The sequence below is a fragment of the Acidimicrobiia bacterium genome (assembly GCA_009694375.1).
GTDB lineage: Bacteria > Actinomycetota > Acidimicrobiia > Acidimicrobiales > VFJN01 > VFJN01.
Genome location: SHVB01000018.1, coordinates 1 through 47,928, shown reverse-complemented (window position 1 = coordinate 47,928; position 47,928 = coordinate 1). Strand labels below are relative to the sequence as shown.

Genomic DNA, 47,928 nt, shown 5'->3' with positions numbered 1-47,928 from the left:
CAAACGGGTGACCCTCGTCGATCCCGACGAAATCACTGTCCCCGCCGGCATCTAAGGCGATCCCCGCCGGTGTCCTACCCCCGTCGGTACTGTCGACGATGTGGATTCCCTGTGGTCACTCGACGAATGGCCCAAGAGCGAGCCAGTCGGCGGCTCGCCACCCCCCCAGCCCGCACCCCCTCCGGCGGTGTCGTTGGAGGTGGAGGTGATCCGCTCCACCAAGCGCCGCAAGTCGGTGTCGGCCCGCATCGTGGACGGACGGATCGTGGTGCGCATGCCCCAGTGGATGACCAAAGCCCAAGAGATGGAATATGTGGCCTGGATGCGGGAGAAACTGGAGCGCCAGCACACCGCTACCGCAATCGACCTCACCGAGCGAGCCAACCAACTCGCTCGCCGTTATCGGCTTCCGGCACCCACCTCGATTCGCTGGGTCACCAACCAACGCAGCCGATGGGGATCGTGCTCACCCACCGCCGGTGAGATCCGCATCACCGATCGCATCGCCAGCTTTCCCGACTGGGTGGTTGATGCGGTCATCGTGCACGAACTCGCTCACCTCGTCGAAGCCAACCACAGCCCCCGTTTTCACCAGCTCGCCAACCGCCACCCTAAACAGGAGCGAGCCCATGGCTATCTCCTCGCCATGCAGATCCAGCACGAGGATCGTCGCTAGCCCGGAGCCCACTCGGGAGTGGTCAGCGCAGACCGCCGATTCTCCGCTCCCTTCGTCGGCTCGGGAAACACAGTGGGGGTGGAGAGGTTCGAACTCTCGCGCTTCGGATTAAAAGTCCGCTGCTCTGCCAGCTGAGCTACACCCCCGCAGTGGCCAGTATCATCCGTCGTCAGACCGGGCGGTCGCCAATGACCGTGGCGCGCTCCATCACCCGACGGGCTGGCCAGTAGTCGCTGCTGGCGTAATGCTGCACGGCGCGGTTGTCCCAGAAGGCCACCGAACCGGGCCTCCACTGAAAGCGGCACTGGTACTCCACCACCTCGGCCTGGCGGCAAAGCCGGTCGATGAGAGCCTGGCTCTCATCGTCGGGAAGACCGATGATCCGCAGGCCGAAGAACCGGTTGAGATAGAGCAATCGCCGACCCGTTTCGGGATGGGTGCGCACCACCGGATGCTCCACCGGCGGGTAGCGCTGGCGCATCTCCGCTTGCTTCTCCGGCGGCAACGAGCGGCCAAAGACCTGCGTGAAGTCGTGCTCGGCCGGCAACGGATCGATGAGGGCCCGCGTGTCGGCATCGAGCCCGTCGTACACGGCGCCCATATCGGCAAAGAGCGTGTCGCCCCCGCTCGGTGGCACCTCGATGGCGCGCAGAATCGATCCCATCGATGGCTCGGCCCGCCAGGACACATCACTGTGCCAACCGTTCTCATAGCCACCGACATCGGGCGACTTCTCGAACCGCACCAACTCCGGGAGCGACGAATTGCTCTTCAAGAATGGGTGCACTTCGAGATCGCCGAACCGCCTGGCGAAGGCCACGTGCTGTTCGGCGCTGAGGTGCTGATCGCGAAAAAACACGACCTTGTAATCAAGTAATGCCTGGCGCACTTCGGCCACTACCGGCTCGGGCAGATCCTGGGCTAGATCCACGCCAGTGAGCGTGGCTCCGATGGTGGCGCCGTGGGGAGCCGCGTCGAAGTGCTCCCAACTCAGACCCGCTAGCCGCTGGCGCTCCGCCTGGAGATGAGCCACCGGACCCGCCTCAATGTTGTAGCGGCCAATACGGATGCGAGGCGGGCCCAACTCTGACATCCCCCCACCTTACAAATCGCCACTCCGCCGCCGGGTAACGGCGCCCTTAGCGGCCCGGGTTGGGTGCTCGGCCCGCAAACCGGCTGGCAGGGCGGACGGCAGCGTAGGCCCGGACCACCGGTTCGAGTTCGGCCGGGGTGGACCCATGGAGAATGACCCCGTCGGCCCCCGCCGCAAACTGATCGAGCACCCTCAACGCGCAGTGCTCGGCCGAACCCACCGCGGCGGGGAGCCACTCCGGGGGGATGAGTGTCTGAATGTGGTCGAGTTGATCGAGGGTGGCGACGGCATCGATGGCACCCGGGACCGACCGCACCACCTCATCGGCCCGAAAGCGTTCCAGCGGGGCTGGGTCCCAGCCGTTCATGGCGACGAGCGCGTCACCGTAGGCCTGGAAGTAGGTGGCCATCCGCCCGGTCATGCCGCGCTGGAGACGCTCGTGGTCGGGCTCGTGAAGGGTGGCGAGAATCGCCCATACTTTCACCGCCGCCGGATCCCGCCCCGCTTCCTCGGCGCCCCGGCGCACCTCAGCCACGCAGCGCGCCAGGGCCTCATCGGTGACGAAGGTGTGGAGAATCACCCCATCGAGCACGCGGCCCGCCCACCGCATCGTCTTGAACCCGAGGCAGGCGGCCAGCACCGGGATGTCTTCGTCGAATCCGGAGCCCAGCGACAACAGCGGGTACTTCCCCGCCGGTCCGTCGTGACCAAAAATCGCCTCGCCCTTCCACAACCGTCGGTAGAGACCAACGTGGTCCTCCATCTGGGCCATCGTGATCTTCGGGATGCCCATGATGTCGAGTAGCGGACCGATGCCCCGTCCGATCCCCAGGGCGAAGCGACCTCGGCTCAGCCGGTGCATGGTGGTGCAAAAGGCGGCGGTCACCAGGGGGTGGCGCGTGGGGGTGTTGGTCACCCCGGTGGCGATACCAACCTCGTCGCTCACCGCCGCGGCCGCTCCGCACAGCGTCGCCGCCTCCTTCACGTTGAAGCGTTCCGAGAGGAACACCGAACCAAGGCCGATCGCTTCGGCGTCGCGAACCTCATCGAGGAGCACCCTCGGATCATCGACGTGTCCGCCCAGGCCGTAGCAGCCCAACTCCACCATGCGCTCGGGATTTGCCATCCCGGGGGTCTAGTCGACATAGCCGCACTAAGTTCCAACCATGCCCGGCGATCATGAACCCCTCACCGATGCGCTCCTCGACCCGGCCACCTACGCCGGCGACCTCCACACCACCCTCCAGCGATTGCGCCGCGAATGCCCCCTGGCCTGGAACGCCACCGCGGGGTTCTGGGCCGTCACGCGCCATGCCGACGTATCGGAAGCGTCCAGCGACCCGAGCCGATTCTGCTCGGGCAAAGGGATTCTGGTGGAAGAGATCGGCGTCTCCTACGACAGTCCGCCCACCATGATGCATGCCGACCCCCCCGAGCACACCCGGTACCGGAAGTTGGCTCGACCTGGGTTCACCAACGCCATGGTGCGGTCGCTGGAGGGCCTCGTGCGGGAACGCACCAGTCGCCTACTGAACGAGTTGGCCATCAAGGCCGCCGAGGGAGCGGTGGTGGACGTCACCGCCGAGCTGGCCGTGCCGCTCCCGATCCAACTCATCGCCACCCTCCTCGGACTCCCCCCCGGCGACGAAGACCGGCTTTTTCGGTGGTCCGAGGCCGCCATCCCTGGCGCCACCGACTGGTCCGACGACGAGCGCATGGCGCTTCTCGGCGAGATGACCGTGGAGTTGCTCGCACTGGCCTCGCAACGCCGGGCGACCCCCCAAGACGACGTCGTATCCATGCTGGCCCGCTACTCCGAAGATGGCGAGGAACTCAGCGACAGCGAGCTGGGCATGTTTCTCATCCAGTTGCTGGTGGCGGGTAACGAAACCACCCGCAACTCCATCTCGGGGGCACTGGTGGCCCTGGCCGACTACCCCGAACAACTCGACCGGCTCCGGGCCGACCCGGCCCTGCGGCCCAGCGCAGTGGAGGAGGTGCTGCGCTGGACCACGCCGGTTACCTCCTTCCTGCGCACCGCCGTAACCAGCGGCGTCCTCGGTGGGGTTGAGATCTCCGCCGGCGATCCCCTCCTGCTGATCTACGCCTCGGCCAACCGTGACGAGGCCGAGTTCGGACCCACCGCCAGTGCCTTCGATGTGGGCCGCTCGCCCAATCACCACGTGGCATTGGGCCACGGCCCGCACTTCTGTCTCGGCGCCGCCCTGGCCCGCCTGGAACTCTCCGTCGTCCTCGAGGGGGTTGTACAACGCTGGCAGCGCCTCACCGTCGCTGGTCCGGTGCGCCGCAGTGGTTCGTCGATCATCTCCGGGATCAAGGCCGCCCCCCTGGTGATGGAGCCGAGACAATGACCGGCGAGCGCGACCTACAAGGCCATTGCGCCGTCGTAACCGGCGGGGGTTCGGGAATCGGGGCCGCCACGGTCCGCTGCCTCTCTCAACGAGGGGCGGCGGTGGCCGTACTTGACCGTGTCATGGCGAGCGCCCGCGCCGTGGCCGAGGAGGTGGGCGGCCTCGCGTTGGAGGTGGACGTTGCCGATCCGGATGCCACCACCGCCGCCATGGGGGCGGCGGCGGAAGCGATGGGCGGCCTCACCGACGTGGTGGCCAACGCCGGGTTCGGGCTGAACAAGCCGTTGCACCTCTACTCCGACAAGGAATGGCGACTGGTGGTAGGCGTGAATCTCGACGGCACCTTCCACACCATGCGCGCGGCCATTCCCCTGCTGCTCAACGGTGGCGGCGGCAGCATCGTCACCGTGGCCAGCCTCAATGCCACCCGTCCTCTGCAGGGGGAGGCGCCCTACAGCGCCGCCAAAGCCGCCGTGGTGAACCTGACCGCCACCGCCGCCATGGAGTACGCCCCCACTATCCGTGTGAACTGCGTGTCGCCCGGGATGATCGCCACCAACCTCACCACCGTGATCACCAACGACCCCCACTTCACCGCCATTGCCGAGCAGGGCACCCCGTTGGGGCGCATCGGGTCGGCGCCCGAGGTGGCCGACGTTATCGCCTTCCTCTGCTCGCCGGCCGCCGCCTACCTCACCGGCCAAAACCTGATTGTCGACGGCGGCGCTGGCCTCCCAAACCTCCAGGCCGACACCATCGTGCGGGCCGTGCGGCAGCGATATTCTTGATCGCACTCCACCTGGGCCCGAGCCCGACGTAGATGAACGACGTGAGGTCGTCAGACTCGGATCACCGCCGGCCATCCCGACGCCTCGCCGCCCTGGCGGCGGTGGTGGGGGTATTGACCGTGGGATTGGTCGTGGTATTGACCACTAGCGGCGATACGGGCCCTTCACCACTCGAGGTCGACGCCCGGGGCAACCCCCTGCCCGCCCTCGTGCCGGGCACTCTCACCCGCGTGGACCCCAGCCGGCACGCACGTTCGGCATCGCTGCCGGTGGAGGTCACCCCGACGGGCCTCCTTGGCGACGCCGAGATTGTCACGGTCTCCGCCGCTGGCTTCGTACCGGGAGAACCGGTGGGGGTCGTGCAATGTGTGAACGAATCTGAGTCGCCCAACCCGAGTAGCAGTCAACGCGCCTGTAACGTAGCGAGAGTGGCCGTGGTGGAGGCCGACGCCGATGGTGTAGCGAGGAGCCCGTACGAGGTCGAGCGTTTTCTCACCACACCCGCCACCGGCACCATCGACTGCGGCGCGGCGAAGGGACGATGCCTCCTGGGCATCGGCGCCATCAACGACAACCAGCGCTCTGGCTTGGCACCCACTACCTTCGCCGGCCGGGGAGAGCTGAAGGTCCCCACCCTGGTGCTCGATCCCGTTCGCGGAACCACCAACGCGACCGTTCAGGTCAGCGGGGCGCACTACCCACCCAACTCGGTGGTCGGCCTCCAGGTATGCACCACGGGTACTGACCCCTGTTGGGCCGCCGGCTTGACTGGGCTGGCCCATGCCACCTCGGGCACGGCCAGCGGAGGGGGCGTTCGGGCAGACGACGACGGGCGGATTTCGGTCGATATTCCGGCATGGCGATTCCTCCCCGGCCCCCAGGCGGGCACCTACATCGACTGCGCGATCAGTAGATGTGTCCTCGTGGCTGACCCCATCCCGGGCTCCTCATCACCGCCACCGGCGACCCTGCTCTTCTCCCGAGAGGGCCAACCACCGGTCCTCCCGGTCATTGAGCTCTACCCCGCTACGGGCGTCATCCTCGGTCAGACAGCGTTGCTGCGCGGTGCGGGGTTCCCGCCCGATGCGCTAGTGGACTTTTCGATCTCTGACGCCGTCACATTCCGCAATGTTGGAATCGGAGTGGACGACGGCTTGACGAGGGTAAATGCCGGTGGCACCTTTGCCCTTGAGTTCGCCATCCCCGACCTGGTCGGACTGACTTGTAGCGAAGGCGGCCCCGCCTGTCGGATCTCGGTGTCAACCTATGGCCCCAAAGATTCGTTCCGGCCGGCGCCCCCATTTCCGCCGCTACCGATACCGCTCATCTTCTCCGACCTCTGAGTGACGCCACGGGTTCCCGAACCTGCCTAGAATTGGCGACAGTGCAAACCAAAGTCAAATTGGCGATGACCGCCCTCCGAGGTCTCATGGAACTCCCAGGAGACGCGCTCGAGGGAGACTTGTCCGCTTCCCTGCAAGCAATCGTGGGCGACCTCGCCGCGGTCCTCGACTCCATGGCCGTGGCGATCAACCTCGTCCGCCCCGCCTGGGACGACTACCAGGTCGTGGCGATCCACGGGCCCCCCGAGATCGTTGCGCAACTGTCCGGTATCACTTTTTCGCGAGAGCACATCGATGACCATTTCGCGGCCAGATTCGATGTGGGTCGGGCCTTCTTCATCCCCAGCGGCTCCTTTCCTGATGTCGGGCTTCGGGAAGGAACCGCCATCGTCGTGCGGGAGCGGTCCACTGAGCAGCCTGGTGATTGGCAGGCCGAGGACCAGTTCCTCATCCCCTTGCGCGATGACCACGAAAAGATGGTGGGGTTCGTCGCGATCGATGAGCCCATCTCCGGACTGCGACCCGATCCTGAGCAAATCTCCCTGGCGGTCGCGCTGGTGGACGCACTGTCAGTTGGGGTGCGAAGCGCCCTGCGAGCCCTCGAAGCCCGGCTGAATGCCCACGCCCTCGAAGCGCTGTTCAAGTTGTCCAATCACTTCGGCAAAGAGGAATCCACCGACCAACTCCTCACCACTTGCTGCGAGGGCATCCGTCAAGCACTGGGCTTTGATCGCGTGGTCCTCGAACTGGGCGAGAGCCCTTCCCTCCATGTCGCCCATCGTGCGTCGGCGGGATGGCACGACAACCCACCCACCCATGGTGTACCCACCCTGCAGAACGCCAAGCGACTCTGTCTCCCCGAGTTCGAGATCGAAGGGTGCTACCTCCTCTCGGCCGAGGAGGCGCTGGCCATCGTGGGGAGCGATTCCCGCCGATTCACCTCGGTCCGCAATGGCTCCGGACCGCTGGCGTGGGATCACCACTGGCTCCTGGTCCCCCTCACCGACACCACCGGCGCACTGCTGGGCTGGGTGTGGGCCGACGACCCCGTCGACCACCTGATTCCGAGCCGAGCCAAACTTCGCATCCTGCGTACCTTCTCCAATCAGGCCCTCGTGGCGGTCACCGGAGCCACTCACCTGGACCGACTTCGCACCATCGCCAGCCGCGATGACCTCACCGGCGCCCTGAACCGGCGCTCATTTTTCGAGCATCTCGATCACGAACTCATGCTCGCCCAGGAATCGGGCGAGCTGATCACACTGGTGCTCTACGACCTCGACCGGTTCAAGTTGCTCAACGACACCCACGGCCACCCCGCCGGCGACGATGCCCTGCGCGGCTTCACCAGCATCCTCACGCATAACTTGCGAGCGTGCGATGCCGTAGGACGCCTCGGGGGCGACGAATTTGCCATCTCCTTGGTGGGGTCCGACCACCCCAGCACCCAGCGTGTCATTGAGCGCGTCGCGACGATGCTCGCCGATGACCTGCCCGCCCGCTCTCTGCTCAGGGCGAGTTACGGCATCGCCGAAAGCCCTGGCGATGGGACCACCTCCGATGAACTCGTTGCGGTGGCCGACGCCCGCCTCTACCAGCAGAAGCGTCTGCATCAAGGCGCCGGTGGCGGTAAAGAAATCTGACGTTACGCGGAGGTGAGCTCGGCTGCTTCTTCGCGCCGGGCTGCTAAGCGGCGACCAGCCATGGCGATGCGACCGATGCGCTTGACCAGCGCCGCCCGAGCCTGCTCGGCCTCTGGGCTCAGGCCCTCAAGACTCTCCACGGCCCAATGGCGAAGCACCACCGGGGCCAAGATCTGGTCGTGGTGAATCGCAAAGTCGTAGATACCGGCATTGGCGATCGCTTTGGCGTGTACCTCGAAATCAAGGATCCCGGTACCAGGCATCTCGAACGTCCGCACCTGCCGCTCGATGGCCATCACCGTCCCCGACGGATCGAGCTCCAATGCCGCGGTGACCAGATCTCGGTAGAAGAGATAGTGCCGGTTCTCATCGCTGGCCACCTTCTTCATCACCTCGTACCCGGCGAGGTCGGACACCAACTTGCCCGTGTTGTAGTGCGCGATGCGGGTAGCCAGTTCTTGGAGGGCGACGTAGACAAGGCCATCCAGCACGGTCTCCGGCTCCGGCACCTCGCCGCAAGAAACCTGAGCCATGCGGGCTCGTTCCAACTCCACCGGATCGATGGAGCGCGTCACCGTGAGGTAGTCGCGGATCACGATGGAGTGACGCCCCTCTTCGGCAGTCCAGCGCCGTGCCCAAGTACCCCAGGCGGTGTCGCCTCCAAACATCCGCTCAATGGTGCGGAAGTAATAAGGAAGGTTGTCCTCGGTGAGGAGGTTCACGAAGAGCGCACTTCGAACCTCAGGGGACAACGCGGCGTCCTCCGGGGCCCATTGATAGTCCGCCTCGAAATCCCTCCCTTGACCCCACGGAACTAGTTCGTGAGGAAACCACTCTTTGTTGGTGGCCAGATGGCGATCCAAGAGGCGCGCGGCAGTGGGTTCCAGATCAGCGAGTAGGGCATCCGACGACGTCATACCCCTAGCCTACCTAACGGTCGGTAGGGAGGGAAGTCATACGTTTCACGTCTCCCCCGACCCCATCGCCCCCGGGCCGTCCACCGCTTCCTCGCCGTACAACGCCCGGGCCCAGTGCTCCACGTTGGGGCCACGACGCAGCGTATGGCCGCCATCCACGCCGATGCACTGGCCCGTGATCCAACTCGATTCGGGGCCACAGAGAAACCGGATCAACGGGGCAACGTCCTCCACCGTGCCCGTGCGACCCATCGGAATGTTGGCGAGATAGTCGGCCAGCACCTCGGGGTCTTGCTCGAGCGGTGCCGCCAACTCGGTGGCCACCATGCTCGGCCGCACGGCGTTAACCCGCACATTCGCCCGTCCCAACTCGTCAGCGCCATTGCGCACCAGGGCCTCCAAACCAGCCTTAGACACGCAATAGGCCGACATGAACGGGTGGGTGAGCGGACCAGCGATCGAGGACAACCCCACAAAGGCACCGCCCCCCGATCGGACCATGGCCGCCCCGGCATGTTTCAGTGTGAAAAAGGCGCCGTGGAGATTGATATCGAGCACGCGATGCCACTCCTCGGCGGGCATTGCCACCACCGGAGCGACCGTGCCCGTGCCGGCGGAGGCCACACAATGTTGCAGCGCGCCGGTGATGCTCAGCGCCGCCGCTACCGCTCCTGCGACGTCATCTTCCCGAGCCACATCGCACACCACCGAGCGCACCTCAGCCCCCATGGGCGCGTCGCGTCGCAACTCCGCCACGGCGGCGTCGAGACGTTCCTGGTTCCGGCCCGCCAACGTGACCGAGGCCCCGTCAAGCACGAGGTGGCGAGCGGCCGCCAAGCCAATACCGCTGCCGCCGCCAGTGATCAGGCCAGCGGTTCCCGCCAGCACCAGTTCTCCCATTGCCGAACCCTCCATCGTCGATCAAACCACCTAGGGGCGCACCCTAGGGTCGGCTCAGGCCAACGAGGCCAGAAACCGAGCGGTGGCCTCGTCAGCGGCGGCGGCGAGCAGGTGGGCCGCCCCGGGAAGCCGTATCGTGAAGGTCACCGGCGGACCTTCCGACAGTGCGCGCAGGTCAACATCGGCTTGCGGCCAGCGGCCCACCGAACCCCCCGCCGGAGTGGTGACCACCAACGTGCCATCCACCAGCGCCAAAAGAACGCGATCGGGCCAGGGAGCACCCTCGCCCTGATGGTGGCGTACCACTCCCGATAGGCGACGGAAGCGATCCGCCACCGTGACCAAACCGGAGTCATGCACCCGCCACGCCTCGATTCCCGCCCAGCCCAACCCACCCGGCGGCTCGGTGGAAGCAGTGTCTCCCGGTTCGCTAGTCACACGCCGGTGGAGCCGAAGCCGCCGCCCCGGCTGACCCCGTCAAGAACGTCGACCCGCTCCCACACCACCGTGGCCACCGCCTGGACCACCAGTTGCGCAATGCGGTCACCCCGGTGGATCTGAAACGGCTCGAACGGATCAAGATTCACCAGCAGCACCTTGAGTTCATCGCGGTAGCCGCTGTCGATGAGGCCTGGAGTATTGAGGCACGTCACTCCGTGCTTCAATGCCAATCCACTGCGGGGCTGCACGAAACCGGCGTACCCCGGCGGCAGGGCCACCGCTATCCCGGTGGGCACCAGCGCCCGACCTCCCGCGGGAGCGAGGGTCACATCTGCACGCGCCAGCAGGTCCAACCCGGCGTCTCCCGCCGCGGCGTACGCAGGAAGCGGGAGTAACGGGTCGAGTCGAACAACGGGAACAGGCAGGCCGTCCATTCCACCGAACCTAGGCCCTGGCGGTCCGTTAGGTAGTGTGCGCCCGTGCTTGTCTGGATGGATTTGGAAATGACCGGCCTCGACCCGGCCCGCTGCGTCATCGTGGAGATAGCCACCATCGTGACCGACGATCAACTCGAGATCGTGGCGGAGGGTCCGGACTTAGTGGTGCATCAACCGGCCGACGCGATGGCAGGGATGGAACAAGTCGTGCTGGACATGCATTCCTCCAGCGGCCTGCTCACGGAGATCGCCGAGTCCACCATCACCCTTGAAGAGGCCGGGGCCGCCACGCTCGCCTTCATCAAACAGCACGTGCCCGAGCCCCGCACCATCCCGCTGTGTGGCAACTCGATCGGCACCGATCGACGTTTTCTTGCCGCCTATCTGCCCGAGATCGAGGAGTACCTCCACTACCGATCGGTGGATGTGTCCTCCATCAAAGAACTCACGCGCCGCTGGTATCCGGGCGCCATTGACGCCCTGCCCCGCAAGGCGACCGCCCACCGCGCCCTCGACGACATCCGCGAATCGATCCACGAGTTGCGGTGGTACCGCCAACACGTATTCCTCCCCTCGCCCTCGATCTGATCGGTCGCCAAGTAATTCATTAGATTTCGGCCATGGCCGACCCACCCATCACTTCCCCGCGTCGGCCCACCCAGGAACAGGAACCGGCGAGCCCGGAGATCACCGAGACGAGCCCGGGCATTCTGCGCTCGCAACTTCCGATTTCCCTGCCCGGCCTCGGACACGTGAACTGCTACTTCCTCGAAGACGACCGCGGGGTCACCGTGATCGATCCAGGGATGCCCGGACCAACGTCGTGGCGGGCACTCGTGCACCGTCTCAAGCAGGCGGGCTACCGCCCCAAGCACGTCCACACGGTGGTGGTGACCCACTCCCATCCGGATCACTTCGGGGGGGCAGGCCGACTACGAGATGTCTACGGCGCCGAAGTAATCACGCACCGCAGTTTTCGCACCTGGTTCGACCCAGCCCAGGACGAAGCCAGTACCGAGCCCGCCGACGCAGCATCCTCGGCCGGACCATGGAATCATGAACTCCCCTGGCGGAACGGCGCTACCTTCCGGCCCCCCATGCCTCGCCGGGTCAATATTGGGCTCTACCGGATGGCGCTCAAACGATTCATGCGCACGCCTGCCCCCACCCGGCGCGTCGACGACGCGGAGGTGATCACCCTGGGTCGTCGCCCCTGGGTGTCGCTGCACACCCCGGGCCACACCAGCGACCACCTCTGCCTCTTCGACCCGGTAGCCGGCATCGTGATCTCCGGCGATCACGTGCTGCCTACGATCACCCCGCACATCTCCGGGCTAACCGCCGGGGCTGACCCGTTGAGCGAATTCTTCGCCTCCCTCGACAAGGTGGCAGCCCTCGACGGGGTGCAACTCGTACTCCCCGCCCACGGCCATCCCTTCCACGACCTCGCCGGCCGGGCGCGCGACATCGGCAGTCATCACCAGGACCGTCTCGGCCGCCTCCGCACCATCGCGGAGGAACTGGGGGATGCCAGCGTGGAGGCCTACTCCCATGAGTTGTTCAAGCCTCGATCCTGGGGGCAACTAGCCGAGAGCGAGACCTACGCCCACCTCGAACACCTCCGCGCCACCGGCGAGATGGCAATCCGCCACCACGCCGGTGCCCTGCATTATCACCTCACCGAAATCCGCTAGCGCCACCGCCTCATCCCGGAAAAACCTGCGCCGTGGCGGCCAACCGGCCATCCGCCACTACCCACACGCCCAAACCACCCCCGGCCAGCGTAGCGGTGGCCACCTGCACATCGCTGCCTCGCTCGATGGCGGTGCGGTGCTGAACCTCGGCCCGCAAGGGCGCCCGCAGACCACGAACGAGGGCCAGCGCCTCTTCCACGATCTGCCAGTAGGCGGCGTTGTTCACATGGTGGAGCACGTCGAAGTCGGCCACTCGGAGCGGCCACCGGAAGGCACCGGCGTCGGCGGGTGCCGCCTCGGGGTGGTCCAGTCGCGCCGTAACCCGCCGACCGCCGGCCGCCTCGCCGTAGATCTTGTCGAATCCCGCTGCTATGCGCACCGGTCGGCCGGTGGCGGGGTTGACCTGCACCCAAGTGGTGGCCGCTTCGATCACGCCGCCCTCCTCACCCTGGATACTGATTCGCCGCTCCGCCCAATGACTCCCCGTACCCGAGCACCACGTGACCAAGGCCATCGACTCGAGGTAGGCGGGGAAGGACTCCACCACGATCACGGTCTTTCGCACCACCCATGCCTCCGCGTCGGGTAGCGCGGCGTCGGCCGTGTCGTCGGCCGAGAGGTCCTGCAGAATCCGAGCCGCACCGTCGAGGCGGAGGCGGCCGGCTGGGCTCACATCAGCGAGGCGAACTCGACGGGTGCCGGCAAATACCCGACCCGTAGTGGGGCGCGGCACGAGGTCATCCATAGCCCAGGAACGTACCCGTCCCGGGGGTTTCAGCGGGGCAGGCCGATAAATCGGTTGACTTGCCTGGGCCGGGCGTGGTCCGATGCCAGGGCGTAGGTCCCCTACGTACGCTGAATTTCCCCCCAGGAGCCCTTGACCATGTCCGCTCAGACGCACACCACCGCAGGCCGCACGGCCCCCGCCGGTGCCCCGCGCCTGGGTGTGGGAGCGGGCGCCGTCTATGCCACCGTCAGCACCGCGACCGCCATGTATGGCGACGCGGTGGTCCATGCGGTGGCTGGCGGGCACCACGCCATTTCCTGGACTAAGGGCGCCCTTGCCAAGCCGAGCACCTTCGTGGTGTTTGACAGCAAGAACCGCCCGACCCGGCCCCTCTCGGAGCTCGCTCTCTAGGTAAACCACCACGAGACGCAGCAAACCGAGAGGCCGCCGGGACACCAACCCGGCGGCCTTTCTCGTTGCGCCATCACCCACCGATCTTCCACCCATCCACCGATCCACCCAACCAACCCCAACACGACAAGGAGCAGGGCGATGTTGCCCCAGCGCTACGACAACACCTTCGACGGTCCTGATAACCGCCCCGAAGCCGAAGATCGCCAGTGGTGGGCCCAAGCCCGCTGCAACGACTCCGCCGGCACCATGAGCGGGCTGTTCTTCAGCGAAGAACTCCACGACATCTCGACCGCCAAGCGGATCTGTGGACAATGCCCCGTGATGACCCAATGCCTCGCCGGGGCGCTCGATCGGCGCGAGCCGTGGGGGGTATGGGGAGGCCAACTGCTCCTGCACGGCAGGGTGCTCAAAAGCAAGCGTCGTCGGGGTCGTCCCCCCATGCTCGCTCGCCCGGAGGACCAGTTCCCAGACATTCCCATCCCGGTCCATCTCCAAGATCGCGTGGTCTACAAGATCGCGTAACCCCCGCCGTCACCGGCAGGGCCAGGCCACTGCGCCAGGCCTTGCCGGTGCGAGGTCACCGCCTAGGGGCGGGCCGGGGCAACGGCCGCCGATTCGCACGGGCACTCCCCCCGTCGTGCGGGTCGTTCGACGACCGACCCCCGGCCTGCCCGCGGTCAACCTGCGTGCGCTCCGGGTGCGACGTGTGTCCCCGGGTGTGACGGCGATACCGTCAACGCTGTGCCGTCCTCCTCGCGATTGCCCTGGCCGCTCCTGGTCCTATCCACGGTGCTGGCTCTCCTCGCGGCCGTAGGCACCTACCAACTCTTGGACCGCGATGCCCCCCCCGAGCCCACCGCCACCGCCGAGAACAAGATCTCCCTTACCCCCGATGTGCCCATCAACCCCGATGACGCCACCTTCACCACCTTCGACGATCAGACCGTGTCCTTCGCATCGGTCTACGGCGCTCCGACGGTGGTGAACTTCTTCGCCTCCACCTGCGCCCCGTGTATCACTGAGATGCCAATCTTCGAGCAAGTGCACCAGGAACTCGGCGATTCCGTTACCTTCCTCGGGCTAGCGGTCGCGGATGCGTCGCCCGAGGATGCCCAGGAACTCGTGACCCAAACCGGTGTGTCGTACCGCACCGGCCAGGATCGCGACGGTTCGGTCATCGGGGCGCTCGGCGGGTCCCGTCTGCCCACCACCGTCTTGCTGGACCGCGACGGCACCATCGTGGATGTCATCACTGGCGAAGTAACCGCGGCAGAACTCCGCGCCCTCATCGCCGACAAGCTCGGCGTGCCGGGATGATCAACGCTCCCTTGGCCCTTGCGTTTGCCTCGGGGATGCTCACCATCGTCAACCCCTGTGGTTTTGCCATGCTGCCCGCCTACCTCGGCTACTTCCTCGGGCGCGACGGCGACGACCACAACCTGCGCACCAGCGTCGCCCGATCGGTGGGCGTTGGGCTTTCGGTAGCGGCCGGCTTCCTGGTCGTATTCGGCCTGGTGGGCCTCGCCACCTATCACCTATCGGTTCGGTTTAGCAGCGGCACCCCGTGGGCCACGATGCTCATCGGGGTGGTCCTGGTGGTGGTCGGGGTGGCCATGGTGGCGGGCTACCAACCCAACGTGAACCTGCCCAAACTGCAACGCGGTGGCCGCACTCGTGAAGGCCGGTCGATGTTTGTGTTCGGCGTGTCCTACGCGATTGCTTCGATCTCCTGCGCCTTTCCCCTCTTCGCCGCCAATGTGGTGGGCACGTTCCGCCGGGAGAATCTGGTATCGAGCGTGGCGGTGTTTGTGACATACGCGCTCGGGATGACCCTCGTGCTGCTGGCCCTCACCGTCAGCCTGGGCATGGCCCGCCAGGGGTTGCTCCAACGTCTTCGTTCTGTCCTCCCCTACGTGACGCGTGCATCCGGGGCGCTCCTGGTCCTGGCGGGTGCGTACCTCGTCCACTACGGCTGGTACGAGCGCGGGGTGCAACCCGGTGAGGTGGGCCAGCGATCGCCGTTGGTCGACCGGATCACCGGAGCCTCCGACACCATCGCCGACTGGATCTACCGCGTGGGCCCCACCGAACTCGGTCTCGTGTTGGCCCTGGCGCTGGCCTCGGTGTTGATCGCCACCCTCGGCACTCGGGCTCGCCGCTAAATGGGACACTTCGCCGAGTTGCTCGCCCACGACGGTGTCGAAGAAGACATCGAGTTGCGATCAACGTTTGGCTTTATGGCATTTCACGGCGGCAACCTCGAGGTGGGCACTGACATCGCCGCCCGTGCGGCCGCTGAACAATCCGGTGCCTCGCTCTACGCCGTGCGCCAACCCCCCGACCTGCGCTGGCACATCCCCTCCATCGAGGTGACCCCGAACGACTCGCCTGGGTTGGCGAGCTTTCTGCAGCATGTGGATGTGGTGGTGGCACTCCACGGCTTCGGGCGCGAAGGGTTCTGGGCCACCCTGTTGCTCGGTGGCGGCCACCGGCCCCTCGCCAGCCATCTCGCCACCCATCTGCGGCCGGCCCTGCCGAGCTACCGCGTGGTGGACGACCTCGTCGAGATCCCCATCGAGCTGCGGGGTGTCCACCGGAACAACCCGGTCAACCTCACTCGGGGCGGCGGGGTACAGATCGAACTGCCCCCCCGGGTGCGATCCCACGGGCCGTTCTGGGCCGACCTCCCCGCCGGCGAACCAACCCCCCACACCGCCGACCTCGTAGCGGGCCTGGTGGCGGCGGCCACGACTTGGCCGCTCTCCCCTACGGGCTGAGCCGGACGATCCGCCACGCCGCACCAGCGGCGTCGCGCTCATAGCGGAGCCGATCGTGCATCCGACTCGGACGTCCCTGCCACAGTTCGATCGAGTCGGGCACGAGCCGGTAGCCCCCCCAGTAGGGCGGGCAGGGCACGACCTGCCCCTCGAAGCGTTGTTCCGCCTCGGCAAACCGCCCTTCCAGTTCGCCTCGGTCGGTTAGCTCGCTCGATTGATGCGAAGCCCAGGCCGCCAACTGGCTCCCCCGGGGTCGGCCGGCAAAATAGGTCTCACTCTCGGCCCGCTCGACCTTGGCAATCGCGCCCCGGGCGTTGACCTGGCGCAGCAAGGGGACCCAACTAGCGAGAATCGTGCCGACGGGATGGGCATCGAGGTCCTGGCCCTTACGACTGTCGTAACTCGTGAAGAACGTAAAACCGGAGGAATCGAGCCCGCGCAGCAAAACGGTACGAGCCGAGGCGTGGCCGGCGGCATCGGCGGTCGCCAGGACCACTGCATTCGGTTCGTTGGGGGCCACCGCCGACCACTCATCCCACCAGGCCTGTACCTGCACAAAGGGATCGGGGTCGGCATCACCCACATCGAAGCCGGCTGTTTCATACTCCACGCGCTTGGGATCCAGGGTCATGCCCCAGGATACGGGGGGACGGGATCAGCGGCGACCGGTGATCACCTCAACCCCGAGATAGCCCTGCAACGCTTCCACCACGGCGATCGACCCGTTGGGCTGACGATGGGTTTCGAGGTAGGCCGCCACGGTGCGGGGCCAGCCCATGGCCGAGCCGTTTACCGTATGGCACACCTCGGTACCCTTACCCCCCACCGGCCGGTACCGGATGTTGGCCCGGCGGGCCTGGTAATCGGAGAACCAGGACACCGAACTGACCTCGAGCCACATGTCGCACCCGGGGGCGTAGGCCTCGATGTCCCACGTACGCGCCGCCGAGGCCCCAATATCTCCGGTACAGAGATCCAGGATCCGGTACGGCAGACCCAGTTCGGTAAGCAGCGCCTCACTGCGGGCGAGAATGTCTTCCTGGCAGGCCATGGCCTCCTCAGCCCCGGTGGCCAACGCCAGTAACTCAACTTTGTCGAACTCGTGCACGCGCAGCAGGCCACGCGTGTCTCGGCCCGCTGCCCCTGCCTCCCGCCGAAAGCACGACGTGTGGGCGGTGTAGCGCAGGGGCAAGTCAGCGCCGTCGAGCACCTCGTCGCGATGCATCGAGGTGAGCGGCACCTCCGCCGTGGGGATCGCCCAAAGATCATCGCGTTCGATGTGGTACGCCTCGTCGTCGAACTTGGGGAGATGACCGGTGGCGATCATGGTGTCGGTTCGAACCAAACTCGGCGGACGAAGTTCCTCAAAGGCATCGGCGTTGCGGTCGAGGCTGAGTTGCACCATGGCGCGCAACAGCCGAGCGCCCCAGCCGCGGTACATGGTGAACATGGAGCCAGCGATCTTGGTAGCCCGCTCCCCGTCGAGGATCCCGAGTTGGCTTCCGATGTCCCAGTGCGGAACCCGCTGGTGGTCGCCGTAGGCATCGGGATCGAACCCCTCGAGACGCAGCACGATGTTGTCGGCCTCACCCGCCCCCGTTGGGCAGTCCGGAGACGGGACATTGGGGGTGCGCAGCAGGAGGTCTCGCATCTCGTCGGCGAGCTCTGCCACCGAGGCATCGAGGGCCTTCTCCTGCTCACCCAACACCCGGCTCTCCGCCATCAGGGCCTCGGCGCCATCAGCATCACCCTGGCCCCGTAACCGGCCCACTTCCTTGGACAACGCCTTCACCTGGGCCCGTCGGTCGTCTCGTTCGGTGCCGAGGGATCGCTGACGAATGTCGAGATCGATGATGCGATCCACCGAAGCCGCGGCGTCGCCTCCCCGCTGGGCCAGTCCGGCCCGCAAGACGTCGGGTTCGGAACGGAAGCGGCGAATGTCGAGCATGACCGCAGACGGTAGCGGGCGGACCGCCGCTAGGTTGGACCCCTGACCGGAGAAGAGAGGCCGCCGTGACTGAGCACGTATCTGATGTCTGGTTTCGAGTGACCGACTTGGAGGTGGTCTCCGGCACAGGGTGCGTGGTTACCACCAGCACCGGCGAGGACTACCTGGACTTTTCCAGCGGCATCGCGGTCACCAGTACCGGCCACTGCCACCCCCATGTCGTGGCGGCTATCCAAGCCCAGGCCGCCCGGTTCATCCATGCCCAGGTCAACGTCTATCGCCACGATCGGCTGGCCGAACTGGCGGGGCGCCTCGCCGCCATCACCCCGGAGCCGGTCGACACGTTCTTCTTCGCCAACTCCGGGGCCGAGGCCACCGAGGGCGCGGTGAAACTGGCCAAGCAAGCCACCCGACGACCGAATGTGATCGTCTTCCAGGGCAGTTTCCACGGGCGTACCCATCTGACCATGGCGATGACCACCTCCAAGACAATCTACCGGGCCGGCCATGACCCCCTACCCAGCGGCGTGTTCGTCGCGCCGTTCCCCCACTCCGACGACGACGTGGATCGCTGCCTGGCGGCGGTCCGTCTGCTGCTCCTCAGCCAGACCTCCCCCGCCGACACCGCGGCGATGGTGCTGGAACCGGTGCTGGGGGAAGGCGGCTATCTCCCGGCCCCCACTGCCTTCCTGCAGGGTCTGGCGGCGATCTGTCGGGAGCACGGGATCCTCTTCGTAGCCGACGAGGTGCAGAGTGGATTCGGTCGGACCGGGACCATGTTTTGCATCGAGCAGCACCAGGTGCGCCCCGACATCATCGTGATGGCTAAGGGCTTGGCCTCGGGCTTCCCCATCTCGGCCATTGGCGCGTCGGCCGAGATCATGGCCCGCTGGCCGCCGGGCAGCCACGGCGGTACCTACGGCGGTAATCCCATCGGCTGTGCGGCCGCTATCGCCACCATCGATGTGCTCACCGAGCCTGGTTTCCTCGCCCATGTAGTGGCTCGCGGTGACCAACTCCGCGCTGGTCTGCGGGCCCTGGCGGCCCACCACCCCGGCATCGTCGACGTGCGGGGTCCGGGCCTGATGGTGGCCAGCGAGTTTGCCGATGCCACCCGGGTGGGTCCCGTGCTCACGCATTGCCTGCACGAGGGCCACCTGATCCTCATGAACGCCGGAACCTTCGGCAACGTGGTGCGTTGGATGCCGCCTCTAGTGGTAACCGAAGCCGAAATCGACCGAGCCCTCGCCGCCTTCGGCCGAGCCCTCGCCGCCACCGGATAACTCTCCTCCCCCCGGCACCGAGATGGTCTCCCGGGCTGGCTAGAGTGGCCGGTGTGGCCGCGGTAGAGGTGCACGAGTTGACCGTGCGCTACGGCGACACCATCGCAGTGGATGGCATCAGTTTCGAAGCGCAGGCCGGGCAGATCACCGCCATCCTGGGACCAAACGGCGCCGGGAAAACCACCACCGTGGAGGTATTGGAAGGCTTCCGACGACCCCTGGCCGGCCGAACCTCCGTGGCCGGCCTCGACCCCATCGCCGACCATGCCGCCCTCACCCGCCGCATGGGCGTGATGCTCCAAAGCGGTGGGGTGGGCCCGGGCGTGCGGGTGCTGGAAGCACTGCGCCACGCCGCTGCGCTCTATGAGGACAGCCTCGACCCCCATGCGCTGCTCGAACAGGTGGGCCTCACCGGAACGGAGCGACGAACGTGGCGACAGATCTCCGGAGGCGAACAACGTCGCTTGGCCCTGGCCCTGGCCCTGGTGGGGCGTCCCCAGGTGGCGTTCCTCGACGAACCCGGTTCCGGAGTGGACCCGCAGGGGCGACTAGCGATTCGCGAGGTAGTGGCGGGCCTACGCGACGACGGCGTCACCGTCGTGCTCACCACCCACGATCTCGATGAGGTGGAGAAACTGGCCGACCATGTCGTGATCCTCGACGGCGGCCGGATTGTGGCGGCGGGGAGCCCGGCGCAGTTGATGACCGCCGGACAATCCGACGAGGTGCGCTTCGGTGCACCGCCGGGACTCGACGCCGCCGCCCTTGAGCGGCGCATCGGCGCCCCCGTACGCGAGGTCGCACCAGGCGAATACGTGGTGGCGGCCCCGGGCACCCCTGCCCTGGTCGCCGCGCTCACCGCCTGGCTGGCCGAACACGACCTCCCCCTCGCCGACCTACGCGCCGGGCGCCAGCGCCTCGAAGACGTGTTCCTTCGCCTCATGGCCGAAGGGTCCTTCACCCGCCCCGAACCACGGCGGCGGGGGCGACGATGAAACCCCTCCTCGCCCACCTGCGCCTCGAACTCACCCTGATCGCCCGCAACGGCGAGTCGTTGCTGCTGACGCTGGGCATTCCCGTGCTCCTGCTCACGTTCTTCGCCACGGTGGATGTGCTGCCGATCGAAGGCGAGCCGATCAACTTTCTGGCCCCGGGGGTACTGGCACTGGCCGTGTTGTCGACGTCGCTGGTGAACCTGGCCATCAGTACGGGATTCGAGCGCGAGTACGGCGTGCTCAAACGCCTGGGAGCCACCCCGCTGGGCCGGCCGCGCCTGTTGGCGGCCAAGACCCTCGCCACGCTGGCCGTGGAGATCGTGCAGGTGGGCACCCTGTGGATCCTGGCCCTCGCCCTCGGCTGGGACCCGGACCCCAAGGTGGGATTCTTCGCCGCCATGGTCCTCGGCACCATCGGCTGCGCGGGCCTGGCGTTGTGCCTGGCCGGTTCCCTCAAGGCCTTCGTGACGCTGGCCGCCGCCAACGGCCTCTACCTGGTGCTCCTGCTGCTGTCGGGCATGGTGATCCCCATCACCCAGCTCCCTGGTCCGATCCAAGGCATCGCCCGGGCGCTGCCAAGTGGCGCCCTGACCGAGGCCGTTAGGGGCTCGCTGAGCGCCGGGGGCGCCGTGCCCGGTCGGGCCTGGGCGGCACTGGTGATCTGGGCGCTCCTCAGCCCGGCGCTGGCTATCAGACTTTTTCGCTGGGAATAGGCCTGCAGGTCCGGGCCTACCGGCGAGGTTCGGACACCGGAGCAACAGGGTGGTCCTCGAAGGCTCGCTCCACCTCGTCCCAGGTGAGCACTTCGCGCTCGGTGGGTACATAGCCGCGCATATTGGCCTGCTCATGGCGCGCTGCCCATCGAAAGAAGATCACCACGATGATGACCCACAAGAACGTGCCGCCCACCAGTTTCATAATGGCGCCCGCCGCCTGCTGATCGGTTACCACCGAAATGCCCCACATGCGAGCGGGGATGTCGTAGGTCTTGTAGACGGCGTCGGTGGCGAACACCATCCAGGCCCCCGGCACGGTCGGCACCAGTGACTGCACAAACAGGTAGATCATCTGGCCCGGCAAGGAGATCCGCACCTCAGGGAACGGGCCGCACACCGGCATCCAAAACAGCAGGGCCGCCGCCACCAGGGCCGTATGGACCCCGTAGTGAAACAGCCCGTTGGTCGCGGCGGTGTTGACCACGACCGGGGCGTGGGTAACCAGGGTGAGCAGGGCCATGATCAGCCCGGCGGGCACCGGCCGGGCCAGCCGGTGCACAACCGTGTTCAGACGACCATCGCCCACCACGAGGCGGGCCAGCCACTCGGGCGTGGCCATCAACATGGCCGCCGCCATCAAGAGGGTGAGCACGAGATGCTGGCTCATGTGAACCAGAAAGAGATAGCGCTCGGCCACGTCGTGGACGGGCCAGTCCGAGGCGGCCCACAACAAGAGAATCCCGAAGATGAACCACCGGCGCTGGGACCGAGTGATGGCGGGCGTGCCCGCCGGAACCACCTTTGGCCCGATGACCAAGCCGGCGTAGAGATAGAGCCCCGTGATACTCCCCACCAGCAGCCACACCTCGGGGTGGGGCACCCAGGCCATGAAATCGACCGGTGGCATCAGTGACTCACCCGGGAAACCGGAGGAACTCGTCGGAGAAGAAGCCGAAGGTAGTCAACATGACGCAGAACACCACCACGGAAAGGCAGAGGCCGAAGAGGAACACCCGACGGAAAATCGGATTGTCGTACTTCAGATGCATGAAGTACCCGGCCACCGTAAGGAACTTCACGATCATCATCGGCACCAGAATCCCCACCAACAACGTGGTCGTGGCTTCCTCGATGAAGTAGGTGCCCACCTCGAGGGCCGTGATGAAGGCGAGGATCAGCGTGATCTTCACGTACTTCGCGTCGGACGGTAGATCGTGACCGTGGCCGACGGGGGCTTCGGTGGGCTCGTTGTCGGTGATGGTGGTCATGAGATCGTCCTCTGGTTCAAGGGATCAGGTAGACGACGGTGAAGATGACAATCCACACGATGTCTACAAAGTGCCAGTACAGGCCAATGGTTTCAACCGTCTCAGACCGCTCCGCGCCCAGATTGCCCCGAAACGACATCGCCAGCATGGACATCAGCATCACGATGCCCACACTCACGTGCACGCCGTGGAAGGCGGTGAGGGTGTAAAACGCCGAACCAAAGATGTTGGTGGTGTAGCCCAAGCCCTCTCGGTAGAAGGTAGTGAACTCGTACACCTGCCCGCCGATGAACACCGTCCCCAGCATGGCGGTAGTGCCCAGCCAGATGCGGTTGAGACGCACATCTCCGCGCATGAGGGCCGACACCGCCAGGACCATCGTGAGCGAACTCATCAGCAGCACGAAGGTGCTAACCGAGGTGAAGGGGATGTCGAATAGTTCCTCGGACGTAGGGCCACCCACACTGCGATGACGGAGCAACAGATAGGTGGAGATGAGGCTGCCGAACAGCAGGCAATCCGACCCCAAGTACACCCACATGGCCAGTTTCGTGTTCGAAATACCCGTTGAGGTGGCGTGACCATGGGCGGCCACCACCGGAGTTTCCAGCGCCGCGTCAGTCACCGACGGTCACCTCTTCGCGCTCGGCGGCGGGAGCCGCATGGTCGTCATCGCCGTCATCGTGGCCATCGCCGTCGTGTCCGTGCGGGAGTTGGTCCTCATCGTCGCTCGGCTCCAGCGCCCAGCCCACCATCGAGCCGAGCAGGACCACGCCGCCCACGAAGGAAATAGCGAGGTTGAAAATGAGGCCATAACCAATGAGTGGGAAGGCGGTCGCCATGACGATCGGCCAGTAGGACGGCGCCGGCAGGTGGGCCCGAGAGCCATCGCCGATCATGGCGATCTCTTCGGGCTCGTGCACCTTTACCACCCGACCGGTTTCGTCGGCCTGGTACTTGCGGTGCCACCAATCATCAAAGTGCACCACCACTGGATCGTCGTCGAAGTTGTGCTCCGGGGTAGGCGATGGAATGCTCCACTCCAGACTGCGACCATCCCAGGGATCCGGTCCGGGCGCCGACTGCAAGTGAGCCCCCCGCTTCGAGCGGGCAATGTTCACGAAGAAGATCAGAACACTCAGGGCAATGATGAACGCCCCGATGGTGGACACGAAGTTCCAGAAGTTGAAGCCGTACCCATCGCGATACGTCTGGATCCGGCGGTTCATTCCCTGCAGGCCCAGGATGTGCATAGGGCCGAAGGTGAGGTTGAAGCCCACCAGCGTCAACCAAAAATGCACCTTGCCTAGTTTGTCGTCGAGGAAATAGCCGAACACCTTCGGCCACCAGAAGTAGAAGCCTCCGAGGAAGCCAAAGAGGGCCCCACCAAAGATCACATAGTGGAAGTGGGCCACGATGTAGTACGTGTCGGTTTGTTGCGTATCAGCGGGCGCCACGGCGTGGGTTACCCCCGACAGACCACCGATGGTGAACATCGCTATCAGCCCGATCGAGAACAACAAGGGGGTGGTGAAGCTGATCTTCCCGCCCCACAGCGTGGCCATCCAGTTCAAGATCTTCACCCCGGTGGGCACGGCGATGAACATGGTGGAGACCGAGAACGCCGCCACTGAGATAGGACCGAGACCGGAGGCGAACATGTGGTGAGCCCACACGCCCCAGCCCATGAAGCCGATGGCGATACCCGAGAACACCATGAAGGGGTACCCGAAGATCGGCTTCCGGGAAAACACCGGAATGATCTCCGAGACGATGCCAAAGGCAGGAAGAATGAGGATGTAGACCTCGGGATGTCCGAAGATCCAGAAGAGGTGCTCCCAGAGCAGTGGGTCTGCCCCCTGCTGCACATTGAAGAAGTTGGCACCGAAGAGCCGGTCGAAGGTGAGCAGGAAGAGCGCCACGGAGATCACCGGCACGGCAAAGACGAGCAGCACCTGGGTGACCAGGCTCATCCAGGTGAACACCGGCAACTTCATCATCGTCATACCCGGGGCCCGCATGTTGAGCACGGTGACCACGAGGTTGACACCGCCCACCAGCGAGGCGATGCCGGTGATCTGCAGACCAATGGCGTAGAAGTCCATGCCGTGGCTTGGTGAGAAGATAACGCCGGTGTTGGGGGCGTAGGCAAACCATCCGCCGTCGGCGCCACCGCCGAGGAACCATGAGGTGTTGAGGAAGATCCCGCCGAAAATGAACGTCCAGAAACTCAGGGCGTTGAGGCGGGGGAAGGCCACATCACGAGCCCCGATCTGCAGCGGCATGAGATAGTTCATGAAGGCGGCGCCCATCGGCATCACCACCAAGAAAATCATCGTGACGCCGTGCATCGTGAACACCTGGTTGTACAGGGCCGCCGACAGAAGCTTCTGACCGGGCGCCGCTAATTGCGCCCGAATGGCTAGCGCTTCGACGCCACCGATCACGAAGAAGAAGAGCGACGACGCTCCGTACATGATGCCGATCTTCTTGTGATCCACCGTGGACACCCAGGCGCGCCACCCGGTTTTGGCCCGGGGTCGGCTGAACACACCCATCGGGGCGCGGGCCACCCCCGCCCCCGGCGGGAGAGCAAGAATGTCTGAGGGTCGTTCGATAATCGCCATCGGGGGGGTTACTCCAGCGTCTTCAGGTAGGCGACGAGGGCATCAATCTGTGGCTCAGTGAGTTGAAGGTTCGGCATACCGCGCTCACCCTGGGGATACATCGGCTTCTCGGCGGGCGGATTGCGCAGCCACTTTTTGAGGTCGGCAACATTGAAAATCTTACCGATCTCTTCGGTATCCACCTCCCCGTTGACGTTGGTATCAAGCCAAAGATCAAAAATCGAGCCAGCAAATACACCCCGACTGGCGAAGTGCGTGAGATTCGGAGCGGCGCCGCTCACCTGGGCAGTGCCTTTGTACACATCGGCATCCCCGCCCGGCCCACTCGCGAGGTGACAGCCCGAGCAGGAGATGCGGAACTGCTCGAGGCCCTTCTTAGCCAATGCCGCCTGCGGCACTTCGGCACCCGTGAGTTGGTTGTCCTGCCAGGTCTTGTAGTCGGCGGCGTCCAAGGCGACCACTCGCATCCGCATGTACGCATGGGAAAGACCACAGAACTCGCTGCACTGGCCTCGGTACACCCCGGGCTCATCGGCTTCGATGGTGAGCGGCTGGGCCCGCCCGGGCACGGCGTCACGCTTGCCGTTGAGGGCGGGAATCCAGAAAGAGTGGATCACGTCACGCGACTCGATGGTGAGAGCGATGGGTTGGCCGACCGGGATCACCAGGTCATTCGCCGTGATGATGTCGTCTTCGCCGTCACCGTCTACGTCGTAGCGATACTCCCACCACCACTGCTGCCCAATCACCGTGACGTCTTGCGCATCGGCGGGCGTATCGGCGAGATCAAACAGCGTGAACACCGAGGCGGCCCCCACGCCGGCCAACACCAGGGCCGGAAGGATGGTCCAGCCTATTTCGAGTCTGAAGTTGCCATGGTGCTGGACCGGCAGGCTGTCGTCGTCGTCTTTGCGCCGGCGGAACTTGATGGCCAGGAACAACACGCCGAACTCCACCAGCACGAACACCACCGCCGCGATGGCGAAGACGGGCACGACCAGGTTCTGGATGGCGTCGGCCTCCGGCCCCTTAGGGTTCAGAGTGTCGAGCGGAGCATCGGTGGCACAGGCTCCGAGCGCCAGGAGGATCGGCACCACAAAAAGGGCCTTCACGAGACCAGAGTTACGTAGCTTCATCAACCCTCTCCCTCCGGCACAGTGGTGGTCGTGCTCTTGTTGGTGCCCGGCGGGATAAAGGCCTTGTTGCCGGTCCCCTCGTCTTGGTTGGTGGGCTCTTCGGTCACCCGTTCGCCGCGCGACGCCGCCCCCACCCCAGCCACCCCGACACCGATCGCCATGATCACCAGCACCCCGGCAATCAAGTTGGGCGACAACTTGGGGCGGGTGGCAAACAGGATGCCCACCAAAAAGATGACCGTACCCAGGCCCATCGCCACCGCTACCGCCCCCAACACCGAGGAGGTGAGCAGCAACCGCGAGAACGCCCCCACGGCGCCGCCCACGATGAGAATCCCCACGATCGGGATCTCCAGCGGAGCCATCAAACGGTTTCGAATCATCCGGTTGGCCGCCGGGTCCCCGGTGGCCCGATCGGACCAGTCGAGCACCATCCACTCAATGAGCACGGCCAGCAGGAGAAAGAGGGCAACCACGAACATCACATTGCTCACCACCAGACCCAGCACGATCAAACCAGCGCCAAAGGCTCCGACAGCGGGCTCAAAGGCTCGTCCAGCCGGAGCGGCCTCGGCGGGGGCGGTCTCCATGCCGGCCAGTTCCGCCAGTGCGTCGGACTCGGCGTCGCGGGTGGCCACCGCCACCAGACCCAGGAAGAGGCTCAACAGACCAAACGACACCAGCAGCGTGTAGCCGAGGTGATCGCCGACACCCCCGTTGTAGCCCGCCGTCACCGGGCCGAGACCAGTGCCGCCGGTGGTCCAACCATAGAGAGCCGCCAGCAACAGCGAGAACGCGCCGATGCCGAGAAACGTCTTGGACCCAGTGGTGAACATTGCAGGAAACCCTCGCTACTTTGTGATGTAGATGCCGTACCAAATGACGACGTAGACGGCGATAATGGCGAACCAGTAGAGGGCCGCCGCGCTCATGCCCTCGGCGTCACGACCAGTGAGCTGACCACCCAGGGCTTGAAATCCCATTACGGCAATAAACATCATGCCCACCACCACCATCAACAGGTGGGTAGCAGTGACGATGTACAACAGCGTCCCGGCGGGGGAAGCGGTGACCGCCATGTCCAACTGCTGGTAGAGGTAGGCGGTGGAGTTGATGAAGGCAACGCCGAGGAGCAAGGTGAGCCCTACGGCCACATAGGCGTTGGGACGATCATCGTTGCGGAGGGCATAAACCGCCCAACTGATCGTTACCGCCGACATAGCCAGCGTGACCATTCCCATACTTCCCGGCGTGAGCGGCAGCACCACGCCCTCGGGGAAGGTGGCATCGCCCGCCGACGCCAATTGACCCCGTACCTGCAGGTACACCGCCAGTTCCGCCACCACGAGCAGGACGGACGCCGCCGCGCCAAAAGCAGCGCCCACGAAGAGCACGCGGGGCCGACGGGGCGGCGCGGCCGGGGCATCGATCAGGGGGTTCCGACCGACCGTGGTGGTGCTCATGGGGCCGAAGTCTCCCGGTGACGGGCGTCGTACAGCGGCGCCTCCGACGTGATCTCGGGGAGGCTGGCGAAGTTCCCCGGCGGCGGCGGCGAAGAGGTCGCCCACTCGAGCGTGTGACCGTGCCAGGGATCGTCGCCCGGCTGCTCCCGGCCCCCGATCGCCCGCACCACCAGGCTGAGGAACCCCAAGAACGCCAGGGCGAGGAACACACCCCCCACCAGAGACACCGCGTTAAGGGCTTCGATCGTCGAGACGTTCTCGTCCACCGGACCCGGTATGTCGCCCCCCTGACCCAACAGTCCGGAGACCAGATCGGGGAAACTCCAGAGCACCGTGCCCACCAACAGGAGCGCCGCGACCCCACGGGCCGCCCCCTCTCGCAAGCTGCGCCCAATCAACTTCGGGGCCCAGAACGTGATGCCCCCGAGGAGAGCGATGGCGAGCGACAGCAGCACGTAGGAAGCGACCGCAGTGGTCCATGACGTGCCGTAGAGCGAAGTGCCGGGCCCGTCGACCAGCGTTTTGATCGGCTTGATGGCTTGGACCGCCCCCGCCAGCAACCCAACCAACAGCATCACCAGTGATGCCGCCGCAAAGAGCAACGGGCTGGCCAGGGTGACCCGTCCCTTCCGAAGCGTGGCCGCCCACAATCCCACCAACGCCAGGACGGGGATCAAAATAAGGAAGGACACCGCCACCCAGGGCAGTTTGTACAACCATGGAGTGCTCTCCCCCACGAAACTGGGGATGGCCCAGCCCCCGACGACCAAGGCACCCACCGCGGAGATGGCGGTGCGGGCGTAGCGGTTGAGGTGATGCCGGGTGGCGCTAAAGACAGGCACCACCGTGGCGATGAACCCGAGCACCGGAATCGCGAAGGCGTAGACCGCCGGCGGGCCAAAGGCCCAGCTGATGCGGGCGTAAATGCCGCTGCTGTCATCGCCGAGGTAGCGCACGAAGACGTAGGTGATCACCAACATGGCCACCAGCACGGGCAGGGTGAGCAGCCAAACGGCGCCCGCGATCAAGACCGACCAAGAAAATAGAGGAGTACGGGCCAGCGTCATCCCCGGGGCCCGCAGGGTGATGACGGTGGTCATGATGCAGATCCACGCCAGCACCTCTGCGACGACGACCAACGCGAGGGCCGCCACAAACAGCCGCACACCGTTACGACTCGAGCCGAAGGGTCCACCGTCGATCGAATAGGCGCCGATGACAAGACCACTACCCACGAGGTAACCCCACACGGCGGCGGCCGCAGCCCGGGGGAAGGCAATCGTGGAGGCCCCCACCTGGAGCGGGACGACCACGGTGGCAAGGCCGATCGTGAGCGGCAAGAGCACAAGGAAAGTGCCCCCAATCGCTCGATACGTGACGATCTGGGAGAACCAGTCGCTGGAACTATCGGTGAGGTTGGCGAGGCCAGCGAGGTCGAGGCGCATGGCGGCGACATAAAGCGACGCGCCCAGCACGAGCAGCAACTGCGCCAGGGCGGCCACGATCCAAAGCCGTCCCAACACCTTGTGATCACCCGACGCCAGGACGGCCACGAGCCCGGCGGAGGCCGGGGGGGCGGTACTGGGCTCTAGGGCCACCAGTTCGGGGGCCGGAGCGTCTTCTGTGACGGTCATGCAAGCACCTGGGAGAAGGGAACGATCCAGATTGGGAATCTAGTCACATGGACCTCCCCCATTCGAACTGTGCCCTCCATGGGCGGTCACCATCCGAAACGCAGCAACTGATCCAGGGCCATGGCCCCGAACAGAAGCGTGAGGTAGGTGATCGACCAAGTGAAAAGGCGCATCGCCGTGGAGCGGATCTCCGGCTCACCCGGTCCGCCCCCCGAGGGGGTGGATGCCTCCACCTGGTTGGCCAGCGTGAGTAGCCGCAGCGCGTAGTAGGTAAACACCGCGCCCAGCACGATCGCCGAGCCGAGGTAGACCAACCCCATGCCGCCTATCGGCGCAAAAACCAGGGTGAGCGCCCAAAGAAAAAGCGTGTAAGACAGGATGCGCTCCGCGGTGCGCGTGAGGCTCACCACCGACGGCAGCATCGGCACGTCGGCCGCCGAATAGTCGTCCCGGTAGCGGATGGCGAGGGCCCAGAAGTGCGGAGGGGTCCAGTAGAAAATGATGGCGAAGAGGACCACGGGCTCCCAGCCGAGGCTGTTAGTTACCGCACTCCAGCCGATGAGGACGGGAGCCGCGCCGGCCGCCCCCCCGATAACGATGTTGTGGGTCGAGGTGCGCTTCAGCCAGAGCGTGTAGACGAACACGTAAAAAAGACAGGCCGCCACTGCGAGCGCTGCGCTGAGCAAGTTCACCGTGGCCCACAAGAAGACGAAGGCCAGGATCTCCAGACTTACGGCGAAGACCAAAGCAGATCGGGGCGTCAGCACCCCGGTGACGAGCGGACGGTTCTTGGTGCGCTCCATCAGTGAATCGATGTCGCGGTCTACGTACATGTTGATCGCATTGGCACCACCGGCCGCCAGGGTGCCACCCACCACGGTACAGATCATCAACCACAGCGGCGGCATGCCCTGCTCCGCCACCACCATCGTGGGAACGGTGGTCACCAGCAGTAGTTCGATGATCCTCGGTTTGGTAAGCGCCACGTACGCCGCCACACGGGCAACAGGAGAGACGGCGACCGCGGACACAACCGGTGAGGCTAGGGCTGACGTCCTCCCCGTGGCGAACCCTGATAGCGGCTAGTTGGAGCAGCCGGGCCTGTGGTCCGTAGCCTGAGAACCGTGCTTCGCATCCGTGGGTATCTCGCCGCCGTTTGGCGGGGCCCGCTCCGCCCCGAGACCTATCGAGTGATCACCGCCGTGGCGCTGGTGGCGGTCTGCGCCATTGTCGTGTCGGGGGCCGCCGTTCGCCTCACCGGCTCGGGGATGGGGTGTCCCACCTGGCCGGCCTGCGAGAGCGGTTCGCTGGTACCTCGCGGTGCCACCGGGAGCCACGGATGGATTGAGTTCGTGAACCGCACCTTCACCGGCGCGGTGTCGCTGGCGGTGGCCGTTGCCGTGCTCGGGTCGCATCGACGCCGACCGCGCCGCCGTGACCTCATCGGCTGGTCGTGGGGCCTGGTGGCCGGAGTGCTGGCCCAGGCCCTCCTCGGCGGAGTGGTCGTGCTCCTCCACGTCACCCCGATCGCCGTGGCGGGCCACTATCTGCTCTCGGCCGTCCTGGTGGCCAACGCGGTGATCCTCCACCACAAGGCCAGTGAGCCTGACGGGTCTCGCAGAGCCCGGGCGACCCCGAGCCTCCTGGCTCGCTCGCGAGTGTTGGTGGGCCTCGCCGGGTTGGTCCTGGTCACCGGCACCTTCGTCACCGGCAGCGGGCCCCACAGCGGCGACACGGCGGCCGACCGGCTTCCCTTCGCCGTCTCCACCGTCGCTCGGCTTCACAGCCTCACCGTCTGGGTCTTCCTGGCGACTGTGGTGATCGTGCTGCGCATGGTGAGCCGCGGCGACGCGGCGGCGTCCACGATCGGCCGAGGCCGCCTGCTCGTGGGCGCCATCCTGGCCCAGGGACTGCTCGGCTACGTACAGTATTTTGCGGGAGTGCCAGAGATCCTCGTTGGGGCCCACGTGATGGGTTCAGTGCTGGTCTGGGTGGCTACCCTCCGCTTCTACCTCGCCCTGACCGAGCCGATCCCTACCGTCACCTCTCCGGCCCCGCGTCGCCCCGTCGCCCCGGTGGCGGGCTGATGGCTGCCCCCATTCCGGCACCTGCCCCCGCCGAGGTCTTCCAACCCGTTGACGACACCCGCACCAAGCCCGACCAACCCTGGATCGTGCTGGTGTGGAACGACCCCATCAACCTGATGTCTTACGTCGCCTTCGTGTTGCAAAAGCTGTTCGGCTACTCGAGGGAGAAAGCCGACCAACTCATGCTCCAGGTTCACCATGAGGGCCGGGCGGTGGTGGCCAACGGGCCACGGGAAACCTGCGAACTCCACGTGTTCCGGCTCCACGAACACGGACTCTGGGCCACCATGCAGCACGACGCCTGATGGCTCAAATCCGGCGCCGCATCGCCCGCACCCGGCGGGGCACCTACCAACTGCGTCTCCCTGAGATCGAACAGGAACTGCTGAGGAACCTGGCGGCACAGTTGCGCGACATGCTTTCACTCGGCACGAATGACCCGTCCCTGCGTCGCCTCTTCCCCACCGCCTATCACGAGGACGCCGAACGTGATCGCGAGTACCAGCAACTCGTGCGCGATGAACTCCTCGCCCGCCGACTGGCGGCGCTCGCCACCGTGGAGGAGACCACCGCCCTGAAGGAGGTCACCGAGGAGCAACTCTCCAGCTGGCTCACTGTCCTCAACGACTTACGCCTCGTACTCGGCACGCGCCTCGATGTGAGTGAGGACACCAACGGGGTCGAGGGTGACGACGACAATCCCAATGTCACCGCCTATTCGATCTATGACTATTTGGGCTTCCTGCTGACCGTGGTGGTCGACGCGCTCGCCGAGGGGCTCCCGCCCCCCGTCGAATCCGAGGTTTGAAGGACGGGGAGCCGCTGCTAGTCTTTGCCGCCCCTACCCACAACGGGGCCAGCCCCCATCGTCTAGCGGCCTAGGACACCGGCCTTTCACGCCGGCAGCACGGGTTCGAATCCCGTTGGGGGTGCGGAATATGCAAAACAGTGAAGTTGCCACGGTCCCGTGGTGCAGTTTGGAGTGCACGCCGGCCTGTCAAGCCGGAGGTCGCGGGTTCAAATCCCGTCGGGACCGCTGAAGTTCGAGGTCGGGTAGCTCAGTTGGCAGAGCGCGCGCCTGAAAAGCGTGAGGTCACCGGATCGACGCCGGTTCCGACCACTCGAGAAACCACCGGCCAGGAGCCCTGCTCCTGGCCGGTGGTCTTTCTCCCCCCGCCTCAGCGGGTCAGGAAGCGGCGAGCCGGCTGCTCGATGAACCGTCGGCTCGCTTCGCCCGCCAAAAACGAGCCCACCAGCGCCAGGGCTATCCCCACCGCGGCCACGAGCGGAGGGCTCTGCAGGACCGGGCGCAACAGGCGGAGCACCTGAAGATGCCACAGATAGAAGCCATACGATGCGGCGGCCAGCGCCAGCAGCCACCGATGCTCAAGCCACCGATGGCGGGCGGTGCCCAAGGCCAGCGGGGCGAGGAGCAAGAAGCCCACCAGGACTTGCCCGAAGGACTGAGCCATCCGCTCCGGCCCCGGTCCGAAGGCCGGCGCGGTGGGACTGGGGCGCAACACCACCGTCATCATGATGAACGTCGCCAACGCCAGCGCGCCGCACAGACGCGGGTGGGCGGCGAGGCGCTGAATCCCCCGGGGCACGGCACCCAACCAGGTGGTGTACCGCGCATCGGCCTCGGCGGCCACGAGGAGCATCCCTACCGCGAACGTCGGTAGATATGGCGGTAGCACGCGCAGCGGGGCCGGGGTAGGGCCAAGGGAGATCAGCACGATGGCGAGGGCGCCAACGACCACCATGGCCAGACACAAGCCGACCCACGCATCGAGCGTCCGTCGTCGCTTCAGCACGGCCAAAGCGGCCAAGGGCACCACCAGGACATAGAAAGAAACCTCCACCACGAGCGTCCAAGACAACCGCAATCCGGTGCCACCCCCGTTGGCGAACCAACTGTCCACCAGAAACCCCTGCTTGAGCCACCCGCTCAAACCGTCCACCGTGCCGATCCCCAGCAGAACGGCCCCTACGAGTGCCAGCAGGTAGGCCGGCCAGATGCGGGCGACCCGGCGGCGCCAAAAATCAGCGAGCTGCACCGGGGGGCCGCCCGCCATGGCATGGGCCACTAGTGGGCGCGCCACCAAGAAACCCGACAGGATGAAAAAGATCTCCACACCGATGTCGGCATGACCAATTACGGGACTCAGCGAGCCCAATGCCGGAGTGCGCCAACCGGCGTGGAAAAAAAAGACCGACAGGGTGGCGATCGCACGCGCTCCGTCCAGTCCGGCCACCTTGGCCGACGAAGCCGAGGCGACCAGGGCAACCTCGAAGCCTTTGCGGGGGGATCCATCGACCACGAAGCCCATGTTACAAACCCACCGGACAACCCCCATTACTCCTCCACCGTCCGCACCCGGCGGCCGAGACGGGCAGACTGAGGTGATGAGACGTCTCGTTGGATGGGTGATGCGATTCGCGTCGATCATGACGCTGCGCCGAGTGGAGGTGGCCGGTCGGTCGCGTATCCCCACCGATCGGCCGGTCTTGGTGGTGGCGAACCACTTCAACGGAGTCATCGACCCGGTGGTGCTAACCGTTGCCCTACGCCATCTCCCTCGCTTCATCGCCAAGGACAGCCTGGCCAAGTTGCCGGTGGCGGGATTTTTTTTGCGCCGGGCCGGTGTGGTGTTCGTCCACCGGCGGGTCGATGGCGGGAGCGGGCAGGGCAACACCGACGCCTTCCGCGAATGTCACCAGGCCCTACGGAGGGCCGATGTGGTGGCGATCTTCCCGGAGGGAACCACCCACGACCGCCCCCACATGGATCCGCTCAAGACCGGGGCCGCCCGCATCGCACTCGGGGCCCGGGCCGCGGGCGCCACTGGAGTGGTCATCCTCCCCATCGGCCTCACCTTTCCCGACAAAATCGCTCTGCGGTCCTCAGCCCTGGTGCAAATCGGCGTGCCGATCGAACTCGACGACGCGATCGCTGCTGGCATCGGGAGCGACGATCAAGAAGCCGTACATCACCTCACCGCCATCATCGACGTGGGCTTGCGCGACATCAGCCCCAACTTCCCCGATATTGAAACGGCCCTCGCCCTCGACCAGGCTGCTCGCATAGCCCTCACCAGCCTCGAGCACCCCAACCATTCCTTAGCGGAGCGATACGCCCTAGCCCGATACCTCGGCACTGTGTCGGAGCAACACCAGCAGGCCATTCGCCGGGAGGTCGGTCGCTACACCACAATCCTCACCGGCCTGGCCCTCAGCGACGAGGACATCATCCGACCCACTAATCCAACCCGACTCCTCCGGTCCATCATCACCATCGCGGCCATCCTGGTGCTCCTCGGCGGGTTGGTGGCCACCACCGCCATGGTAAATATATGGCCGGCCGGACTGGTGATGATCGCCAGCAGCTTGGTGAAGAGCCCCGTCACGAAAGGGACCACCCGAATCGTCGTGGGACTAGTGGCATTCCCCACCGCGTGGATCCTCGCCGGCGTGCTCGGGGCCAACGGGTTCTTCGCCGTCACCCTTTTGATACTCACCTCAGCGGCGGGTGCCCTCGCCGCCATCTGGCTCGTGGAACGGGCCATGGCCCTGACCCACATGCTCATGCGCTGGCGGGCTCAGCGGGAACGGATCGGCACCGTGGCATGGACGGAGCCCGTGCGGGCCGACGTGGTGACGGCGGTTTCCGCAGCCTCCAGTGAGGACGGGCCGTGAGGGAGCATACTGCTCGTAACGATTGCGAAACGATCCGACTCGGGTGGATCGGCCAGCCCTACAACACCGCCTCGAGCTTGGCGTTTGCGCTGGCGGCGGTCCCGCTGTGGCGGGCTGCTCAACAACCCGGCGGCGCGGCCTGGGCCGGCGTGGCGGTAGCGGCCGCGTTCGAAGGCATCGGCAGCGCCGGTTACCACGGCCCCGGCGGCCCAGTGTCCAAGTTGATCCACGATGCGGGCCTCGCTGCCCTCGCCGTCACCACCGGTGGGGCGCTCATCACGGATCCCCGAGCCCGACTGCGACCCCTCTCGGTCGGGTTGGCGGCCGCGGCCCTGCTGGTCCATACGCTGAGCCGCACCGGGGGACCGTTGTGTCCAAGTCACCGCCAACTGCAGGGCCATGCCGTGTTCCATCTGCTGGCGGCGGCGGCCTTGGCCACCGCACCACCCCGGGCCCCCACCGCTGAAGCGCCCGCCGACTCACCGGCGGGCGAAGACCAGTAGCAACTCCAACTCACCGGTAGTCCCCACTGAGGCCGGGCCGCCGCTCGGATCGTCGATGCCGTAATCAGTGAAGGTGATCGGAATACTGCCGATGGCGGCCATCGAGTCGCCGATGCGGATGACTACGACCTCGAAGGTCACCGAGTTCGTCACGCCATGCATCGTGAGATCGCCGGTGGCCATCACGGTGATCTCGGCGCCATCAGTGGGCCACTCGTCCACCGCGATCGGCGTGCTGAGAGCAAAGTCGGCCGTCGGAAACACGCTGGTCTCCATGATGCGCCCCTCGAACTGAGCATCACGCATCGGCTCGTCACTGGCGAAGGAACTCACGTCGACCTCCACGCTGAGCGAATCCACCCCGGCCTCGGAGATCGTCGCTGTGCCCGTGATGCCGCGGGCCTCTCCGGTGGCTTCGGCGGCCTGTCCGAACAGCGTCTCCTGCACCCGGTATTGCACCGCACTCTGGCTGGTGACGGTCCAGAGACCCTCGAGGGTCGTATCGGCTTCGGTATCACTTGGGGTCGGATCCACGGCATCGAGGCTGAGCCGATCGGCGGGCTCGGCTTTGAACAGCGAGATGTACACCCGCGGTCCGGCGGTAACCGCCAACAACAGCACCACCACCACCACCGTCGCCATCGGCCATCGGAAACGGCGGAAAAAACTGGGTTGTGGGTCACGGACCTGGGGATCCATCGGTTGAGACTCCCACCTTTCGCCAGCCGACGAAATCCACCTCAGCGCCGGGATCCTGATCTTCTCACCTTCTTCACAGGCAACTCACAGGGATTGGCGCGATGCTGCTGCGGTGCCCCCCACCCGCGTGTTGCTCGTCGACGACGAAGACAACCTTCGTTCGATGCTCGAAGCCGCCTTGAGCCACTCCGGCTTCGACGTGCACCCGGTGACTAACGGCCGAGCCGCGCTGGAGGCGGTGCCCATCGTGCATCCCGATCTCATCGTGCTCGACGTGATGCTGCCGGACCTCGACGGATTCGACGTGTGCAAGCGTCTGCGGAGCTCCGGCGACCGAACACCGATCCTCTTCCTCACCGCCCGCGATGCCACCGAAGATCGCGTGCGCGGGCTCACCCTGGGGGGCGACGACTACCTCATCAAACCCTTCAGCCTCGATGAGTTGGTAGCCCGGATCACCGCCGTGCTGCGGCGCAGCGGTCATGACCGAACCAGCGAGGAACTCCGCTACGCCGATCTGGAGATGGACGACGAGGCCCACCTGGTGCTCCGGGCCGGCCGCGAGGTGCAACTCTCCCCCACCGAGTTCAACCTGCTGCGTTATCTGCTCGTGAACCAGGGACGCGTGGTGTCCAAGGCGCAGATCCTGGACCATGTGTGGGACTACGACTTCGGGGGCGACGGGGGCGTGGTGGAGACCTATATCGGCTACCTGCGCCGAAAGCTCGACATCTCCGAGCCCCCCCTCATCCAGACAATCCGCGGCGTGGGTTACACGCTGCGCGTCGCCCAATAGCCCACCGTGTCCCTTCGGATTCGCCTGATCCTCGGGGCGGTGCTCATCGCGCTGGTACTAGGACTAGCGGCGGTAACCATCGCCCGCACCACCGAGCGCCAACTGGTCGAACAGGTCGATACGCAGTTGCGGGGGGCCAGCGCCCGGGCCGCGGCACCACCCCGACGGCCAGCTCAAAACGCCGGGACGGGCGACCGGCTGAGTTCCCTCTACGTCGGGTTCGTAGACCGCGACGGCATTCTCCAAACCGCCTTCGCCCCCAACCTGGCAACCGACAACGGCCCCATCCCGGTGGTGAACGCCACCGACATCGCCGCCATGGCCGACGGCGATGTGATCACCGTTCCCAGCCGCGACTCGGCGGTGGAGTACCGGGCGCTCGCTCGCGATAGCCCCAACGGCACCACCGTCATTCTGGCCCTCCCGCTCGACGGGGTGGCCGATGCGGTGCAACAGCTCATCGTGGTCGAGTTGCTGGCGGGCATCGCGGTGATCCTGGTTTTGGCGCTCGTTACCGCATGGGTTATCCAACTCGGGGTACGTCCGGTGCAGCGAATGACCGAAACCGCCAGTGCCATCGCCGCTGGCGACCTCAGCCAACGCGTTCCCGAGGGAAACCCCGGCTCCGAGGCCGGCGAACTCGGCATCGCCCTCAACGAAATGCTCAGCCGGATCGAGGAGGCCTTTGAGCAGCGCCGCGCCTCCGAGGACCGGCTGCGACAGTTCGTAGCGGACGCGTCCCATGAGTTGCGTACCCCCGTGACCACCATCCGCGGCTTTGCGGAGCTCTACCGAACCGGGGGGCTGCCGCAATCCTCCGACATCGACGAGGCCATGCGCCGCACTGAGCAGGAAGCCATTCGCATGGGTTCCCTGGTGGATGACCTCCTGCATCTCGCCCGCCTCGATCAGGGTCGGCCCCTGGGCCACCAACCGGTGGAGTTGAGCCAACTCGCTCACGACGTTGTGCACGATGCTCTGGCCATGCATCCGAACCGGACGATCACAGTCATCGCTCCCGAGGCGGTGACGGTGACCGGGGACGAGGCTCGGCTCCGGCAAGTGGTCTCCAACCTCGTCACTAACGCCGTCTTGCACGCCCCGGATGCCGCCATCGAGGTGCGGATTCACGCCATCCCCACCGGCGCCGAGATCGAGGTGGCCGACGACGGCCCCGGGATGTCCGACGGCGATGCGGCTCGGGTCTTCGAACGCTTTTACCGGGCCGATGCATCACGCGTCCGCCAGCAAGGTGGTAGCGGCCTGGGCCTCGCCATCGTGGAAGCCACCGTGCGCGCCCACGGGGGTGACGTATCGCTCACCACAACGCTCGGCCAGGGCACCACCGTTCGGGTGGAACTACCCCACCAACCCCCAGTGGCCCAACATCGGCTGGACGCCGACTAGGCCAAACACCCAGGCGCAACCCGGAGGCCGACGCTGCGGCACTTAGGGGTCAACACTCAGGTTCCCTTCAGGTTCACCGGGCAAGGTAACGCCGAACCAACCACTAAGGAGCCCCCCATGAAGACCAACGGAAAGATCCTCGGAGCCATCGCCTTCTCCCTCGCCCTGGCGGGGGGCGGGATGGCGGGAGCGGTGATCGGTGTGCCCAGCATCTCCGGAGCGCAGGGCGAGCCCACCGAAACAACCCAGGCCGGCCACAACCGCCGGGCGCACCCGGACCGCCTCGCCACCGCCGCCGAGGCCATCGGCATCAGCACCGACGACCTCCGAGAGGCGCTGAAGGGCGGGCAATCCATCGCCGAGGTAGCCGAGGCCAACGGGGTAGAGGCCCAGACCGTGATCGACGCCCTGGTGGCCAAGGTCACAACTCATCTCGAGGGCCTGCTCGCCGAACTGCCCGACCGCATCGCCGAAGCCGTGAACCGCCAGGGCCCGCCCGACCATGCAGGCCCCGGTCAAGGTGGCCCCGGTCACGGTGGCCCCGGTCAAGGTGGCCCCGGTCAAGGTGGCCGGCGCGGACCCGGCCTGGAGGCTGCGGCCAGCGCCATCGGCATCTCCGTCGAAGACCTCCGTACCGCCGTGATGGGCGGCGACACCGTCGCCGAGGTAGCCGCCGCCAACAACGTTGAGGTGCAGACGGTGATCGACGCTCTCATCGCCGACGCCACCACCCATCTCAACCAAGCCGTGGCCGACGGCCATCTCAGCGAAGCCGACGCCGCCAAGCGGGCCGCCCACCTCAGTGAGCGCATCACCGCCATGGTGAACGGCACGATGAGCCCCGGTGGCCCCGGCCGCCAAGGACCCCCGTCTGACATGAACTGACCCACCCAGCAGCAGCGACGAGGGGGCACCGAGATCGGTGCCCCCTCGTCGCGTCTACCCCCAGAACGCGCGGCGTACCGCTAGGACGACAACAGTGTTCCGACGTCGGCGCTCACCAGCCAGAGCAGGGCCACCACAATCACGCTGGCCAGCACCGTGTAAGGCCAGCGGTAGCGGTGATCAGCACGCCAGAAGCGGCGGACCGACGCAATATTGGCCGCGATGGCGACCAACCCCACCACGATGCCGAGCACCGGTCCGATGCCAAATCTCAGCCCGACCAGAGGGGCCACGAAGGGCAAAAAGACGTAGCTGAGCAGGCACCTAGACGCCGAGATCAGCAGCGAGGTTTCCACCAAACCTCGGGCTGACGCGACCGAGGCGGGGGCGGCGTCAACCGGCAGGCGCAGGAGATGCCGCATCCGCCGATCACTGGCCGACCACTCGGCCGCCGTGGTGGTCGGAGCATCGACAGTGGGCACGGCGACAGGGTAGCGCCGGGGATCCCGGGTACCCAGCCCAGGTCTTAGACCATCGGCGGACGGCAGACGCCCTCAGCCACCGCGGCGGCCGCCACGTACTGGGCCACCAGGGGCCCCACCCGGGGGTCAAACACCGACGGCACGATGTAATCAGCCCGCACATCCTCGCCCACGACCTCCGCGATGGCACGAGCCGCTTCCAGTTTCATGCCCTCGGTGATCTTGGTGGCGCCCGCATCAAGCGCCCCCCGGAAGATACCGGGGAAGGCCAGCACGTTATTGATCTGGTTCGGGTAGTCGCTTCGACCGGTAGCGATCACGGTGGCTAGCCCATCGGCCTCTTCTGGCCGGATCTCCGGATCGGGGTTCGCCATGGCAAACACGATCGGATCTTTGGCCATCTTGCGTAGGTCCGATGCCGTGATCAGACCCGGGCCCGATACCCCCACGAAGACGTCGGCACCGGGAAGCACATCGCTCAGCGCGCCCTCGCGGCGATCCCGGTTCGTGTGCTCGGCAAACCAAAGTTTGGCCACATTGAGTTCGTCCCGACCTTCCCAGATCGCACCCTTGCGATCCACGCCGACGATCTCCGCCACTCCGGCGTTGAGCAGGATCTTGCTGATCGCCACGCCCGCCGCACCCACTCCGGCGATCACCACGGTGAGCGCGCTCATCGGCTTATCCACGATGCGCAGAGCATTTTCCAACGCCGCCAAGGCGACGACGGCGGTTCCGTGCTGGTCATCGTGGAAGACCGGGATGTCGAGAAGTTCCTTGAGGCGGTCCTCGATCTCAAAGCACTGCGGGGCGGCGATGTCTTCCAGGTTGATACCACCGAACACCGGGGCGAGACGCACGACCGTGTCCACGATCTCATCAGCGGAGTTCACGTCGAGGCAGATCGGGAATGCATCCACACCAGCAAAGTTCTTAAACAGGAGCGCCTTGCCCTCCATCACGGGCAGTGCGGCCGCGGGGCCGATGTTGCCGAGGCCCAACACGGCGGTGCCGTCGGTGACAATGGCCACGGTGTTCTTCTTGATCGTGAGCTCGTGCACGAGATCGGGCTGCCGTTCGATCGCCGTGCAAACCCGGGCCACCCCTGGGGTGTAGGCCATCGACAGATCGTCGCGGTCGGCTACCGGCATCCGGGCGAGTACCTCGATCTTGCCGCCGGCGTGCATCTCAAAGGTCCGATCCGCCGCCGTAATCACCTTGACACCGTCCACCGCCCCCACAGCATCGATGACCCGCTTGATGTGGTCCTCCGACGAGCAGTTGACGATCACATCCTCATCCAGGTGCGCGCCTCGTACGTCGAAGCCCCCAATGGCGGTGATATTCCCACCGGCCTCACCGACGGCGGTAGCCAGATGCCCGAGCGTGCCCGGACGGTTGTCGAGACGAACGCGCAGGTGAATCGAAAACGCGGCGGTGTTCGTGGGCATGGCGCAGGGTCCTGTCGTTGGGGCGAGGGCCACCGGGCCCAAGGGTCCACCGTACCCGCGGGCCTCGGCGCGCCGAAACCGGGGGAAGCCAACCATCGGTGCCCCACGCAAGAGCGCCCATGGCCGGTTATTCCGGTCGGAGAACGAGCAGAGGAGCGCGTGGGGGGCCAGGTGGATAACTTGCCACCGATGGTATTTCCGCTGTCGGTGATGGCCGATGACGACTTCGAGCAGGTGGCGTACCGCTACGACGCCGCCACCGGGCTTCGGGCCATCGTGGCGATCCACTCCACCGTGCTCGGTCCTGGCCTAGGCGGCACCCGATTCTGGCCGTACGTCAGCGAAGAGGAAGCCCTGATCGACGTCACCCGGCTGGCCAAGGGGATGACGTACAAGCACGCGGCGGCGGGCCTTCACCAAGGGGGAGGTAAGGCCGTGATCATCGGCGACCCCGCCCACCTCCGCAGCGACGAACTCATCCTGGCCTACGGCCGGTTCGTGGAGGGACTGGCGGGCCGTTACCTCACGGCGGAGGACATCGGGACCACCCAGGCCGACATGAACCTCATCGGCACAGTGACCTCACACGTCGCCGGTCGGAGCGAGGCCCTCGGCGGCTCCGGCGATCCCTCACCGGCCACCGCCCTCGGGTTGGTGTGGGCCATGCGAGCGGTGGCCGAACGACTTTGGGGCGAGGCCACCTTGGCTGATCGCCACGTGTGCATCGCCGGAGTGGGGAAAGTGGGCGGCGCCCTCGCCGACCACCTCCACGCGCAGGGGGCTCGCCTCACGGTGGCCGATATCCACCCCGGCGCCGTGGCCGCCGTGGTGCATCGAACCGGCGCCGCCGTAGTTGATCCCGACGTCGCTCATGCGGTCGAGGCCGACCTGTTCGCCCCCTGCGCACTAGGGGCTGGGCTCTCCGCCATCACCATTCCCGAGTTGAGCTGTCAGGCCATCGTCGGATCGGCCAACAACCAACTCGCCACCGCCCAAGATGCTCAGCGGATCCAAGACTCCGGCGTGCTCTACGCCCCCGACTACATCGTGAACGCAGGCGGAGTGATCAACATCGCCGAAGAAAAAGTCGGCTACGACCGCGACCGCGCCAACGAGCAGATCGCCCTCATCCACGACACCGTGATCACGGTGTTCGACCTCGCCGAGAGCGCCGGCATCACCACGGCGGCGGCGGCTGACCGGCTCGCCGAACAACGCCTCACCGAAGCCCTCAACCTTCGTAGGGAAAGCCCAGGTCCGGGGCAGTAACCAGCGCCCGCAGCGGGAGGCCGTACTCGGCCGCCATGGCTTCCACCGTGCCCCCGCGATCCACCACCGGGAGCAACAAGACCGCTTCAGCCTCGCCTTCGGTGCGCACCACTTGCGCGGCTTCGAGCATCGAAACACCCCGGGTGACGGCATCCTCGGTGATCACAACGCGATCGCCAGGCCGTAGGGCACCGGCGATACGACCGCCGCCGCCATGGTCCTTCGCTTCCTTGCGCACGCTGAAACTACGCAGGGGACGCCCGCGTGATGCGGCGATGGCGGCGATGCCGAAGGCCACCGCATCGGCCCCCATCGTCAGACCGCCGATCGCCGTGACGTCGGCGGGAATCACCTCCAAGGCGGCATCGGCCACCAAAAGCATTCCCGCTGCCCGGCAGGTGGTCTGCTTGGCATCGATAAACCAGTGGCTCTTCTTGCCGCTCTTCAGGGTGAAGTCCCCGGTGCGAACGCTGTACTCAAGAAGGTGCGCCACCAAGGCGGCGTGGGCGGATGAACTCATCGCTAGATCCTCTCCAAAAGGGTGCCGAGGGCGGGGCTCTCATCCCTACGCACGACCATGAGGGGCCCCTGTCTCAAAGAAAGCGAACCTCGCCTCGCCCGGGCACAATTCGACCGATTTCGGCGGCACGATGACCCTCCGTGCGCAACACGTCGAGCGTTCGATACACCTCATCGGGGGCCACCACCACCACCATGCCGATACCCAGGTTGAAAACCTTGCGCATCTCGTCGTCGCTCACCTCGCCCAGCCGTTGGATCTCACCAAAGATGCGGGGGGCTTCCCAGCGGGACGGATCAACTTCGGCGTCGGTCCCCTGCGGCAACACGCGGTTGAGATTCCCCGGCAACCCCCCGCCGGTGATGTGCGCCACCGAAGCGACCGCCACCGCACGCTGAAGGGCGGCAATGGCCGGGGCGTAGATCACCGATGGAAGGAGGAGTTCATCGCCGAGACTGTGCGGGGCCCCGGGATAGGCCGGTTCCGATAAGGACAATCCGGCGGTCTCCAACAGCACCTTGCGGGCCAGCGAGTAGCCGTTGGACCGCAATCCTGGCGAGGGCAGCCCGATGAGTACATCGCCGGGCCGCACGCTCTCTCCGGTGATGAGGCGGTCCCGTTCGACCACCCCCACCGCGAAGCCAACCAGGTCGAACTCCCCGGCCGCCATGGCGCCGGGGTGCTCGGCCATCTCTCCCCCGATCAGGGCACAACCCGCCTGACGGCACCCGTGGGCCACCCCTTCCACGAGTTGTTCGATGTGGTCGGGGTCGAGCTTGCCCACCGCGATGTAGTCGAGGAAGAACAGCGGCTCGGCGCCCTGACAAACAATGTCATCGACGCACATCGCCACGAGATCAACCCCGATGGTGTCGAAGCGTCCCACCGCCTGCGCAATGAGCGCCTTGGTGCCCACGCCATCGGTGGAAGACACCAGGACCGGATGCGTGTAGCGGTGTTGCGCGAAGGCAAAGAGCCCTCCGAACCCACCGATGTCGCCGATCACCTCAGGACGAAACGTGGACCGGACCTTGGACTTGATCCGCTCCACCGCCTCCTCACCGGCCGAGATGTTGACGCCCGCATCTTCGTAGCTCGTGCCCACCCTGGTCCGTACCCCTTAGTCAGTCGATCGCGGTCTGGATCGGGGCCGCCAACGGCTCAGCCGCCGGCGCCTCGAGAACATGCTTGCCGAGGGTGACCGAGACCGCCGTGGGGTAATCCCCCGTGAAACAAGCGTTGCAGAACCCCGCTCCCGGTGCGCCGGTGGAGGCCACCAGACGGTCGAGTTGCACGAAGGCGATGCTGTCGACGTTCAGGTACTCACGGATTTCGTCCACCGTGAGCGAGTAGGCGAGCAGTTCTGTGCGATCGCCAGTGTCGATGCCATAGAAGCACGACCACTTCACCGGCGGCGACGTAATCCGCAGGTGCACCTCGGTCGCCCCGGCCTCGCGCAGCATCTTGGTTAGTTGTTTCTGCGTGGTCCCGCGCACGATCGAGTCGTCCACCACCACGATGCGCTTGCCGGCCACGTTCTCGCGCAGCGGGTTCAGCTTCATCCGCACCGCCCGGGCCCGGAGTTCCTGACTGGGGGCAATGAAACTACGGCCGACGTAACGGTTCTTTACTACCCCCTGGCCATAGGGGATCCCACTGCGCCGGGCGAAGCCCTCGGCGGCGGGTACCCCCGACTCAGGCACCCCCATGACCATGTCGGCCTCCACGGGGGCCTGCTCCGCCAGTTGCTCGCCGATCCGCACCCGGGCCTGGTGCACGCTTTGGTTGTACAGCCGCGTGTCGGGCCGGGCGAAGTACACGAACTCAAAGAGGCACAGCCGCGGGTCGACACGACTGTCGGGGAACGGGCGGATCGACCGAGGGCCCGTCGCATCGATCACTACCATCTCGCCCGGATCGAGTTCCCGCACGAAGTGGGCGCCTACGATGTCCAGTGCCGGACTCTCCGAGGCGAGCACCCAACCGTCGTCGAGTTTGCCGAGGCACAACGGCCGGAAGCCGTTGGGGTCTCGCACCCCGATGATCCGAGACTGATCCATCACGACGAATGAAAAGGCCCCTTCGAGCCGGGGCAACACGCTGGCCAGGGCTCGCTCCAGATCGTCATCGGCGCTGTCGTCGGGCAGGTGGCCGAGGGCGTTTCCGATCAGTTCGGCCACCAGGTCGGTGTCGCTTGTGATGGTGCCGGGCAGCATCCCCCCCTCCTCGATCAGGGCTTCGGTATTGGTGAGATTTCCGTTGTGGCCGAGAGCGAAGTGCCGATCCCCTACCCCGCGGTACGCCGGTTGGGCGTTGCGCCAAGTGGAAGACCCGGTGGTGGAGTACCGGCAGTGGCCGATGGCCAGGATGCCCTCCAGGCCGGCCAACGTGCGGTCGTCGAACACGGAGGCCACCAGGCCTTGGTCCTTCACGACGGTCACATCGGACCCGTCGCTGACAGCCATACCGGCCGCCTCTTGACCACGGTGCTGCAGGGCGAAAAGTCCCAGATACGTCAGGTGGGCTACGGGTTGGCCGGGGCTGTAGATGCCAAAGACACCGCAGGCTTCCTTCGGGGAATCGTCATCGTGAGCGACATCGTCGTACGGCTCACCGGAGGACACGTACCCAGTCTGCCAGGTAAGGAGGGGCAATCTGGTCATCGGCAGCCATCCCACTGCGCCACACCGGGGTGACCCGCCTCTGCCCGTCACTATTTCTTCAACGATCGCGCTCTCAGCGGTAGCCTTTCCCGGGCATGAGCGACCACTCCAACTCCCCCTGGGAACCGGCGCAGGCGTTCTGGCTCGATCGCCGGGTGGCCGTCACCGGGGCCACCGGTTTTCTCGGCTCCCACCTCGTGGGGATGCTCACCGATGCCGGGGCCCATGTGGTGATCCTGGAGCGGGATCAGGTGGAACCAACCGAGATCGCCACCAAGTGGCTCGAGCGGGTGGCCATCGTCACCGGCGATGCCACCGACCAGGCCCTTCTCGAACGCCTGCTCGGGGAATACGAGGTGCAAACCGTCTTTCACCTCGCCGCCCAGACCCAAGTCCAGGTGGCCAACCACAACCCCGTCTCCACCTTTGAATCCAACATCAAAGGCACCTGGTCGCTGCTGGAGGCCGTGCGCCGCACTCCCCACATTGAACAGGCCATCTGCGCCAGCAGCGACAAGGCCTACGGAGCCCAGCCCACCTTGCCCTATGAGGAGACGATGCCGCTCCTCGCCGTCAACCCCTACGATGTGTCGAAGGCCTGTGCCGACCTGATCACTCAGACCTACCACCAGCGCTGGGGCACGCCCGTGGCGATCACTCGCTGTGGCAACTTTTTCGGGCCAGGCGACATGAATTGGGAACGCCTGGTGCCCGGGACCATCCGGTCGCTCCTACGGGGGGAGCGACCGATCATCCGGTCCAACGGCGCCCTCATCCGCGACTACCTCTATGTGGTGGACGGGGCGCTCGCCTATCTCCGCCTCGCCGAGGCCATGGCATCAGACCCCGGCCATCTCGGGGAGGCCTACAACTTCTCTACCGAAGGGCCGCTGTCGGTGCTCGAGTTGGTGGCCTGCATCCAGACCGCCGCCGGTACCGATTTGGTTCCCGACGTGCGCGATACCGCCACGAACGAAATCGATGCCCAACACTTGTCGGCCGCCAAGGCCCGGTCCCGGCTCGGATGGCAGCCGAACCACACGGTGCAAGACGCCCTCATCGAGACCGTGCGTTGGTACGCATCCCATCTCGGGTGATGAGCCCACCGATCGCAGGAAGTTCCGGGCCATGGGGCCCATAGCGGTGGTGGGCGCCGGCGGCTTTGTGGGCGGTCGCCTCGTGCAGCACCTGCATCAGACCGGGGCCGAGGTGGTACCCATCAGTCGCCGCCCATGCTCGTGGCTCGGCGATGGCAATATCGCGCTCGACCTGATCGAAGAACCGGCCTCCGCAGTCGATCGTGCCATCGCTGGCGCGTCCGTGGTGGTCGATCTCGTGGGCCACAACGAGGTGGTGGCGGCCAACGAACCCGAGCGGGCCCTCACCGAGACGGTGACCATGACCCATCGCCTCGCCGAGGCCATCCACCGAGCCGGCACCCCCCGGGTGGTTTACCTCTCCAGCGTGCACGTCTACGGAGCCGCCCTCGAACCCGGCGCAGTGATCACCGAAGACACCGTGCCTCGGCCCCGGTCCGGCTATGCCATCGCCCGTCTCACGTCGGAACACGTGTTGACCAGTCGGCTGGCGGGGGCCGCCGACGTTGTGGCGCTGCGCCTCACTAACTCGGTGGGCGCGCCCGCGAGCCCCGCACTGGATCGGTGGAGTGCCCTCGTCAATGATCTCTGCCGGCAGGCGGCTCGCTCCGGACGCCTGGTCTTGAATAGTCCGGGGCTGCAGCAGCGTGACTGGGTGAGCCTTGGCGACGCCTGCGGGGCCATCGAAGCGGCCTGCCACCCCACCACCGTGCCGGCAGGCACCTACAACCTCGGCTCGGGCGTCACCAAGTCCGTGCGGGCCATGGCGGAGGAGGTGGCCGATGCGTGGAATGCGATGACCCAGCAACGCCCCGTGATCGAGGCACCGCCGGCCCTGGAGGCCGCTCCCGAGCCCTACCGGGTGGATAGCCACCGCCTGACATCGCTGGGTATCCGCCTCGACACACCCATCGCCACCGCCGTCGCGGAAATGGTGAAGTTCTGCCTCGTCCACCGAAATCGCCTCATGCCATAGCGCAGAGGCTTACGCTGGCCGGGTGACAGAGATCCAAGGGGTGCGGGTCACCCCCCTCCAGCGCATCCCCGATGAGCGCGGTGCCGTGCTGCATATGCTGCGCGA

Annotated in this window: 49 protein-coding genes, 4 tRNA genes and 1 pseudogene; 28 read left to right on the top strand and 26 right to left on the bottom strand. The window is 66.0% G+C overall.

The features are described from left to right. Nucleotides 1–274: 274 nt before the first annotated feature. Entirely contained in the window at nt 275–676 is a 402-nt protein-coding gene (locus EXQ71_10680) for a M48 family peptidase (protein ID MSO87963.1), read from the top strand. Nucleotides 677–749: 73 nt separating this feature from the next. Here EXQ71_10680 and EXQ71_10675 read toward each other — a convergent pair. From EXQ71_10675 to EXQ71_10665, 3 genes are all read right to left on the bottom strand, one after another. Beyond that, a tRNA-Lys gene (locus tag EXQ71_10675) sits at nt 750–822 on the bottom strand. Nucleotides 823–845: 23 nt separating this feature from the next. After that, nucleotides 846–1,769, bottom strand: coding sequence for a taurine dioxygenase (locus EXQ71_10670; GenBank protein ID MSO87962.1), 924 nt, complete (start codon nt 1,767–1,769; stop codon nt 846–848). Nucleotides 1,770–1,815: 46 nt separating this feature from the next. Beyond that, entirely contained in the window at nt 1,816–2,895 is a 1,080-nt protein-coding gene (locus tag EXQ71_10665) for a TIGR03857 family LLM class F420-dependent oxidoreductase (protein ID MSO87961.1), read from the bottom strand. A 40-nt stretch (nt 2,896–2,935) separates the two neighbouring features. On the opposite strand from EXQ71_10665, the gene EXQ71_10660 reads away from it, so the two are divergent. The 4 genes from EXQ71_10660 to EXQ71_10645 are packed head-to-tail and all read left to right on the top strand — an operon-like array spanning nt 2,936 to nt 7,915. After that, entirely contained in the window at nt 2,936–4,141 is a 1,206-nt protein-coding gene (locus EXQ71_10660; protein MSO87960.1) for a cytochrome P450, read from the top strand. Next, nucleotides 4,138–4,929 (top strand): SDR family oxidoreductase, encoded by a 792-nt coding sequence (locus EXQ71_10655; GenBank protein ID MSO87959.1) that lies wholly within the window; start codon nt 4,138–4,140, stop codon nt 4,927–4,929. The genes EXQ71_10660 and EXQ71_10655 overlap by 4 nt, the downstream gene beginning before the upstream one ends. Nucleotides 4,930–4,961: 32 nt before the next feature. Next, nucleotides 4,962–6,272 (top strand): hypothetical protein, encoded by a 1,311-nt coding sequence (locus EXQ71_10650; protein ID MSO87958.1) that lies wholly within the window; start codon nt 4,962–4,964, stop codon nt 6,270–6,272. A gap of 41 nt (nt 6,273–6,313) precedes the next feature. Beyond that, a complete protein-coding gene (locus EXQ71_10645) occupies nt 6,314–7,915 on the top strand; it encodes a sensor domain-containing diguanylate cyclase (GenBank protein ID MSO87957.1) in 1,602 nt (533 codons plus the stop codon). 2 nt (nt 7,916–7,917) lie between these two features. Here the strand turns inward: EXQ71_10645 and EXQ71_10640 are convergent, their stop codons facing one another. The 4 genes from EXQ71_10640 to EXQ71_10625 form a co-directional block, all read right to left on the bottom strand. Further along, entirely contained in the window at nt 7,918–8,832 is a 915-nt protein-coding gene (locus EXQ71_10640; GenBank protein ID MSO87956.1) for an acyl-ACP desaturase, read from the bottom strand. Between the two features lie 45 nt (nt 8,833–8,877). Then, a complete protein-coding gene (locus tag EXQ71_10635; protein MSO87955.1) occupies nt 8,878–9,747 on the bottom strand; it encodes an SDR family oxidoreductase in 870 nt (289 codons plus the stop codon). Nucleotides 9,748–9,786: 39 nt separating this feature from the next. Then, nucleotides 9,787–10,092: a hypothetical protein gene (locus tag EXQ71_10630; protein MSO87954.1), complete on the bottom strand. Its 306-nt coding sequence runs from the start codon at nt 10,090–10,092 to the stop codon at nt 9,787–9,789. A 74-nt stretch (nt 10,093–10,166) separates the two neighbouring features. Continuing rightward, on the bottom strand, nt 10,167–10,607 hold the full coding sequence (locus EXQ71_10625) for a dUTP diphosphatase (protein MSO87953.1): 441 nt from the start codon (nt 10,605–10,607) through the stop codon (nt 10,167–10,169). Between the two features lie 57 nt (nt 10,608–10,664). Here EXQ71_10625 and EXQ71_10620 point away from each other — a divergent pair, with 57 nt between their 5' ends. Next, nucleotides 10,665–11,198, top strand: a complete 534-nt coding sequence (locus EXQ71_10620) for an oligoribonuclease (GenBank protein ID MSO87952.1) — start codon at nt 10,665–10,667, stop codon at nt 11,196–11,198. Between the two features lie 32 nt (nt 11,199–11,230). After that, on the top strand, nt 11,231–12,304 hold the full coding sequence (locus EXQ71_10615) for an MBL fold metallo-hydrolase (protein ID MSO87951.1): 1,074 nt from the start codon (nt 11,231–11,233) through the stop codon (nt 12,302–12,304). 10 nt (nt 12,305–12,314) lie between these two features. Here the strand turns inward: EXQ71_10615 and EXQ71_10610 are convergent, their stop codons facing one another. Further along, complete coding sequence (locus EXQ71_10610) at nt 12,315–13,550, bottom strand: hypothetical protein (GenBank protein MSO87950.1); 1,236 nt, start codon at nt 13,548–13,550, stop codon at nt 12,315–12,317. Between the two features lie 33 nt (nt 13,551–13,583). Here EXQ71_10610 and EXQ71_10605 point away from each other — a divergent pair, with 33 nt between their 5' ends. From EXQ71_10605 to EXQ71_10590, 4 genes are all read left to right on the top strand, one after another. Continuing rightward, nucleotides 13,584–13,967 (top strand): WhiB family transcriptional regulator, encoded by a 384-nt coding sequence (locus EXQ71_10605; protein MSO87949.1) that lies wholly within the window; start codon nt 13,584–13,586, stop codon nt 13,965–13,967. Nucleotides 13,968–14,186: 219 nt separating this feature from the next. After that, nucleotides 14,187–14,762, top strand: coding sequence for a TlpA family protein disulfide reductase (locus tag EXQ71_10600; GenBank protein MSO87948.1), 576 nt, complete (start codon nt 14,187–14,189; stop codon nt 14,760–14,762). Beyond that, nucleotides 14,759–15,607 (top strand): cytochrome c biogenesis protein CcdA, encoded by an 849-nt coding sequence (locus tag EXQ71_10595; protein MSO87947.1) that lies wholly within the window; start codon nt 14,759–14,761, stop codon nt 15,605–15,607. The genes EXQ71_10600 and EXQ71_10595 overlap by 4 nt, the downstream gene beginning before the upstream one ends. Continuing rightward, nucleotides 15,608–16,222, top strand: a complete 615-nt coding sequence (locus tag EXQ71_10590) for a hypothetical protein (GenBank protein MSO87946.1) — start codon at nt 15,608–15,610, stop codon at nt 16,220–16,222. Here EXQ71_10590 and pdxH read toward each other — a convergent pair. After that, nucleotides 16,212–16,853, bottom strand: a complete 642-nt coding sequence (gene pdxH / locus EXQ71_10585; protein ID MSO87945.1) for a pyridoxamine 5'-phosphate oxidase — start codon at nt 16,851–16,853, stop codon at nt 16,212–16,214. The genes EXQ71_10590 and pdxH overlap by 11 nt on opposite strands. 24 nt (nt 16,854–16,877) lie before the next feature. After that, complete coding sequence (locus EXQ71_10580) at nt 16,878–18,170, bottom strand: serine--tRNA ligase (GenBank protein MSO87944.1); 1,293 nt, start codon at nt 18,168–18,170, stop codon at nt 16,878–16,880. Between the two features lie 65 nt (nt 18,171–18,235). Here EXQ71_10580 and EXQ71_10575 point away from each other — a divergent pair, with 65 nt between their 5' ends. From EXQ71_10575 to EXQ71_10565, 3 genes are read left to right on the top strand one after another with little or no spacing between them, the layout of a single operon-like run. Continuing rightward, nucleotides 18,236–19,453 carry an aminotransferase class III-fold pyridoxal phosphate-dependent enzyme gene (locus EXQ71_10575; protein ID MSO87943.1) on the top strand — a complete coding sequence of 406 codons (1,218 nt, stop codon included), beginning with the start codon at nt 18,236–18,238 and terminating at the stop codon, nt 19,451–19,453. A gap of 44 nt (nt 19,454–19,497) precedes the next feature. After that, nucleotides 19,498–20,448 carry an ABC transporter ATP-binding protein gene (locus EXQ71_10570; GenBank protein MSO87942.1) on the top strand — a complete coding sequence of 317 codons (951 nt, stop codon included), beginning with the start codon at nt 19,498–19,500 and terminating at the stop codon, nt 20,446–20,448. Then, nucleotides 20,445–21,161, top strand: coding sequence for an ABC transporter permease (locus EXQ71_10565; protein MSO87941.1), 717 nt, complete (start codon nt 20,445–20,447; stop codon nt 21,159–21,161). Before EXQ71_10570 ends, EXQ71_10565 begins: the two co-directional genes overlap by 4 nt. 16 nt (nt 21,162–21,177) lie before the next feature. Here the strand turns inward: EXQ71_10565 and EXQ71_10560 are convergent, their stop codons facing one another. The 9 genes from EXQ71_10560 to EXQ71_10520 form a co-directional block, all read right to left on the bottom strand. Next, nucleotides 21,178–22,071 (bottom strand): cytochrome c oxidase assembly protein, encoded by an 894-nt coding sequence (locus EXQ71_10560; GenBank protein MSO87940.1) that lies wholly within the window; start codon nt 22,069–22,071, stop codon nt 21,178–21,180. Between the two features lie 7 nt (nt 22,072–22,078). Further along, nucleotides 22,079–22,432, bottom strand: coding sequence for a hypothetical protein (locus EXQ71_10555; GenBank protein ID MSO87939.1), 354 nt, complete (start codon nt 22,430–22,432; stop codon nt 22,079–22,081). A 16-nt stretch (nt 22,433–22,448) separates the two neighbouring features. Continuing rightward, nucleotides 22,449–22,973: a cytochrome oxidase subunit III gene (locus tag EXQ71_10550; GenBank protein ID MSO87938.1), complete on the bottom strand. Its 525-nt coding sequence runs from the start codon at nt 22,971–22,973 to the stop codon at nt 22,449–22,451. Nucleotides 22,974–23,049: 76 nt separating this feature from the next. After that, a complete protein-coding gene (gene ctaD / locus EXQ71_10545) occupies nt 23,050–25,059 on the bottom strand; it encodes a cytochrome c oxidase subunit I (GenBank protein MSO87937.1) in 2,010 nt (669 codons plus the stop codon). A gap of 8 nt (nt 25,060–25,067) precedes the next feature. Beyond that, nucleotides 25,068–26,195, bottom strand: coding sequence for a cytochrome c oxidase subunit II (gene coxB / locus EXQ71_10540; GenBank protein ID MSO87936.1), 1,128 nt, complete (start codon nt 26,193–26,195; stop codon nt 25,068–25,070). After that, on the bottom strand, nt 26,195–27,031 hold the full coding sequence (locus EXQ71_10535) for a hypothetical protein (GenBank protein MSO87935.1): 837 nt from the start codon (nt 27,029–27,031) through the stop codon (nt 26,195–26,197). Before EXQ71_10535 ends, coxB begins: the two co-directional genes overlap by 1 nt. Nucleotides 27,032–27,046: 15 nt before the next feature. Then, a complete protein-coding gene (locus tag EXQ71_10530) occupies nt 27,047–27,658 on the bottom strand; it encodes a hypothetical protein (protein ID MSO87934.1) in 612 nt (203 codons plus the stop codon). Further along, nucleotides 27,655–29,292, bottom strand: coding sequence for a hypothetical protein (locus EXQ71_10525; GenBank protein ID MSO87933.1), 1,638 nt, complete (start codon nt 29,290–29,292; stop codon nt 27,655–27,657). Before EXQ71_10525 ends, EXQ71_10530 begins: the two co-directional genes overlap by 4 nt. 86 nt (nt 29,293–29,378) lie before the next feature. After that, nucleotides 29,379–30,323 (bottom strand): protoheme IX farnesyltransferase, encoded by a 945-nt coding sequence (locus EXQ71_10520; GenBank protein ID MSO87932.1) that lies wholly within the window; start codon nt 30,321–30,323, stop codon nt 29,379–29,381. A gap of 72 nt (nt 30,324–30,395) precedes the next feature. Here EXQ71_10520 and EXQ71_10515 point away from each other — a divergent pair, with 72 nt between their 5' ends. The 6 genes from EXQ71_10515 (at nt 30,396) to EXQ71_10490 (ending at nt 32,499) form a co-directional block, all read left to right on the top strand. Next, nucleotides 30,396–31,379, top strand: a complete 984-nt coding sequence (locus tag EXQ71_10515) for a heme A synthase (protein ID MSO87931.1) — start codon at nt 30,396–30,398, stop codon at nt 31,377–31,379. After that, a complete protein-coding gene (gene clpS / locus EXQ71_10510; GenBank protein MSO87930.1) occupies nt 31,379–31,684 on the top strand; it encodes an ATP-dependent Clp protease adapter ClpS in 306 nt (101 codons plus the stop codon). Before EXQ71_10515 ends, clpS begins: the two co-directional genes overlap by 1 nt. Continuing rightward, nucleotides 31,684–32,187 carry a DUF2017 family protein gene (locus tag EXQ71_10505; GenBank protein ID MSO87929.1) on the top strand — a complete coding sequence of 168 codons (504 nt, stop codon included), beginning with the start codon at nt 31,684–31,686 and terminating at the stop codon, nt 32,185–32,187. The genes clpS and EXQ71_10505 overlap by 1 nt, the downstream gene beginning before the upstream one ends. 51 nt (nt 32,188–32,238) lie before the next feature. Further along, a tRNA-Glu gene (locus EXQ71_10500) sits at nt 32,239–32,311 on the top strand. A gap of 29 nt (nt 32,312–32,340) precedes the next feature. Beyond that, nucleotides 32,341–32,415: transfer RNA gene (locus tag EXQ71_10495), tRNA-Asp, on the top strand. 11 nt (nt 32,416–32,426) lie between these two features. Then, nucleotides 32,427–32,499: transfer RNA gene (locus EXQ71_10490), tRNA-Phe, on the top strand. Nucleotides 32,500–32,557: 58 nt separating this feature from the next. Here the strand turns inward: EXQ71_10490 and EXQ71_10485 are convergent. Beyond that, a complete protein-coding gene (locus tag EXQ71_10485; GenBank protein ID MSO87928.1) occupies nt 32,558–33,919 on the bottom strand; it encodes an acyltransferase in 1,362 nt (453 codons plus the stop codon). On the opposite strand from EXQ71_10485, the gene EXQ71_10480 reads away from it, so the two are divergent. Next, nucleotides 33,708–35,075 (top strand): hypothetical protein, encoded by a 1,368-nt coding sequence (locus EXQ71_10480; GenBank protein ID MSO87927.1) that lies wholly within the window; start codon nt 33,708–33,710, stop codon nt 35,073–35,075. The genes EXQ71_10485 and EXQ71_10480 overlap by 212 nt on opposite strands. Next, complete coding sequence (locus tag EXQ71_10475) at nt 35,072–35,578, top strand: hypothetical protein (GenBank protein ID MSO87926.1); 507 nt, start codon at nt 35,072–35,074, stop codon at nt 35,576–35,578. Before EXQ71_10480 ends, EXQ71_10475 begins: the two co-directional genes overlap by 4 nt. On the opposite strand, the gene EXQ71_10470 is transcribed toward EXQ71_10475, so the two are convergent. Further along, nucleotides 35,555–36,277: a YceI family protein gene (locus tag EXQ71_10470; GenBank protein ID MSO87925.1), complete on the bottom strand. Its 723-nt coding sequence runs from the start codon at nt 36,275–36,277 to the stop codon at nt 35,555–35,557. The two genes, EXQ71_10475 and EXQ71_10470, sit on opposite strands and share 24 nt — an antisense overlap. Before the next feature lie 163 nt (nt 36,278–36,440). Between EXQ71_10470 and EXQ71_10465 the strand changes: the two genes are divergently transcribed. From EXQ71_10465 to EXQ71_10455, 3 genes and pseudogenes are all read left to right on the top strand, one after another. Next, complete coding sequence (locus EXQ71_10465; GenBank protein ID MSO87924.1) at nt 36,441–37,073, top strand: response regulator transcription factor; 633 nt, start codon at nt 36,441–36,443, stop codon at nt 37,071–37,073. A gap of 6 nt (nt 37,074–37,079) precedes the next feature. After that, nucleotides 37,080–38,480 (top strand): HAMP domain-containing histidine kinase, encoded by a 1,401-nt coding sequence (locus EXQ71_10460; protein MSO87923.1) that lies wholly within the window; start codon nt 37,080–37,082, stop codon nt 38,478–38,480. Between the two features lie 489 nt (nt 38,481–38,969). Beyond that, nucleotides 38,970–39,065: pseudogene (locus EXQ71_10455) on the top strand (collagen-like protein). Between the two features lie 380 nt (nt 39,066–39,445). Here the strand turns inward: EXQ71_10455 and EXQ71_10450 are convergent. Together EXQ71_10450 and EXQ71_10445 are read right to left on the bottom strand one after the other, a co-directional pair. After that, nucleotides 39,446–39,847 (bottom strand): hypothetical protein, encoded by a 402-nt coding sequence (locus EXQ71_10450; GenBank protein MSO87922.1) that lies wholly within the window; start codon nt 39,845–39,847, stop codon nt 39,446–39,448. Between the two features lie 44 nt (nt 39,848–39,891). After that, nucleotides 39,892–41,298 (bottom strand): NAD-dependent malic enzyme, encoded by a 1,407-nt coding sequence (locus EXQ71_10445; protein ID MSO87921.1) that lies wholly within the window; start codon nt 41,296–41,298, stop codon nt 39,892–39,894. Between the two features lie 210 nt (nt 41,299–41,508). Between EXQ71_10445 and EXQ71_10440 the strand changes: the two genes are divergently transcribed. Continuing rightward, on the top strand, nt 41,509–42,567 hold the full coding sequence (locus tag EXQ71_10440; protein ID MSO87920.1) for a Glu/Leu/Phe/Val dehydrogenase: 1,059 nt from the start codon (nt 41,509–41,511) through the stop codon (nt 42,565–42,567). Here EXQ71_10440 and pyrE read toward each other — a convergent pair. From pyrE to purF, 3 genes are all read right to left on the bottom strand, one after another. Further along, nucleotides 42,530–43,087: an orotate phosphoribosyltransferase gene (pyrE, locus tag EXQ71_10435; GenBank protein MSO87919.1), complete on the bottom strand. Its 558-nt coding sequence runs from the start codon at nt 43,085–43,087 to the stop codon at nt 42,530–42,532. The genes EXQ71_10440 and pyrE overlap by 38 nt on opposite strands. Nucleotides 43,088–43,160: 73 nt before the next feature. Beyond that, complete coding sequence (locus EXQ71_10430; protein MSO87918.1) at nt 43,161–44,192, bottom strand: phosphoribosylformylglycinamidine cyclo-ligase; 1,032 nt, start codon at nt 44,190–44,192, stop codon at nt 43,161–43,163. A gap of 19 nt (nt 44,193–44,211) precedes the next feature. Further along, nucleotides 44,212–45,750: an amidophosphoribosyltransferase gene (purF, locus tag EXQ71_10425; GenBank protein ID MSO87917.1), complete on the bottom strand. Its 1,539-nt coding sequence runs from the start codon at nt 45,748–45,750 to the stop codon at nt 44,212–44,214. Nucleotides 45,751–45,845: 95 nt separating this feature from the next. On the opposite strand from purF, the gene EXQ71_10420 reads away from it, so the two are divergent. Then, nucleotides 45,846–46,847, top strand: coding sequence for an NAD-dependent epimerase/dehydratase family protein (locus EXQ71_10420; GenBank protein MSO87916.1), 1,002 nt, complete (start codon nt 45,846–45,848; stop codon nt 46,845–46,847). Further along, a complete protein-coding gene (locus EXQ71_10415; GenBank protein MSO87915.1) occupies nt 46,732–47,823 on the top strand; it encodes an SDR family oxidoreductase in 1,092 nt (363 codons plus the stop codon). The genes EXQ71_10420 and EXQ71_10415 overlap by 116 nt, the downstream gene beginning before the upstream one ends. Nucleotides 47,824–47,928: the final 105 nt, after the last annotated feature.

Coding starts and splice junctions, on each gene's coding strand:
- EXQ71_10565 (MSO87941.1), top strand. CDS start 20,445: ATGAAACCCCTCCTCGCCCACCTGCGCCTCGAACTCACCCTGATCGCC.
- EXQ71_10655 (MSO87959.1), top strand. CDS start 4,138: ATGACCGGCGAGCGCGACCTACAAGGCCATTGCGCCGTCGTAACCGGC.
- EXQ71_10580 (MSO87944.1), bottom strand. CDS start 18,170: ATGCTCGACATTCGCCGCTTCCGTTCCGAACCCGACGTCTTGCGGGCC.
- EXQ71_10420 (MSO87916.1), top strand. CDS start 45,846: ATGAGCGACCACTCCAACTCCCCCTGGGAACCGGCGCAGGCGTTCTGG.
- coxB (MSO87936.1), bottom strand. CDS start 26,195: ATGAAGCTACGTAACTCTGGTCTCGTGAAGGCCCTTTTTGTGGTGCCG.
- EXQ71_10605 (MSO87949.1), top strand. CDS start 13,584: ATGTTGCCCCAGCGCTACGACAACACCTTCGACGGTCCTGATAACCGC.
- EXQ71_10635 (MSO87955.1), bottom strand. CDS start 9,747: ATGGAGGGTTCGGCAATGGGAGAACTGGTGCTGGCGGGAACCGCTGGC.
- EXQ71_10440 (MSO87920.1), top strand. CDS start 41,509: ATGGCCGATGACGACTTCGAGCAGGTGGCGTACCGCTACGACGCCGCC.
- EXQ71_10535 (MSO87935.1), bottom strand. CDS start 27,031: ATGTTCACCACTGGGTCCAAGACGTTTCTCGGCATCGGCGCGTTCTCG.
- EXQ71_10640 (MSO87956.1), bottom strand. CDS start 8,832: ATGACGTCGTCGGATGCCCTACTCGCTGATCTGGAACCCACTGCCGCG.
- EXQ71_10680 (MSO87963.1), top strand. CDS start 275: ATGCCCCAGTGGATGACCAAAGCCCAAGAGATGGAATATGTGGCCTGG.
- EXQ71_10660 (MSO87960.1), top strand. CDS start 2,936: ATGCCCGGCGATCATGAACCCCTCACCGATGCGCTCCTCGACCCGGCC.
- EXQ71_10615 (MSO87951.1), top strand. CDS start 11,231: ATGGCCGACCCACCCATCACTTCCCCGCGTCGGCCCACCCAGGAACAG.
- EXQ71_10650 (MSO87958.1), top strand. CDS start 4,962: ATGAACGACGTGAGGTCGTCAGACTCGGATCACCGCCGGCCATCCCGA.
- EXQ71_10670 (MSO87962.1), bottom strand. CDS start 1,769: ATGTCAGAGTTGGGCCCGCCTCGCATCCGTATTGGCCGCTACAACATT.
- EXQ71_10620 (MSO87952.1), top strand. CDS start 10,665: ATGGATTTGGAAATGACCGGCCTCGACCCGGCCCGCTGCGTCATCGTG.
- EXQ71_10665 (MSO87961.1), bottom strand. CDS start 2,895: ATGGCAAATCCCGAGCGCATGGTGGAGTTGGGCTGCTACGGCCTGGGC.
- EXQ71_10415 (MSO87915.1), top strand. CDS start 46,732: ATGCCCAACACTTGTCGGCCGCCAAGGCCCGGTCCCGGCTCGGATGGC.
- EXQ71_10505 (MSO87929.1), top strand. CDS start 31,684: ATGGCTCAAATCCGGCGCCGCATCGCCCGCACCCGGCGGGGCACCTAC.
- purF (MSO87917.1), bottom strand. CDS start 45,750: ATGACCAGATTGCCCCTCCTTACCTGGCAGACTGGGTACGTGTCCTCC.
- EXQ71_10530 (MSO87934.1), bottom strand. CDS start 27,658: ATGAGCACCACCACGGTCGGTCGGAACCCCCTGATCGATGCCCCGGCC.
- EXQ71_10465 (MSO87924.1), top strand. CDS start 36,441: ATGCTCGAAGCCGCCTTGAGCCACTCCGGCTTCGACGTGCACCCGGTG.
- ctaD (MSO87937.1), bottom strand. CDS start 25,059: ATGGCGATTATCGAACGACCCTCAGACATTCTTGCTCTCCCGCCGGGG.
- pyrE (MSO87919.1), bottom strand. CDS start 43,087: ATGAGTTCATCCGCCCACGCCGCCTTGGTGGCGCACCTTCTTGAGTAC.
- EXQ71_10485 (MSO87928.1), bottom strand. CDS start 33,919: ATGACTCCGTTGAAGTGGTTCGCCACCACCAAGACCGGCCGATCGGTG.
- EXQ71_10560 (MSO87940.1), bottom strand. CDS start 22,071: ATGCCACCGGTCGATTTCATGGCCTGGGTGCCCCACCCCGAGGTGTGG.
- EXQ71_10480 (MSO87927.1), top strand. CDS start 33,708: ATGTTACAAACCCACCGGACAACCCCCATTACTCCTCCACCGTCCGCA.
- EXQ71_10595 (MSO87947.1), top strand. CDS start 14,759: ATGATCAACGCTCCCTTGGCCCTTGCGTTTGCCTCGGGGATGCTCACC.
- EXQ71_10555 (MSO87939.1), bottom strand. CDS start 22,432: ATGACCACCATCACCGACAACGAGCCCACCGAAGCCCCCGTCGGCCAC.
- EXQ71_10550 (MSO87938.1), bottom strand. CDS start 22,973: ATGTGGGTGTACTTGGGGTCGGATTGCCTGCTGTTCGGCAGCCTCATC.
- EXQ71_10525 (MSO87933.1), bottom strand. CDS start 29,292: ATGACCGTCACAGAAGACGCTCCGGCCCCCGAACTGGTGGCCCTAGAG.
- EXQ71_10470 (MSO87925.1), bottom strand. CDS start 36,277: ATGGATCCCCAGGTCCGTGACCCACAACCCAGTTTTTTCCGCCGTTTC.
- EXQ71_10625 (MSO87953.1), bottom strand. CDS start 10,607: ATGGACGGCCTGCCTGTTCCCGTTGTTCGACTCGACCCGTTACTCCCG.
- pdxH (MSO87945.1), bottom strand. CDS start 16,853: ATGACCCTGGATCCCAAGCGCGTGGAGTATGAAACAGCCGGCTTCGAT.
- EXQ71_10445 (MSO87921.1), bottom strand. CDS start 41,298: ATGCCCACGAACACCGCCGCGTTTTCGATTCACCTGCGCGTTCGTCTC.
- clpS (MSO87930.1), top strand. CDS start 31,379: ATGGCTGCCCCCATTCCGGCACCTGCCCCCGCCGAGGTCTTCCAACCC.
- EXQ71_10590 (MSO87946.1), top strand. CDS start 15,608: ATGGGACACTTCGCCGAGTTGCTCGCCCACGACGGTGTCGAAGAAGAC.